The sequence below is a fragment of the Serratia proteamaculans genome (assembly GCF_946227095.1).
Classification (GTDB): Bacteria; Pseudomonadota; Gammaproteobacteria; order Enterobacterales; family Enterobacteriaceae; genus Serratia; species Serratia proteamaculans_E.
On record NZ_CAMISV010000003.1, the window covers coordinates 168,729 to 226,399 of the forward strand.

A 57,671-nucleotide genomic window follows, 5' to 3' on the forward strand; every position below is an offset into this window, starting at 1 on the left:
GCTGGAAGAACGGCTTGGGGTGATGTTGTTTCTGCGTACCACGCGCAGCCAGAGCCTGACGGATGAAGGCGTGTTGTTCTACGAGCACTGCCGACAGGCATTGGCCACCATCCACAGCGCCGAAGCCCTACTGGAGAGCGGCAAGGTGCAGGCCAGCGGGCGACTGCGGGTGTCGATGCCGGTGCTGTTCGGCCATTTGTGCATCGCGCCATTGCTGACGGAGCTGGCGCAGCAGCATCCACAACTGACATTGGAACTGTCATTTAGCGACCGTCGGGTTGATTTGATTGATGAGGGTTTCGATCTGGCCATTCGCATTGGCACCTTGCCGGACAGCAGTAGCCTGGTTGGCCGACAGTTAGGCCAGCACGGCATGACATTCTGCGCGTCCCCGTCCTATTTGCAGCGCTGTGGTGAGCCACAAACTCTATCAGAGCTCGGTCAGCATCAGGCGGTGGGGTATTTACACGCCGGTACGCTGCAGCAATGGCAGCTTAAAGACGCCAATGGCGGCCTGCAGGAAATAAAACCGCATGCAAGAATAATGATGGACGATATGCAGGCCATTACGGATGCTGCCGTGAGTGGCGCCGGTGTGGTTTGGCTGCCTTATTGGCTGGCCCGCGAACACCTTTACGAAGGCCGCTTGGTGGCCGTGATGCGCGACTACGACAGCGTAGATTTCCCGGTTAACGCCGTCTGGCCCCATGCGGCGTACCAGCCGTTAAAAGTGCGGCTGGCGGTCGATCAATTGCTGGCACAACTGCCTGCCAGATTGGCGCTGATTGCGCCTTAACTGCCCCGCAGTTTAAATCATTCACAATAGCGATAACTCTTAATCAATCTACTGATTTAAAAGTATTTATTTTGTTTTTTAATACCCTTGTGCTAGTTTTCGTTGGTGAAAGGAATCTCACTGACTGGGGTAGGTGATTATGGGGAAAATAAAATCGACTCAGAGACTTGAAGACAGTATTGCCGAGGAACTTCTGGAAAGAAGTAGGCTGTATTTTGAATACCAGGCGGATCAGTATGTATCGGCTTTAGACAGGATAAGAAAGTTGGAAGAAAAGGGACTCAAAGTCTTTGCATCCCTGAGCGTCATTGTTACTGCTTTTATCTTGATTATCAGATTTACCGCAGCCTTGGTGTTGAATCAGAAGTTTCTTGTACTCAACATAGCCACTTGTGTAGCCGGTTTTTTAACTTTTCTTTTTCTTTGCAGCGCATGGAGTTTTATTTTCAGAGCTGTCTTGCTAAAAGATATCCCTAAGATGCCTACCAATCATCAAAAAATGGAAAGTGTCTTTCTTGATAACCCGAGAGACTCAACATACATAGGGTTGGCAAAACATTACTCTAAGGCAACCTTGCAGATCGAGGCTACGCATGGTGATAAAGCTAAACTGATTGGTTTATCATTCAGAGAGATGGCGTTTACGGCATGGGGCTTTTTGGTATTCGTGATGCTTGTAGTAGGATTGGCGTTCTGTAACTCTGGAGAATGATATGGCCGTACAACATAAAATTATGGCTGCCTCTAAGCGTGCGCGGCCAAGCGTTGATCAACCGGTTAGCGTACATTCTGAAAATGACCGTGTTTCTGCTGCCTCCATGGGCTATATCGGCAGGCCCAGAGAAGCCGAAATTCCAGATCTTGAGGTGAGTTTTGAAAGTTTGGACTCTCTGCTTGAGAGAGAAAAGCAGCTTAAAAACTGATTTTGAGCCCACCGCTGGTGGGTTTTTTACTTTCATGACAAGTGAAGGATAAATTCCCCAGGTTTTTCGAACATGCTTCGAGCCAGGGAACGGCTGACGGGCCGCCGGGATCGCCAATCGCCAGAGCAAGCAGGCAGAAACCCCGCTCCAACTCACATTGCCGTACGGGGTACAGGGTTATAATTTCCAGGTTAAAGGACGTTTTAATTACCGGACAAGATGATGAGTAGCAAAAGTGAAAGCAGATGGCGGCTATTGAGTATTTTAATTTTGGTGGTGCTGGTCGTACTCATAAGCGTTTTAATTAAACAAAGTTAAAAAAACGGGCCACGGTTGTGGCCTTGCTGATTTATTTTCCCGCCAGTATCCGCATGGCGTCTTCTTCGTACGTCAGGCCCAGCAGCCAGATGCCAAGCAGCAAGACGGCCAGGGAAAACAGCAGTTTTTCGTTGAGCATGGCTTATCCCTCCTGATAGCGTTAACGCATCGCCGATGCTATCTCACCCCGCGGTTTTCCGCTAATCCGGCCTGCATAAACCACGATTCCATTGTTCAATGATTTAACTTACGCTCGTGGTCATCAGTCCTGCGCTTCCATCATGCTGAAATGATCGGGGCGAATGGTGCTGGGTTCCATCGCTCGTTGATGCCCGCGAATGGCGGTGGGGGCAAAGCCAAAGCGTTTGCGAAAACGTTCGGCGAACCGCGAAGAGCTTTCATAACCGACGTGCTGAGCGATGGCAGATATTGGCCAGTCAGTGGACTGTAACAAGGTCAGTGCACTGTTCATGCGCACGTCGATCATCAGATTACGCAATGAGGTATTTTCCGCCGACAGCTTGCGCCGCAACATGACTTCGCTCATCGACAAGGTGTCCGCGACCTCGGCCGCCGTCCAGATATTGTGCGGATCGGTTGCCAGACAACGTCGCACCCGTTGGGTTAAATTTCTAACCTCGTTATGCACGAAGTTGATATTGAACTGCTTCAACCACAGCAAGATTTCCAGCATTTTGTGGCGAATGATGACAGTAGGGAAACGGTGTTTAAGCGCCAGCGCCAGGCTGGTGGTTTCAAAACTGTGCATGAGGGCGCAGGGCAGGTTGCGTAGTGCCAATACCGGGTCGAAGGCCGTAGGGGCCAGAGCTTCCACCTGGGTCGGTTGTGCCGCAAACAGTAACGGATCGCAGGTCAGCAACTGGCAACTGAATACCCCTTCCTCTGAGGGCTCGTTAATAATGTCCACGGTTTGCCCTCCGTCGATAATCAACAACTCCCCGCTCTGAGCCACGACTTCACGCTGTTGCCAACGCACGCGTTTGTGGCCTTGCTGTACCAAATACAGATGGGGGTGTTCAAAATAGACTGAAGGGAATAATAATTCAGTATGCTGAATGATGTGCGCCGAGGCACCAATTCCAGGACAAAGATTAATTGTACGTTCCATCGATATTCATTTCGCAGCCATTATCTGAGAATATCTTTACGCTTTGATTGGCGTTGGAGCAACATTTTTCCATGCGTTGTGAAACACAACGACGTGTTTTATCTATCAAAAATCAATTTCCTGCTGAACAGAAAACGTCCGTGTCGGCGTAATATTTATCCGCCTCGTAGGGGCGTTGCATGCTGCGCCCGTGTTAGTCGGGGCAATATATTCGCCCTACGGGCCCAGAGTGATCAATATGTTGAATGTATATAATTCAAATGCCATGGATTAATATCCTGACTTAACCGGAGAATAATAGTGCATGCTGCTATTTATTCCGCCATTACCATTATTGTTAAGCGTTTATCTGATTTGCGGCTCTCCCAACAGCAGGGCGCGGTCGTTAAACTGGCCATAGGTGTTGTTAACCACGTTCTGCCGCGTTGACTGGCCGATCAATTCTTTCAATTGGTCCATGCGTTGTTGCAGCAGGCGTTTGAGCTCGGTTTCATTGTCCAGGATCTGTTGCAGCTTATTGCGCAACAACTCCTGCAGCGCCATGGACGGGCCGGCCTGACCGGTGAAGGCGGCGGTGCTTTCCACCGCCGTCACGTAAGCCAGCTCCAATTCGATCAGATCTTCCCATCTTTCGGTTTGCGCCAGGGCGATCATCTGGCTGCTCAGACTATATATTTGTTGATACGCGGCTAGCAGTTGCTGTTGACGTTCCATTATACGGCGTCCTGAGAGGGGTGATAATTGGGGCCAATCTGGCGCCAGGCGTCGGCAATATTTTCCAGCAGTTTGACCACTTCGTCGATCGCCGCTTCGTCATTATGCAGGTTGGCCTGCATCAGGCGGCGCTTCATATAGTCATACAGCGCCGCCAGATTATCGGCCATTTCGCCGCCCTGCTGGGGGTCGAGACCGCTTTTCAGGCCGTTATCGATAATATTGATGGCCTTTGACAGTGCCAGCCCCTTGCCGGCGATATCTCCCTGTTTCATCAGAATGCGTGCGCGTAACAGGGCGCTAAGCGCCCCGTCGAAAAGCATCACGATTAACTGATGCGGGCTGGCGCTCATTACGCCGCTTTCCAGACTGACCTGGGCGTAGGCTTGAGTTCCGCTTCGGTTATACATGCGATTTATTACCTGGTTAAAAAGTTCTATTTGAACTGTTGGGTTAAATAATTACCTGTACTGCCCAACTTGGACATCATGGTATCCAGTTGAACGAATTGTTGTTTATAGCGATCTATGGTGTTTTGAATGCTGGCCGTCACGGTGGTGATTTTACTGTTGAGGCGATCGAGGCTGGTATTAATGCTTTTGGTCGAGTTCTCGATGATGCCGCCGGCCTTGATGTAGTTCTGGATCTCGTTATGGATCTCTGTGGCCATACCGGTGTCTTTACCGTTACCGGCGAAGAAGTTGGCGACCTGTGCCGGCTTTTCATCGATGGCTTTGTTCAGTTTGGTACTGTCGATCTCCAGCTTGCCGGTTTTGGTGTTGGTCGAAATCCCCAGATTGCCGAGACCCTTCAGCTCCGGGTTGTCTTGTGCGGCGCTGAGTGCGCTTTTGATCGACGACTGAATGCCACGCAGGGTGTTATCGCCCAGCAGCGCGCCGTTTTTGGCATTCTGCGCTTCGCCGGTTTTGACCGGAGTAAATTTGCTCAGCGAGTTAAAGGTGTCCAGCAGCGAGTTATAGTTATCTACCCAGCTTTTAATTTTGTCGGCGGTGCCGGTTTTATCGGTGCTGATCACCAGGTTCTGTGGTGCATCAGCTTTGGTGGTGGTTTTCAGATCGATAGTGACGCCCTGCAACGCATCGGCAATCGAGTTGGTACTGCGTTTGATCGGCGTGCCGTTAACCTCGATCTCGGCATCCTGACCGGCCACGGTTTGCTTCATCGCACCGCTTTTGGCCTTGTTGTCGTAGTTGAGGATAGCGCCCAGCTTATCGTCATTGTTGACCTGCACCGAGACGGTGTTTTTCTCCCCGGTGGTGGTGGAGCTGAGTGCCAACTGGTAGTCGTTGTCCCCGACACGCATGATACTGGCGTTGACACCGGCCTTGGCGTTGTTTATCGCATCGCGCATTTCCACCAATGAGGTTTGGTCGTCACTCAGTGGGATCTTCACGTCTTTTTGCGGATTGCCGGCGGTGATAGTGATTGAGCGGTCGCTGTTGCCAGGTGTGCCCAATTTTGCTGTCTGATCGGCAATCGGAGTTTGGGTGGTCAGCGTTTGCGGCTGGGCCAGCGCGTTCACCTTAACGATGTAGTTACCCGCCACGGCTTTATCCGTAGTGGTGATGGTGAACTGATCGTGTTTGCTGGCTGTGGTGTTGTTGAAAAACGTCGGTTTCGCCAGCTCTTTACTTAAATTATCAAACTTTTCCAGTGAGCCTTTCAGGGTGCCATAAGCGGTCAACTGGGCGTTGTAGCTGGTTTGCTGGGTAGTGTAAGGGGTCAGACGCTGCTGTTCCGCTTTGCTCAGCTTGTCCAGCAAGCCGTTGAGGTCGAGTCCTGAGCCGATGCCTAATGAACTGATCGATGCCATTGGTAATTCTCCTTAATCATGACTTTATTCGCTTTACGCGTTTATCGGCCCAGTGGAGAAAAAGTTTACCGAAAAAATAAAAAAGTGATGGAGCAATAGAAGAAGGAAAAACCGCGTTATTTCTGCGATTGCCAATAAGCGAAAAAAAAACAAAAAATTTCTAAAGGTTGCAGGGGGAGGGCCGATACCTGATGGGACGGTGGTTGACGCCGTGGGCAAAGCAGCCCGAACCTTTTAACCACATTGCGAAGATCGCAACTGATTCGTAAGGAAAGCATACAATGGCACAAGTAATTAACACCAACAGCCTGTCGCTGATGGCGCAGAACAACCTGAACAAATCACAGTCTTCTTTGGGTACTGCGATTGAGCGTCTGTCTTCTGGTCTGCGTATCAACAGCGCCAAGGACGATGCCGCGGGTCAGGCAATCTCTAACCGCTTCACCGCTAACATCAAAGGCCTGACTCAGGCTTCTCGTAACGCTAACGACGGTATCTCCCTGTCACAGACCACTGAAGGCGCACTGAACGAAGTTAACGACAACCTGCAAAACATCCGTCGTCTGACCGTGCAGTCTCAGAACGGTTCTAACTCTTCCAGCGACCTGAAATCCATCCAGGACGAAATCACCCAGCGTCTGTCCGAGATCAACCGTATCTCCGCACAAACCGACTTCAACGGCGTGAAAGTGCTGAGCAGCGACCAGAAGCTGACCATACAGGTTGGCGCTAACGATGGCGAAACCATCGATATCGACCTGCAAAAAATCGATGCTAAACAACTGGGTCTGGAAACCTTCAGCGTTAGCGGCGGTATTGATAAAACTAAAGTTGGCGCTGTTGTGACCGAAGCCCCTACCGGCAAAAGCGTTGCTATTGACTCGAATACTCAGAAAGCAGGTGCTGATGCGCCGGCTAAATACGTCAAAGATGATAAAACTGGCGATATTTATGCAGCGGATACTGCCGGTGACTTCTACAAGGCAACCGTGGGCAGCGATGGTAAAGTTACCGCTATCGATGGCACTAAAGTTGCCGCTGGCACACTGAAAACCAGCCTGGATGGTTCTGCAAGCATCAGCAGCGTACAGGAGAAAGTAGCGGTATCCGGCGCTAAAGCTGATACCGATAACCTGAAAGCTTACGATGGCGGCAAATCTTTTGTGATCGAAGATGGCGGCAAATACTTTAAAGCCGCTGTTGCTAACGATGGCAAGGTTACCCGTGGCGAAGAGTTGAGCTCTGAGCCTAAAACTGCCGACCCACTGGCAACTCTGGACAAAGCATTGGCTCAGGTTGACGGTCTGCGTTCTTCTCTGGGTGCGGTACAGAACCGTTTCGATTCTGTTATCAACAACCTGAACAGCACCGTGAACAACCTGTCTGCTTCTCAGTCCCGTATTCAGGATGCTGACTACGCGACCGAAGTGTCCAACATGAGCCGTGCCAACATCCTGCAACAGGCTGGCACCTCTGTTCTGGCACAGGCTAACCAGTCTACTCAGAACGTGTTGTCCCTGCTGCGTTAATCGACTCTCCCCGATTAACCTGTCGCAAAAAGAACCCCGCTTCGGCGGGGTTTTTTTATGGTCGCGCGTTGTGCAGATATTGCATGGCGCAAATAAGGCCTGTTTTGTACGACTGTTCAGTCGATTGGCATTTTGCCCCCTACGGATAATAGCGCTGACTCTCTTATCCGCAGGTTTTAGACATAGTGAGCGATTTGTATACCGCCGAAGGCGTGATGGACAAAAATTCTCTTTGGTTGCGCTACGTTCCGTTAGTGCGCCACGAGGCGTTGCGCCTGCAGGTCAGGTTGCCCGCCAGCGTGGAGCTTGACGATCTGCTGCAGGCCGGGGGAATAGGGTTGTTGAACGCCGTCGAGCGTTACGACGCCCTGCAAGGCACCGCCTTTACCACCTATGCGGTGCAACGTATCCGTGGCGCGATGCTCGATGAGCTGCGTAGCCGTGATTGGGTGCCACGCAGTGTGCGTCGCCATGCGCGTGAAGTAGCGCAGGTGATGCGTCAGTTGGAACAACAGCTAGGCCGCCCGGCCAGCGAAGTGGAAGTGGCGCAGACGCTAAACCTGTCACTGGATGAGTACCGTCAAATTCTGTTGGACACCAATAACAGCCAGCTCTTCTCCTACGACGAATGGCGGGAAGAGCATGGTGAAAGCGCGGAGCCGCTGCTGGAAGGGCACGAAGAGGCCAATCCGTTACATCATCTGCTGGAGGGCAATCTGCGCCAACGGGTGATCGACGCCATTGAGGCATTGCCGGAACGCGAAAAAATGGTGCTGACGCTGTATTACCAGGAAGAGTTGAATCTGAAAGAGATCGGCGCCGTGCTGGACGTGGGGGAATCGCGTGTCAGCCAACTGCACAGCCAGGCGATCAAACGCCTGCGTGCCCGTCTGGCGAACGAGAACTGACATGTATTCAACCCAGAGCCTTCAACTCGATCACCCTTGCGATAACCGGACTGCCTAATGCCAGCAATACTGTTGAAAAAACGGCCGCTGAGCCGTTATTTGAAAGATTACAAACACAGCCAGACTCATTGTTCCCAGTGCGGCAAGATATTGGATCGCATGGCGCTGGTGTTTCGTGGCAAGATCATCAACAAAGACGCCATTGCGCGTATGGACCAGCCGATCGACGATCACGTCTGGCTGAATGTGCAAAATGAGTTGACCGCACTGTGCCGTTTTTGCAGTGAGATTTCCTGCAACAGCCATCCGAGCTATTTCGACATTATGGCCTTCAAGCAGTATCTGTTTGAACAGACCGAAATGAGCCACAGCACCATCCGTGAATACGTGGTGCGGCTGCGTCGGCTGGATGAAATGCTGGTGGAGCGCAACTATCCGGCCGACAAGTTCGCCAGCAATGCCAGCCATCAGCGCATCATTGAAGAGTTGCCTTCTGCGGCACACAACAATTACCGTATTGCCCTGCGTAAATACGACCAGTATCTCGCCTGGCAAAAAAGCTACTGATCCGCTCGCCCCGGCGCGCCAGCCGGGGTTTTCGTCTTCTCCCCATCACTAATAAAGAGTGATTATTAGGTTCACATCTGCTAAATCTATCGTTTAGCTGTTGATACCTTATTCCCTGGGGGAAGTTGTGAATCTGCAACAAAAATTGGCGCAGTTCCCGCGCCTAGATTTAGTCGGCTCTGCCACACCGCTCGAAAAACTGTCTCGCCTCTCAGACTACCTTGGCCGTGAAATTTACATCAAACGTGACGACGTCACGCCGATGGCGATGGGCGGTAATAAACTGAGAAAGCTGGAGTTTCTGGCTGCCGAAGCCTTGCGTCAGGGGGCCGATACGCTGGTCACTGCCGGGGCTATCCAATCCAATCACGTGCGTCAAACGGCGGCGGTGGCGGCCAAACTGGGCCTGCACTGCGTAGCATTGCTGGAAAACCCAATCGACACCCAGGAAGAAAATTACCTGACCAACGGTAACCGCCTGCTGCTTGGGCTGTTCAACGCGCAGGTGGAGATGTGTGAAGCGCTGCATGACCCACAGCAGCAATTGGCCGATTTGGCGACGCGCCTGGAGGCACAGGGTTTCCGCCCTTATGTGGTGCCGGTCGGCGGCTCTAATGCATTGGGTGCGCTGGGTTACATACAGTGTGCGCTGGAAATTGCCGAACAGAGTCGCCGCAGCAATGTCGCTTTCAGCTCCGTGGTGGTGGCGTCCGGCAGTGCCGGTACCCATGCCGGACTGGCGGTCGGTCTGCAGCAATTGCTGCCGGAGACTGAACTGATCGGTGTGACCGTTTCACGCAAAGTCATCGACCAACTGCCCAAGGTGGAACTGATCCAAAAAGCGCTGGCCTGTTCGTTGGATATCGATGAACTGGCGTCCATCACCCTGTGGGATGATTATTTTGCGCCGCAGTACGGCATGCCGAATGAAGAAGGGCTGGCGGCCATACAGCTGCTGGCGCAGCAGGAAGGGGTGTTGCTGGATCCAGTGTATAGCGGCAAGGCGATGGCTGGCCTGATCGACGGTATAGCCCAACAGCGTTTCCGTGATGACGGCCCGATCCTGTTTATCCATACCGGCGGTGCACCGGCGCTCTTCGCCTACCATCCGCAGGTGTGAGCAGAGTTTGTTATTCCATTTTGAACTATATTTATAAGGTTATATTCCTTCAAGCAGGCGGTCACACTGTTAAAGTGCTGATATCAAAAAAGATAAACAACAGATGGGGTGTTTATGATGTTTTCTAAAGTTCGTCGTCAACTGCTGCTGGGCGTGATGGGCGTTGCGCTGACCGCCGGGTTGAGCACGCAAACCTATGCCGCCGATAACCTGCTGGAGCAGGTGAAGCATCACGGTACTCTGGTTGTTGGGCTGGAAGGCACTTACCCGCCGTTCAGCTTCCAGGGGGAAGACGGCAAGCTGACCGGCTTCGAGGTGGACTTCGCCAATGCGCTGGCGCAGCATCTTGGCGTTAAAGCCAAACTGAACCCGACCAAGTGGGACGGTATGCTGGCCTCGCTGGATTCAAAACGTATCGACGTGGTGATCAACCAGGTGACCATTTCCCCGGAGCGTCAGAAGAAATATGATTTCTCCACGCCTTACACCGTCTCCGGTATCCAGGCGCTGGTGAAGAAGGGCAATGAAGGCACCATCACCAAGCCGGAAGATCTGAAAGGCAAAAAAGTCGGCGTCGGTCTGGGCACCAACTACGAACAGTGGCTGCGTGACAATGTGCAGGGCGTGGACGTGCGCACCTATGATGATGACCCGACCAAATACCAGGATCTGCGCGTAGGCCGTATCAATGCCATTCTGGTTGACCGTCTGGCGGCGTTGGATTTGGTGAAGAAAACCGGCGATACGCTGGCGGTAGCCGGTCCGGCATTCTCTCGTCAGGAGTCTGGCGTTGCGGTGCGTAAAAACAACCCGGAACTGCTGGCCGCGATTAACCAGGCGATTGCCGAAATGCAAAAAGACGGCACGCTGGCGAAGATCTCTGACAAATGGTTTGGCGCGGACGTAACTAAATAATGCACGAAAGTATCCAACTGGCGCTGGATTCAGCGCCATTTTTATTGAGGGGCGCGATACTCACTCTCCAGCTCAGTCTGGGGGGCATGGCGCTCGGTTTACTGCTCGGTTTTCTGCTGGCGCTGATGCGCCTTTCGCCGTTATGGCCGCTGTCGTGGCTGTCGCGCTTCTACGTGTCGCTGTTCCGTGGCACGCCGCTGATTGCCCAGCTGTTCATGATTTACTACGGTCTGCCACAGTTCGGCATCGAGTTTGATCCCTTCCCGGCGGCGCTGATTGGCCTGTCGCTGAATACGGCAGCCTATACCTCGGAAACCCTGCGTGCGGCGATTTCGTCGATCGAAAAAGGACAGTGGGAAGCCGCGGCCAGCATCGGCATGACTCGTTGGCAGACGCTGCGTCGGGTGATCCTGCCGCAGGCAGCGCGCACCGCATTGCCACCGCTGGGCAACAGCTTTATCGGCCTGGTGAAAGACACCTCGCTGGCGGCGACCATTCAGGTACCGGAGCTGTTCCGTCAGGCGCAGTTGATTACCTCGCGTACGCTGGAAGTGTTCACCATGTATCTGGCGGCCTCGCTGATTTACTGGGTGATGGCGACTTTGCTTTCTGCGCTGCAAAATCGTCTGGAAGCCCACGTCAACCGCCAGGATCAGGAGTAACACATGAGTGCCATTGAAGTGAAACAGCTGACCAAGCAGTTCAAAGGTCAAACGGTGCTGCATGGGATCGACCTGGAGGTCAGTGCGGGTGAAGTGGTGGCGATTATCGGGCCCAGCGGCTCGGGTAAAACCACCTTGTTGCGCTGTATCAATCTGTTGGAGGTGCCGGACTCCGGTACGATCCGCGTTGGCGATATTCAGATCGACAGTTCCAAACCGCTGAGCAAACAGAAAAAACAGGTGCGTGAGTTGCGCCAGCAAGTGGGCTTTGTGTTCCAGAGCTTCAATCTGTTCCCGCACCGTTCGGTGCTGGAGAACATAATTGAAGGCCCGGTCATCGTTAAAGGCGAGTCAAAAGCCAGCGCAGAACAGCGTGCGCGGGCATTGTTGGCGAAGGTGGGGTTGAACGGCAAAGAGTCGGCCTATCCACGTCGTCTTTCCGGCGGGCAGCAACAACGGGTGGCGATTGCCCGCGCGCTGGCGATGCAGCCGGAAGTGATCCTGTTCGATGAACCGACTTCTGCACTCGATCCAGAACTGGTGGGCGAAGTGCTCAACACCATCCGTTCGCTGGCTGAAGAAAAGCGCACCATGGTGATCGTGACGCACGAAATGAGCTTTGCCCGTGACGTGGCCGACCGCGCCATCTTTATGGATCACGGCCGTATCGTTGAGCAGGGCCCGGCGAAAGAGCTGTTCGCCAATCCGCAACACCAGCGCACCCAGCAATTCCTCGATAAATTTCTGAATCAGTCGTAACGTCCAGGGGGCCTGGCCCCCTGAACCGGCTACTAAATGGCTTTTAATAACTCATTGCGTGCAGCCGTGGCGAGAAATGCACTGCGGCTACCGTAAGCCGGATGTTGTTGCACCAGCGAATCGATGCGGTTCAACAAGCGGTGCGGCAAAGTGATATTTATGCGCTCTGCTCGCCCATCAAACTTATCCATATTGATATCAACCAGCAGCCATTGCCCGCCGATCAGGGTGTCACTTTCCTGCGCCAGGTGAAAGGCAACAGATTGTGGGCGGGGTATCGGCTGGTTGTCTTCGCTTAAACATTCAAAATGTGCATCTAGCGCTTTCTTTGCGTCTTCGAAGGTTTTATCCAGGGTGTTACCGGCAAAATAGCAGCCCGGTACGTCGGGAAAGAAGCCGCTGGCGCTGCCATCTGGATCTGAGTGTATATAAGAGGGGTAGAACATAGCTTCTCCTGCTAACGCTTGGCACGAGTCAACACAACCCTGCATCTTTCATTATTTGGCGCAGAGTTCCCGGTTTGAGATCCTTGCGGGGATGCGGAACGGTGATCACCAGAGGAAAGTTCGGGTGTTTAAACTGATGGTGGCTTCCCTTTATCCGTTCTAAAACCCAGCCGCTATTTTCTAGCAGCTTGATCAGCTCTGAACTTTTCACGCGGTCATTATCCTTAATGTACACACCATACACACTTCGTGGCAACGGGATTGATACGCTAACGTGCAAATTTCAGGCAGACAATAAAAAACCCTGCACCTGTGCAGGGTTTGCGTGAAGCCTCGCATACTGGGTTACCTTTCTCGGTAACCCGCTGTCAGAGGTTAACCAATGGTCATCAGGCTGGCGTTACCGCCGGCAGCGGCGGTGTTAACGCTCAGCGAGCGTTCGATCAGCAGGCGTTCCAACAGGATATTGGTTTCGCCGTGGGCAAAGCCCTGTACCGAAACGATCGCGCCGCTGCGCTGGGCGATTTGCTCGCACAGAGTACGTAACTGATCGGCATCGCCGTGGTAAATGGCGGCGTCAAACTCCACCTTGTCCTGCTGCCAGTCTTTGCTGAAGCTGATGCTGGCCTGAACCGCAGCCGGCAGGCGACGGTACAGGGCGCGTTGCAACTCGGCTTCCGGCCACAGCACGCTGCTGCCGACTGCCAGTACCGCAGCCAACTGAGTCAGGGCATCGGCTTCGTTATCGGCCAGGCACAGTACGCGCTCACGCGGTAGCAAGGCATAGGTGTTGCGCTCGCCGGTTGGGCCTGGCAGCGGGCGTAGGGTACCGCCCTGGCCCAGTTCGGCGTAGCGTTGTGCCAGCGTCACCAGTTCCGCCTGTTTTTCGGCAATTGCCCACTGCTCCAGCGCCTGATGGGCTTTGAGCAGCTGTGGGCGCGCGGTGGCTTCCAGTGGGCGTTCGTCGTCCTGACGGCTCAGGGTACGCAGCACCGCGTCATCCGGACGGTTAGCCAGCAAGCGGTACAGGTACAGCGGGCCACCGGCTTTCGGACCGGTGCCGGACAGACCTTCGCCACCAAACGGCTGCACGCCGACCACGGCACCAACCATGTTGCGGTTAACGTACAGGTTACCCACCTTGGCACGTTCGGTGACGCGTGCGATGGTCTCATCGATTCGGGTGTGAATACCCAGCGTCAGACCGTAACCGGCGGCGTTGATCTGATCGACCAATGACTCCAGGTTGGAGCGCTGGAAGCGCACCACGTGCAGCACCGGGCCGAAGATCTCTTTTTGCAGCTCGTCGAAGCTGTCCAGCTCGATCAGCGTTGGCTTGATAAAGGTCCCGCGTGACCACTCTTTCTCATCCTGTGTATTGCCTTTCGCCGCCTGATAGACCTTGCGGCCCTTGGCACGCATTGCCTGGATATGGCGTTCGATGCCGGTTTTGGCTTCGGCGTCGATCACCGGCCCGATGTCGGTAGACAGGCGTTCCGGGTTACCCATGCGGCACTCGGCCATCGCACCGCGCAGCATTTGCAGCGTATGGTCCGCCACGTCTTCCTGAATGCACAGGATACGCAGGGCGGAACAACGTTGACCGGCGCTGTCGAAGGCGGAGGCGACCACGTCGGTCACCACCTGTTCGGTCAGGGCGGAAGAGTCGACGATCATCGCGTTCAGCCCCCCGGTTTCGGCGATCAGCGGCGTTGGGCGACCTTGCGGATCCAAACGACCGGCGATACTGCGTTGCAAAATACCGGCAACGTCAGTGGAGCCGGTAAACATCACGCCACGGACGCGGGCATCATTGACCAGCACTGAGCCGACGCTTTCACCCTGGCCTGGCAGCAATTGCAGCACGCCCTGGGGAATGCCGGCTTCCAGCAGAATGCGTACTGCCTGTGCGGCGATCAGCGGAGTTTGCTCGGCCGGTTTGGCCAGCACGCTGTTGCCTGCCGCCAGCGCCGCGGCAATCTGGCCGGTGAAGATCGCCAGTGGGAAGTTCCACGGGCTGATACAAACTACCGGGCCCAGCGGGCGGTGGCTGTCATTGGCGAAGTCATCACGCACCTGACCGGCGTAGTAATGCAGGAAATCGACTGCCTCACGCACTTCGGAGATGGCGTTGTTAAAGGTTTTACCCGCTTCACGTACCAGAATACCCAACAGGCTTTGCAGTTGGCCTTCCATCAGTTCTGCGGCGCGTTCAAGAATGGCGGCGCGCTCCGACGGTGGCGTGGCGAACCAGATTGGGCCGGCAGCGGCAGCGGCGTCGAGCGCCCGGCTGACTTCCCCTTCGGTGGCTTCACGCACGTAACCGACGATATCACCCGGTTCGGCAGGGTTAATCACCGGTTGTTCCACGCCCTGATCCAGCTCGGCATCGATAATCGGCTCGGCACGCCATGGCTGAGTAGCGCTGCTCAGCAATGCACTGGACAGAGAAGCCAGACGCTGTTCGTTGGACAAGTCCAGACCGCTGGAGTTGGTGCGTTTCTCGCCATACAGCTCGCGCGGCAGCGGGATACGTGGATGCGGCAGACCAATTTGCCCTTCGCTGGCGGCCATGGCTTCAACTGCGCCGACCGGATCGGCCACCAGTTCGTCAAGCGGCAGGGTAGCGTCGGCGATACGGTTAACGAACGAGGTGTTGGCGCCGTTTTCCAGCAGGCGGCGCACCAGGTACGCCAGCAGCGTTTCATGGGTACCGACCGGGGCATAGATACGGCACGGACGGTTTAACTTGCCGTCGGCTACTTTGCCCACCACCTGCTCATACAACGGTTCACCCATGCCGTGCAGGCACTGGAACTCATACTGACCTGGGTAGTAGTTGTTGCCCGCCATATGGTAAATCGCGCTCAGGGTGTGGGCGTTATGGGTGGCGAACTGCGGATAAATCAGATTGGGCACCGCCAGCAGTTTGCGGGCGCAGGCCAGGTAGGAGACGTCGGTGTAAACCTTGCGGGTGTAGACCGGATAGCCTTCCAGCCCGTCCATTTGGGCGCGTTTGATCTCGCTATCCCAGTAAGCGCCTTTCACCAGACGGATCATCAGGCGACGGCGGCTGCGCTGCGCCATGTCGATCACCGCGTCGATGGCGAACGGACAGCGTTTTTGATAGGCCTGGATCACGAAGCCGATGCCGTTCCAGCCGGCCAACTGTGGCTCGAAGCACAGCTTCTCCAGCAGATCGAGTGAGATCTCCAGGCGGTCGGCTTCTTCGGCGTCGATATTGATGCCGATATCATATTGGCGCGCTTGCAGGGTCAATGACAGCAGGCGTGGGTAAAGCTCTTCCATGACGCGTTCGTACTGCGCACGGCTATAGCGCGGGTGCAGGGCAGAGAGCTTGATCGAAATACCCGGGCCCTCATAGATACCACGACCGTTAGACGCTTTGCCGATCGCGTGAATCGCCTGCTGGTAGGACACCAGATAGGCCTGAGCGTCGGCTTCGGTCAGGGCGGCTTCACCCAGCATGTCGTAGGAGTAGCGGAAGCCTTTGTCTTCCAGCTTGCGGGCGTTGGCCAGCGCTTCGGCGATGGTTTCGCCGGTGACGAACTGTTCGCCCATCAGGCGCATCGCCATGTCCACGCCTTTACGGATTAAGGGTTCACCGCTCTTGCCGATAATGCGGTTCAGCGAGCGTGACAGGTTGGCTTCGTTATGGGTTGAAACCAGCTTGCCGGTGAACAGCAGGCCCCAGGTGGCGGCGTTCACGAACATCGATGGGCTGCGGCCGAGGTGGGAATGCCAGTTGCCATTGCTGATTTTGTCGCGGATCAGCGCATCACGGGTTGGTTTGTCCGGAATACGCAGCAGGGCTTCCGCCAGGCACATCAGCGCCACGCCTTCCTGTGAGGAGAGTGAGAACTCTTGCAGCAGACCTTGCACCATACCGGCGCGGCCGTTTGCACTTTTTTGGTTACGCAGCTTCTCGGCGATGTTGTAAGCCATCTTATGGGTGGCTTTGGCAAGATCGGCCGGTAAACGCGCCTGTTCGAGCATCATCGGAACCGCTTCGGTCTCAGGACGACGATAGGCCGCGGTGATGGCGGCGCGGTTAACCGACTGCGGCAGGATTTGTTCAGCAAATTCAAGGAATGGCTGGTGGGACTCTTCCTGCACTTGCGGCATAATGTCGTCCGCTTCGGTCTGGCCGGCAGCGGCAACAGCAGGAATTTCAGGCAGTTCGGAACCGTTCTCGAGACGCTCGAGATAATTGAAAATGGCCTGTTTGATCAGCCAGTGCGGCGTGCGATCGATACTCTGTGCTGCGCTTTTAATGCGATCGCGAGTTGCCTCGTCGAGCTTTACGCCCATGGTGGTAGTGCCCATGCCAATCCAACTCCTGTGTTTAAGAACCTATACACAAACTGCGGGCCAGAGAGGCTGCGGGGATAGGTTCGTGCGTTGTGTGTCGTGATGAATGCAGACAATATCCAGCATGTTGCAACTTTGTGCAACCGTGTTAAATCAGGCTGATGATTGAAGTGTGAGTTCCATCGATTTTTTAACATCAATAATCGGCATGGTTCTTGCTGAACGTCTTGATTCACGGGTTATGACTCCGGAGTTTAAGCGCATTTCCCCCAGTGATATCAGGGGTAAGGCTGGATTTGTATGAGGTGCAACTCTGTTTGAGGGTGAAAGGTGTAACCCTGAGAGCGGTTAAATGTGACGCAGGGTAAACTTTGTGTAACTTTGTTGTTAAATATCTTGTTGGATAATGAACAGGTCATCTAGGATAGCCGTCGGCCAGACAATTGCGGGCGGAAACTATTTTCACCTGCGGGGAACCTGCAATTTCGCCACGTTCCGGCGGATTGGCAAGCAGTAACTATCGCAATACAGCGCGAAATAATAATGAGAGTGGAGAATTTCATGACAATGAGCACACCGATGCTGGTGACCTTCCTGGTGTATATCTTCGGGATGGTGTTAATCGGCTTACTTGCCTACCGGGCAACCAATAACTTTGACGACTACATTCTGGGCGGTCGTAGCCTGGGCAGCGTAGTGACCGCGCTCTCTGCCGGCGCATCTGATATGAGCGGCTGGTTGCTGATGGGCCTGCCGGGCGCCATCTTCCTGTCCGGCATCTCCGAAAGCTGGATTGCCATTGGTCTGACGATCGGCGCTTACTTTAACTGGAAGCTGGTGGCGGGGCGGCTGCGTGTGCATACCGAAGCCAACAATAATGCCCTGACGCTGCCGGATTACTTCACCAGCCGTTTTGAAGACAACAGCAAGCTGCTGCGGGTGATTTCCGCCATCGTTATCCTGGTGTTCTTCACCATCTACTGTGCTTCCGGCATCGTGGCCGGTGCGCGTTTGTTCGAAAGCACTTTCGGGATGAGCTACGAAACCGCACTGTGGGCCGGTGCTGCAGCCACTATCCTCTATACCTTTATCGGTGGATTCCTGGCGGTGAGCTGGACCGATACCGTGCAGGCCAGCCTGATGATTTTCGCGCTGATCCTGACGCCGGTGATTGTTATTTTCGCGGTAGGCGGCATCGATACCTCAATGATGGTGATTGAGGCCAAGAATCCGGCCAATATCGACATGCTGAAAGGCCTGAACTTTGTAGCGATCCTCTCACTGCTGGGTTGGGGATTGGGTTACTTCGGTCAGCCGCACATTCTGGCGCGCTTTATGGCGGCGGATTCTCACCGCACCATTCGCAGCGCACGCCGCATCAGTATGACCTGGATGATCCTGTGTCTGGCGGGGACCATTGCCGTCGGTTTCTTCGGTATTGCCTACTTCGCCAACAACCCGGATCAGGCGGGCAATGTGTCGCAGAACGGTGAACGCGTGTTTATCGAGCTGGCGATGATTCTGTTCAACCCATGGGTGGCGGGTATTCTGCTGTCGGCCATTTTGGCGGCGGTGATGAGTACTCTGAGCTGCCAGCTGTTGGTGTGTTCAAGCGCGATTACCGAAGACTTGTACAAAGCCTTCCTGCGTAAAGGTGCCAGCCAGCGTGAGCTGGTGTGGGTCGGGCGCTTTATGGTGCTGGTGGTGGCGTTGATTGCCATCGCGCTGGCGGCGAACCCGGAAAACCGCGTACTGGGTCTGGTGAGCTACGCCTGGGCCGGCTTCGGTGCGGCCTTTGGTCCGGTGGTGTTGATCTCGGTAATGTGGTCACGCATGACCCGTAATGGCGCATTGGCCGGTATGTTGGTCGGGGCGGTGACGGTGATCGTCTGGAAACAGTTTGCCTGGTTGGATCTGTATGAAATCATCCCTGGCTTCCTGTTTGCTTGTATCGCCATCGTGACGGTGAGCCTGATGGGCCGTCAGCCTTCGGCGACTATCACCGAACGTTTTGATCAGGCAGAAGCCGAGTTCAAAACCGTTTAATCCCCGCGCAGTACGAGTCTCAAAGGGCGCTTAATGCGCCCTTTGTCATTTTTCATTTCGTCGTTTTCTGTCATCTGCCTGAAACACCTGGCGACATTTGATTAGAAAAAATCACCCTTGCGGCCCTTGTATTTATTCCAGCCAGAATGATAATCACTATCGTTGTGTTTTACTTTTCTTTACATTGGCGTTGCCGCCATTTCCGGCGTGCGGACGCTTCGCAGCAGATGCCTTTTTAGGGGTTATTATTTATGTTTGTTCCCTTCCTTATCATGTTCCGTGAGGGGCTGGAGGCGGCGTTGATCGTCAGCCTGATCGCCAGCTACCTGAAACGCACCCAGCGGGGTCAATGGCTAGGCGTGGTATGGATAGGGGTGATTGTTGCCGCTGCCCTGTGCCTGGCGCTCGGCATTTTCATCAATGAAACCACCGGCGAATTCCCGCAAAAGCAGCAAGAGCTGTTCGAAGGCATTGTTGCGGTGGTAGCGGTACTGATCCTCACCTATATGGTGTTCTGGATGCGTAAGGTGTCCAAGTCGGTCAAGGTACATCTGGAAGGCGCAATCGACAACGCGCTCAACTCCGGCAAAGGCCAGGGCTGGGCACTGGTGGCGATGGTGTTTTTTGCCGTGGCTCGTGAAGGTCTGGAGTCGGTGTTTTTCCTGCTGGCCGCCTTCCAGCAAGATGTGGGTATTGAAGCACCGATCGGTGCGGTACTCGGTCTGGTGGCTGCCATCGTGCTGGGTATGGCTATCTATTGGGGCGGCGTGAAGCTGCACCTGGCCAAATTCTTCAAATGGACCAGCCTGTTTATTCTGTTCGTTGCCGCCGGCCTGGCTGCCGGGGCGATCCGCGCCTTCCACGAGGCCGGGCTGTGGAACCATTTCCAGGATATCGCGTTCGATCTCAGCAACCATCTGTCGACCCATTCGCTGTTTGGCACCCTGCTCGAAGGCATCTTCGGCTACCAGGAAACGCCAACGGTGAGCGAAGTGGCGGTCTATTTCCTGTATCTGATCCCGGCGCTGATTTTCTTTTTCCTGCCGCAGCGTGCGGAACCGGCAGCGGTTTCGGCGCAACGTAAAATCAATCATTAATTTTAATAGGGAATCTTGTATGTCGACTCCATTATTCCGCCGCAAGGCGTTGCACGCAGCATTACTGGCACTCCCGGCGTTCGCGCTAAGCATCAACGCCCAGGCAGCGGACGTGCCGCAGGTGAAGATTACCGTTAACGACAAACAGTGTGAGCCGATGCAGTTGACGGTACCGGCCGGTAAAACCCAGTTTGTGGTGCACAACACCAGCCAGAAAAACGTTGAATGGGAAATCCTCAAAGGGGTGATGGTGGTGGAAGAGCGCGAGAATATCGCGCCGGGCTTTACCCAGAAGATGACCGCCAACCTGGAAGCGGGCGAATACGACATGACCTGCGGGCTGCTCAGCAATCCGAAGGGTAAACTGATCGTGACCGCAGCTGCTGGCGCCGCCACCGACGGTAAACCGAATGCGATGGATTTGGTTGGGCCAATTGCCGAATACAAGGTTTATGTGACCAAAGAAGTAGAAGGGCTGGTCAAACAGACCAAGCTGTTCACCGACGCGGTCAAGGCCGGCAACGTGGAGCTGGCACGCAAACTTTATGCACCGACACGCCAGCACTACGAGCGTATTGAGCCAATCGCCGAACTGTTCTCCGATTTGGACGGCAGCATCGACGCCCGTGAAGACGATTACGAGAAGAAAGCGGAAGATCCGAAGTTCACCGGTTTCCACCGCCTGGAGAAAGCGCTGTTTGCCGATAACACCACCAAAGACATGAGCAAATACGCCGATCAACTGTACAACGATACCGTCGAGCTGCAAAAACGTGTTACCGATCTGACCTTCCCACCAAGCAAAGTGGTAGGCGGGGCAGCCGGTCTGATCGAAGAAGTGGCGGCGAGCAAAATCAGCGGTGAAGAAGACCGTTATAGCCGCACCGATCTGTGGGACTTCCAGGCTAACGTCGACGGCGCGCAGAAAATCGTTAACCTGCTGCGTCCGCTGCTGGTCAAAGCCAACAAGCCGTTGCTGGACAAGATCGACGCCAACTTTAAAACCGTTGATACCATTCTGGCGAAGTACAAAACCAAAGATGGCTATGAGTCTTACGAGAAGCTGACCGATGCCGATCGCAATGCCATGAAAGGGCCAATCACCACCCTGGCGGAAGACTTGTCACAACTGCGTGGCGTTCTGGGTCTGGATTGAGGCAAGCATAATGAGTAACAAGATCGGCCCGGCAAACGGGCCGCATCCACAGCCGCAGGACGCGGCATCACCGTCGCGCCGTCGTTTGCTGCAAGGATTGGGGCTGGGCGTGCTGGCGTTGGGCGGCAGCCGCCTGACTCAGGCGGCAGATAAAGTGGCAGAACCGCTGGCGGTGCCGCAGGGCGAACGTTGGCAGAAGCAACCGTTCTATGGCGCGCATCAGGCCGGGATCCTCACGCCACAGCAGGCTGCGATGATGCTGGTGGCGTTTGACGTGCTGGCCAGCAACAAGCAGGATTTGGAGCGGCTGTTCCGGCTGTTGACTACCCGCATTGCCTTCCTGACTACCGGCGGCAGGGCACCGGAGGTGGATCCCAAGTTGCCACCGCTCGATTCGGGCATTATGGGGCCGGAGATTTATCCTGATAACCTGACCATCACCGTGTCGGTCGGCACTTCGTTGTTTGACGAACGTTTCGGGGTGCAGGCACAAAAACCGCTGCGTCTGCAAAAAATGACGCGCTTCCCTAACGACTCGCTTGACGCCAGCCTATGCCACGGGGATTTGGTGTTGCAGATTTGCGCCAATACCAATGAAACGGTGATCCACGCGCTGCGCGACATTATCAAGCATTCGCCGGATCTGCTCAGCGTGCGCTGGAAGCGGGAAGGGTTTATTTCTGCCCACGCCGCACGTAGTAAAGGTAAAGAAACACCGATCAACCTGCTGGGCTTTAAAGACGGCACCGCCAACCCGAAAACCAGCGATAAACCGCTGATGGATCAGGTGGTATGGGTGGCGGATAACGCCGGAGAACCCGCATGGGCGGTAGGTGGCAGCTATCAGGCCGCGCGCATTATCCGCTTTCACGTGGAGTTTTGGGATCGCACGCCGTTGCAGGAACAGCAAACCATCTTCGGTCGCGACAAACACAGCGGTGCGCCACTCGGCATGAAGCATGAGCATGACGAGCCGGATTACGCGCAAGATCCTGAAGGCAAGTTGATCCCGATGGATGCGCATATCCGCCTGGCAAACCCACGCACGCCGCAAACTCAGAGCAATTTGCTGCTGCGCCGGGGTTACAGCTACTCCATTGGCGTGTCCAATTCAGGTCAACTGGAAATGGGGTTGCTGTTTGTCTGCTATCAGGCCGATTTGGAAAAAGGTTTCCTGACGGTGCAAAAACGTCTGAACGGTGAGGCGTTGGAAGAGTACGTCAAGCCGATCGGCGGCGGTTACTTCTTTGCGTTGCCGGGGGTAAAAGACGCCAATGATTACCTGGGCAGCGGCCTGTTGAAAGCCTAAGCCACCTCTTACAAGGCGGGGTTTCCCCGCCTCATTTTTCTGATCTCTGCCGTGCACCGCCGTTTATTGAAATCAACCCTGTCCTTGCGCAATTGGGGGAACGGGCTTTAATTAGGTAACTATTTTCATTTTTTGTTGAAAGCATTAACATGTCGGCCATAACGTTCCAAATGGTTCATACCTTTCGATCCCTTTAACGGCATTCTCCAGATGAAAAGCACTCATAAAAACCGGTTGGCAGTTTCGGCGCTGGTTATTCCAGCCCTACTGCCTGTTTCTGCCAGCTTTGCGCAGGACAAGGACAGCGAACAGACCATGGTGGTCACCGCCAAGCGCAGCGGTCTTTCTGAACTCTCAACCCCGGCGGCCGTCAGCGTGGTGAGTGGCGATCAAATCCGTGAGGCGAGACCGCAGATCAACCTGTCGGAAAGTTTGGGCAGCGTGCCCGGTTTACAAATTCAGAACCGTCAGAACTATGCGCAAGATTTACAGCTGTCGGTGCGCGGTTTCGGAGCCCGTTCTATGTATGGCGTGCGCGGCGTGCGTATTTATGTCGACGGTATTCCGGCCACCATGCCGGACGGCCAGGGGCAGACCTCGAATATCGATCTTAACTCGGTCGAGAAGGTGGAAGTGCTGCGCGGGCCGTTTTCCGCCCTTTATGGTAACGCCTCCGGCGGTATGGTGAATGTGGAAACCGAAACCGGCCAGCAGCCGACTCGCCTGGAGGCCAGCTCATATTTCGGCAGCTACGGCACCTGGCGCTATGGCGTCAAGGCCACCGGAGCGACCGGCGACGGCACCCACGCCGGTGATGTTAACTACACTATTTCCGGCACTCGTTTCACCACCCAGGGGTTCCGCGATCACAGCGGTGCGCAGAAAAACCTCGGTAATGCCAAGCTGGGCGTACGCATCGACGATGTCAGCACCCTCACGCTGCTGTTTAACAGCGTCGATATTGATGCCAATGATCCGGGCGGCCTGACCTCCGCCGAATGGCACGATAATCCGCGCCAGGCACCGCGAGCCGATCAGTACAACACGCGCAAAACCACGTCACAGACCCAGGCCGGGTTGCATTATGAGCGCCAGATGGGCGCCAATGATGACCTGAGCATCATGATGTACGCCGGTGAGCGCGAAACCACCCAGTACCAGTCGATCCCGGTCGCAGTGCAGCAACGCAGTGCGCAGCATCCGGGCGGGGTGATTGACCTGACGCGTCATTATCAGGGGATTGATACCCGCTGGACGCACCGTGGCGAGCTGGGTGTGCCTTATACCCTGACCGGCGGGCTGGACTATGAAACCATGACCGAGCAGCGCAAAGGGTATGAAAACTTTACTCAGGTCAACGGCGTAACCGAGCTTGGCACCGAGGGGGCGCTGCGCCGTAATGAACGCAACCTGATGTGGAACCTCGACCCTTATTTGCAAACTTCGTGGCAGCTGACGCAACAGCTGACGCTGGATGTCGGTATGCGTTACAGCACCGTCAATTTCGACTCCAACGATCACTACATCACTGGCGCTAATGGCGATGACAGCGGTAACGCCAGTTATCATAAGTGGCTACCGGCCGGTTCCCTTAACTATGCGGTGATGAGCGGCTGGAACCTGTATCTTTCCGCCGGTCGTGGCTTTGAGACCCCGACCATTAATGAACTGTCTTACCGTTCCGGCAATCAGTCCGGGCTCAACTTCGGCCTGAACCCCTCGACCAGCGATACGGTAGAATTCGGCAGTAAAACCCGTATTGGCAATGGCTTGCTGACCGCCGCAGTGTTCCAGACCGACACCAGCAACGAAATTGTGGTTGATGAAAGCAGCAACGGACGCAGCAGCTACAAAAACGCCGGACAGACACGCAGACGTGGGCTTGAACTGGCGCTGGATCAGCAGTTCGCTTATGACTGGCGGCTACAGTTAGCCTGGACGCTGCTGGATGCGCGCTACCGCGACGATGTTTGTGGTGATAGCCAGTGTTCGGCGGCCAACATGGTACCCAGCGGCAACCGGATGCCGGGCATTGCGCGCAACATGGGTTATGCCTCGTTGGCCTGGTCACCGCCGGAAGGGTGGTATGCCGGGGCCGAGGTACGCTATATGAGCGATATCGAGGTTAATGACGCCAATAGCGAACAGGCTCCGGCCTATACGACCGTCGGCTTAAATACCGGTTACCGTTATCCGCTGGGCAACTGGATGCTTAACGTCTTTGGCCGGGTAGATAACCTGTTTGACCGTCAATATGTCGGTTCGGTGATCGTCAATGAAGGCAATGGCCGTTACTACGAACCGGCACCGGGCAGAAACTGGGGCGGCGGATTGAGCGTTTCTTATACCTTCGAGTAACCGCCGGGTGAGTTTATCGGCGTGATCTTTCAGCGACAGGGCGGGAGCTATCCCGCCTTTTTTATTAATAAATTTCTGCTGACGGGGCGGTTATGAAGTGTGCGAAATTTAATCAGGAAACTAAAATGTCATTTGCGGATTATAATCATAACTATTTGATAATTACCAATATAAAAAATTTATTGAATGACGTAATCAGCGTGATATAGTGTTCTGGCCGCGGCTAAAAACAAAAAAGATTAAATTTTTTTACATTTTAGCAACGCGCGAGGTTTGAATGTCATTATACTGTAATCATCTGGCGGTAGTTTTCACAAGGTGCACAGCTCGAAGCTGTAAATAACACTGCGGGGATCGCTAATGGTAAAGTCCTTGGTTGGGCTAGAAAGAACAAATAACAGACCTTTCCTGATTTCTCGTTGTAACGAGGGTTCTCTCTCCGACTCTCTTTTCCTGACCACTCCGCACGCTCGTCATTCCAAATTCTTGTCGCTTTTTACTCTAGGTTTAATTACGCAATCGCGTTCTCCCGTGAAAAATCGGTGTGCCGAAACGCCCGCCGCGTATTCACTTTTACTCTTGGCTATTGTTGGCTCAAAAGGGAGCCAAAACCTAATCTGTGTGTGAAACATAATCGCGCGGTCCAGACCGCTGCGGTAGGTGAAACAAACTGTAAGGTGCCACTATGAGACAAAAAGCAGTGATCAAAGCACGTCGTGAAGCGAAACGCGTTATTCGTCGTGACGCTCGTAGTCATCGCCAGCTTGAAGAAGAGTCCGTAACCTCGCTGGTACAAATGGGTGGTGTTGAGTCTATCGGCATGGCACGTGACAAGCGCGATAGCTCTCCCATAGAGGCACGAACCGAAGCTCAGGGTCATTACTTAATCGCCATAGATAAAAAGCAGTTGATTTTTGCCACCGGTGAAGCCGGCTGCGGCAAAACTTTCATCAGCGCTGCGAAAGCGGCAGAAGCCCTTATACATAAAGAAGTGGATCGGATTATTGTTACTCGCCCGGTTCTTCAGGCGGATGAAGACCTCGGTTTCTTACCAGGGGATATTTCTGAGAAGTTCGCCCCTTATTTCCGCCCGGTGTATGACATTCTGGTGCGCCGCTTGGGATCGTCCTTTATGCAATACTGCCTGCGCCCGGAAATCGGCAAGGTAGAGATCGCGCCTTTCGCCTACATGCGCGGGCGTACTTTCGAAAATGCGGTCGTTATCCTGGATGAAGCCCAGAACGTGACCGCCAGCCAGATGAAGATGTTCCTGACCCGTTTGGGTGAGAACGTAACGGTAATCGTTAATGGTGACGTAACCCAATGCGATTTGCCGCGCGGCGTGAAGTCCGGCCTCAGCGATGCGATGGAACGCTTCGAGGAGGATGAAATGATCGGCATCATCCGCTTTGATAAACAAGACTGCGTCCGCTCCGCTCTGTGCCAGCGCACGCTCAACGCCTACAGTTAAAACCTGCCTGCTAACCAAGGCCGCCTCGGCGGCCTTTTTCTTGTCTTGAATATGGGTTGCTCCGTCATCTCAAAACCAAGGATATTGGCTCATCACGCCAGAGTAAAAAAGCATCCGGCCACCCAGCGAGGCGCAGAGCAGGGCCAGCATCAGCATGTTGGCGGTTTCTGCAGACAACACCGGTCGGCGATAAAGATAGGTCGCCAGTCCGGTGGCGATAATCAGCCCGGCAAAAATGAGCCAACTCATCCAGCCTGAGCCAAAGAGGGTGATGGCACTGGCCAACATTTTTCCCTGCGCACTGAAACCTGCGCTGTAACTCAGGATCACCACCAACATCAGCGCCACCGCCAGTAAAATACCGGCTGGCAGCAGGGCGGGGAGCTGTCGACCATGGTCATCCTGAGCCGCATTGAAGACGCTGATCCTTAGGCTAAGAGTGGTAAACCCCAGCAGCAGCGCCGTGGCAATAAAACTGAGATGGGTGATGGGTGAGTGCCACAGAGGGTGGCTGCTCATCTGGTAATAAACCTGCGCCGAAACCAGAATGGCCGCCAGCCCGGCGACCGAGGCCAGCAGGCTAACGCTGCGGATCAAAGCCTGGCTACGATTAAAGCGAAACAGGATGGCGGCCCAGCTAAACACCACCGTATTGAGCAGGAAGAAGGCGACGACTTCCCGGCTTAGCCAGGAATGGCCGATCCCCAGAATGGCGCGATAGGCCCCGGTTGGTGAACCCAAATGTAATAGCGACAGCAGCGAGCCGATAATATTGACCGCCAAAATAGCCACCGCCATTTTGCGCAGTGCATTAAAGTGTTTTTCATCACTCAGCCAGATCGGCTGGGCGATGATTAATACTGTGATGGCTACAATTGCGCCCACCGCCCACTGACAAAATACGGTAAAAAAGACTAAAGGGAGCTCGTATTCAGACATGGTATCTACTCCTTATCCCCGGCGGGAATAATCACGATATTAGGGTGGCTGATTTGGTGACTCGGCAGTGAGTAACGGGTTTCGATACGGGTTAAATCAGCCCGGTATTCTTGCCGCAGCAGATCAATATCACCAAATTGCAGAACCCCGGCCGGGCAGGACTCCACACAGCGCGGTTGCAACCCTTCATCCAACCGCTCAGCGCACAGATTGCACTTACTGGTTTTCCCTTCGACCGGATCAAAAACCGGCGCATTATAAGGACAAGCCATAATGCACATCCGGCAACCAATGCATTTGTCGTGATCCTGCACCACGATGCCGTCCGGACGTTTACTGTAGGTATCTGCCGGGCACACTTTCATGCACTGCGGATCGTCACAGTGATTGCAGGACATCGAGATAAATGCCATCGCGTTCGGGTCGTCAAAGCTAAATTCCCTGACCCGCCGCCAGAGGACGCCTGCCGGAGTCGTATTTTCGGATTTACAGGCCATTGAGCAGGTTTTGCAGCCGTAACAGCCGCGCATATCCACTAAAAATCCATATTGTCTGACCATGATTATGCCTCCGCCCTAACGTCAACCAGGGTGCTGTTACAACAATGGCCAGAGCCCAGGACTTCGGCATGATCGTTCGTCACGTGGCTGCTGCTGCCCCCTTGCTGTTCCCACCAGCCATTGTCCAGGCACACCACGCCGCGTTTGATTTGGCGGGTCACTACCGCCAATGCCCGATGTTCGCCCCGATGATTGAAAGCAATGGCCCATGCGCCGTTATGGATATTGCGACTGGCGGCATCTTCCGGGTGGATCATGATATTAGGCTGATTACGCTGAACTTCGAGGATCCATTCATTCATCCCGTGGCTTGAGTGAATACTCCGCGCGAGCTTGCGCTGTACGGCCATTAATGGGTATTTTCTTGCCAGCTCAGGCGATCCTTTCGGCGACTCTTTAACCTGCATATAGGTCACAATCGGTGGGAAGTCTTTCTTCTGCCAGGCTTCAATAAAGAAGTGGGCTTTTTTAGTGGGCGTGCGGAAGATACCGTCCTTGAATGGGATCCACGGCACCTCCGCCGGTTTGATCGGCCCGTGGCGCAGTTGTTCAATGGTGATGCCGGTTCCGGCCAGACAGTTTTCGATATAGTGCTCAATCGGTTGATTAAACACTTCGCCAAAGCCAAAACGTTCGGCCAACCGGGCAAAGATCCAGTAATCCGGTTTGGCTTCACCGACTGGCTCCACCGCTTTTTCCATCAGTTGGACATAGTGGCTGCGAACGCCGGCCATCAGGCTGAGATCTTCAAAAATGGTGGTCACCGGCAGTACCAGGTCCGCATACAGGGCGGTGGAACTCATCAGGTTATCGGCCACCACCACAAACGGCACCTTCTTCAGGGCCTTTTTCACCATATTGGTGTTAGGCAGTTGGGTCAGGGCGCCCAGGGTCATAATCCACCAGAAGTTAATCGGATGAGGGCGATCGTTGACGATCCATTCTCCGGTTTTAGAAACCGGTATTGGCGGTATTTTTTGTACGTTGGGTGCCGGTGGCACCGGCGGATTAAATTTTATCATTTGTTGTGCGCCGCCAGCGTCGCAGACACCCCCACCGGCTTTGCCCATATTGCCGGTCAGCAACGCCAGATAGAACTGACTGGCGGCCACATAGGTACCAAACTCGGTACGCTGAGCGCCTGACATATTCTGTACGATCATCGAAGGTTTGTTGCTGGCATACTCTCGCGCCAACCGCAGCAGGGTGGCTGGTGGAACATCGGTCTCTGCCGCTACTTTCTCCGTATTCCAGGGGGCGGCCTCCTGGCGGATCAGTTCAAACACCGTGGTATAACCGGCATCTGCAGGCAGTTCTGCCTGCGTCAGTGCCGCAACAATGGCGGGCGTATCATGGCGAACCAGTTTTTGGCTTAGATTGTCGTAGACCAGATAGCTTTCTTTATCCTGCGGATCTTCTCTAAGCTGTTGTTGCTTGGCATCCACCAGATAAACCGCCCCGGTGTGTTGACGAAGGAAGTCGGCATCATAGCGCTGCTCATCCATAATGATTTTTATCAGCCCCAGTGCCAACGCGGTGTCGGTGCCAGGAATAATCGGGATCCATTCATCGGCTTTGGCCGCCGTTTCGTTAAATCTCGGGTCGATCACCACCAGGCGCGCTCCCTGTTTTTGCGCCTTAATATATTCTTTAAAATAGGCCTGCATGGTCACAGCGGGATTATTGCCCCAGCACAGGATGTAGCGGCTGTCGGCCAGGGTGTCGCGCATATCCGCGTAGCGCAGGCCAAGCATCGGGATCATGGCGGCGGTCACCGCAGAGCAACACAAGGAGCCGGTGCGTTTGGTGGCGCCGCCGAGGTAATCGAAGAAACTCTTGGCCATATCATTTTTAATGGAATCCATGTTGCCTGCATGGGTCGAAATCAACAGGCCCTTATTTCCGTGGCTGGCAAGGGTGTTACGGATATTTAGCTCAATCAGATCCAGCGCTTCATCCCAGGATATCGGTTTGAATTTTCCTTGGCCTTTTTCCCCGACCCGCAGCAACGGTGTTTTAACCCGCAGGGGGTGATAGACCCATTTGGTCCGGCTAATACCACGCAGACAGCACTTGACGTTAAAATCCTTGCTGGCTTCTATTTTCTTCAGCTCACCCTGATAGACATAGGCCGTTAAATTACAGTGCAAACACTCCATGGCACAGGTTGATCTAAAGGTTTGATAGTCGGTCAGTTTAAGCCGCACTCGGGGCAAGGGTTTACCGTTGTCCTGCGCCATGGAAAAAACGCAGGGTGAGATGCTGGCCAAGCCGATAACTCCCAGCCCCTTTAACAAGGTTCTACGATTCATTCTGATATCTGATATATTTTTCATGATGTTTCCCGCACGTATTATTTGTTTTTATTATTGTTGGCGTTGTTGCTGTTTAATTTAATTAACACCTCGAGTTAATCACGGGTGAATTATTAAACACTGATCGAAATCAAATTATTAATTTATTATTTTACCGTGACTTACTAGAGTCGTTAATAGAAGTAGCCAAAAAGTAATTGTCGATTATTGCTTTTGGCGGGTTGCTCAGCTCCGACTGGCCGGGGGTTAATCCTGGCTCGTTTAGCTTTTGTGTAAATTATTGTGGTTTTTTGTATAGATTTTCGTTGAGTTAGCGTTAATGATTAGTGGGTTCCAGCAGGGCGTAGCGGTGCATTCGCCAAAAGGGAATATCTGGGGAGTATGCCGGAGTGGCGTACTGGGCATTGGGATCTTCAAAGCGGTTCAATCATGAAATACATTATTTTATTGCTATTTATTTTGTGCGTTGTGTATGTCCATTACCGTGGCAGGGTGCGTTACACCTTCTGGCGGCAACTTTCTGATCACTCGACCTTTACCGCGCCATTGAACGTTTTTATGTATCTGTTCTCACGCGTGCCGACCACCCCTTATTTGCAGCCGGAGCAATTCCCCGAGTTGAAGGTACTGCGGGATAATTGGCAAACTATCCGTGATGAAGGGCAGCAGCTGATGGCGATCCAGCAAATTAAAGCCTCGGATCAATTTAACGATGCCGGGTTCAATTCGTTCTTCAAAACCGGCTGGAAGCGTTTTTATTTAAAATGGTATGAAGACAGCCACCCATCGGCGATGAGCCTGTGTCCGCAGACTACCGCGCTGTTGCGCAGCCTGCCTTCGGTCAAGGCGGCGATGTTTGCCGAACTGCCGGACGGCAGTCGCCTGCCACGTCATCGCGATCCTTATGCCGGTTCGCTGCGTTACCACCTGGGGTTGATTACCCCGAATGACGATCGCTGTTTTATTGAAGTAGACGGTGAGCGCTACAGTTGGCGCGATGGCGAAGGAGTCATGTTTGATGAGACCTATCTGCATTTTGCCGAAAACCAGAGCGGGCAGAACCGGCTGATTCTGTTCTGTGACATTGAGCGGCCGATGCGTTTTCGCTGGGCGCAGGGCATCAACCACTGGCTGGGGCGTAACCTGATGAGTGCGGCCACTGCACCCAATGAAGAGGGCGACCGTACCGGGGGGGTTAACAAGCTGTTCAAGTACATTTATGCGGTGCGCAAAGTGGGGAAACGGCTGAAGGCGTGGAACCGTACCGGGTATTACATCATTAAATGGATCTTGTTTGGCGGTATCGCGGCGGGCATTTTTTTCGCGGTATAAGCTTTTGTGCTAGGTATAAAGACGAGGGGCACCCTGGAGTGCCCCCTCTGGTAATCAGGCAAAGATGGTCATCATATAGGCGGCGAACAGCGCCAGGTGCGCCGTGCCGTTCAGTACGTTGGTCCTGCCGGTAGAGAACGAAAGCTGGCACAGCAACAACACCGTCAGCATCACCACGATATGCGGCGTCTGCAAACCGAAGATCAACGTCTGACCGGTCAGCGTGGCGATGACGGTGACCGCCGGAACCGTCAGGGAAATGGTCGCCAGCACCGAACCGAAAAACAGGTTCATGGCGCGCTGTACCTGATTATTCAATACCGCTCGCAGTGCCCCCAGACCTTCAGGCGACAGGATCAACAGGGCGACCAGGAAGCCGGTAAATTGAGCCGGGGCATTCACCTTGGTCAACAAACCTTCCAGCGGATTGGCGTTGAACTTGGTTACCGCGATCACCGCAATCAGATGTACCACCAGCCAACCGGCATGCCAGGCACTGCTGTGCGAGGAAGGCTTGCCATGGTGCGGGTCGCCATCGTCATCTTCGTGCTCGTAGACGAACAGGCTCTGGTGAGTTTTGGTCTGGATCACCAGGAACACGCCGTACATGGCGGCAGAAATCACCGAAACCAGCAGCGCCTGACCGGTAGTGAAGTTACCGCCCGGCAGCGCACTCGGGAATACCAACACAATCACCGCCAGCGGGAAAATCGCCATCAGATACTGTTTTATACCGCCGAGGTTAACGTACTGGGTGGCGAATTTGCGGCCGCCCAACAGCAGCGCAACACCCACCAATCCGGCGCTGACAATCATAATGATCGAGTAAAGGGTATCGCGCATCAGCGCCGGTGCGGCATCGCCGGTGGCCATCAACGCGGAAATCAGGCTGACTTCCAGGATCACCACCGACAGGCTGAGGATCAGCGAGCCGTAGGGTTCACCCAGACGGTGGGCCAGCACGTCGGCATGGCGTACTACGCTGAACGCACTGCTGAGAATACCGATCAGGGCAACGATGTTAATACCGACGATCAGCGGAAAGTTGCTGGTACTGCCCCATAGATTCAGCACCACCAGGGCGGCGATGGGCAGCAGCAGGGAATACTCAGTGTGGCGGGATTTGGATCGGCCAGGATCGTTTTGCGACTTCATTTCGATGGTACTCCTTCTCAAACAGCGTGGTCCCGTCTTCGCTGACTGCCGTTAAAGGCAACTCTGCGCATCCAGAATGCGTTTTTATTTTATAATAATAGGATACACCCAGTGGCGCGTGCCGGGGAATGATGTGATGTTGTTTTACTTGCAAAAGCAAAAGCTTGCAATATGTGACTAGGTTAACAAAAAAACCGCACGGGATGCGGTTTTCTTTACTTACTTTTACGCGGCGAGATGAATTTTATTCATTAACGGCACATAAATTGCAGTTTATGCCTCTATTACTTGGTTAATAAAGGGGAAAATTTTCATCAGTCATCAATATTATCCATAATTTCATGCCGTTTATTATGATAACCCTCTTTATTTAGCCCTTCACGCCAGTAAGGAACGGCATAAAGGCGATTACGTTCACATTGGCGATCGCGGCGCAGGTAGCGGCGCAGTTCTACCACCAGACGATCTTCTCCGGCCAGCCAGTACTGGGTCTCGGCCTGCGGCTGTGGCAACGCGCAAAACTGCGTGACCAACTCTGCCGTTTTCTCGGTGCCGCCAATAATCCAGCTCAGTTCAAAACCCGCAGGCTTTTTCAGGTCGATCACATCGGCTGCGCTATCGACACGGATAAAGGCATGGCCTTCGCTGCGTGCCGGTAATGTTTCCAGCAACGCCGCCAAAGCGGGTAAAGAAGAAGGATCGCCGGCCAGGCAGTAGAAGTCAGCCTCTGGCAGCATAGGTTTCGGGCCACCGGGATTGCTGATGCCAATTTTATCGCCAGCTTTCGCCGCGCGGGCAAAGTCAACCGCCGGGCCGCTGTGGTCATGAATGGCGAATTCAATGTCGACTTCCGCCAATTCCGGACGTACCGCACGGATGGAGTAGGTACGAACAATGGGGCGTACCGCGTCGGCTGCCCAGCGTGGGCCATTTTCGGTCAGCGTCGGCAGATCCGGTTGTGTCTGGTCTGCCAGCGGCAGGAAAACCTTGATGTGCGCGGCAGCAGCGTTTGCCGGGTAATAGCGCAGGTCCGGCGCGGTGAAGGTGATACGGCGCAGGTGCGGAGTAATATCGCGAATGGCACTGACTGCAATCAGGTAGGGTGCGCGTGAGCGTGGGGCTTCGGTAGTCACGGGGTTCTCCTTATGTTCGTTTGGCGCAGAGTATATCACGCCATTTGATAATGAGAATTGTTTGATGATCGTGACGGAGGTGCCCGGTCACCGCGACGAAGCAGGATGGCGATCGCTTAATGCTTAAGTGAGGTATTTTACCCTTCGATATTATTGCTGCTGAGTACAAATACTTTTTCACTTTAAACATCGTCTGAAACTTGATTGCTCCCCGAGAAAAGAATAAGGTCATTATTATCGTGGAAAGGGTTATAGAATTAATAAAATTCCGCACTCAATAATAAAGTTGAACAGTGGCTAGGGAGTAGGAGCGATCTTATTCCCGGGAGGTTGTTAAGGTGTTAACGCGAGATTTTCTGCAAAATGCGGACTGCAAAACAGCATTCGGCACCATTGAGGAGTCGTTGTTACTGACATCAGAGCAGCGTGCGGCCTCACTGGATTGTACTTTATCCCGTCGGCCGGATAATAGCCCGGTGTGGGTATTCGGCTACGGCTCACTGATGTGGAACCCGGTGTTTGAATCCGAAGAGGTGCGGCCGGCCACGCTTCAGGGCTGGCACCGTGCTTTCTGTTTGCGGCTGACGGCCGGGCGCGGCACCTTGCATCAACCCGGGCGTATGTTAGCGCTGAAAGAGGGCGGAGATACCACAGGTCTGGCGTTCCGTCTGCCGGAAGCCAAGCTGCGCGAAGAGCTGGAACTGCTGTGGAAACGTGAAATGCTGACCGGTTGTTATTTACCGACCTGGTGTGATCTCACCCTGGCCGATGGCCAAGTGGTGACTGCGTTGGTGTTTGTGATGAACCCGCAGCATCCGCTGTTTGAAGAAGATACCCGTCACCAGGTGATCGCACCCTTGATCGCCAGCGCCAGCGGGCCATTGGGTACCAATGCTCAGTACCTGTTCTCACTGGATACCGAGCTGAAAAACCACGGTATGAAGGACGACTGTGTTGGCGATCTGGTCTGCTACGTGCAGCAGTGGCTGCAGCAGAATACCTCCGGTCCTGTCGGGGGAGAGGCGACGGCCTGATCCCCACACTGCGTTTTAATGAGGCTCAGCATGCTGAGCCTTTTTCGTTTCATATATCTAATCCCTATATTTAATAACTTTATTCTGCATGAGTATTTAATCCACAATTTGTTGGTGGTTATTTATCTCATTAATATTAAAGGAATTGGTTATTTTAAAGCTGAAAAGCAGTTAATTCACAGCGGTGAAAAATTCACTTAGCATGAAAATGCATAACTAAAGGTTATTTCTTATTTGTCCCCTCACGCCAGACTCCGTATCACTGTGTTAACAATATTGTTCTACCGGGGGGAGTGGATGAACTTTCAACAATTAAAAATTATTCGGGAATCGGCACGCTGCAACTACAACCTGACCGAGGTGGCCAACACTTTATTTACCTCGCAGTCGGGTGTCAGTCGTCATATTCGGGAACTGGAAGAAGAACTGGGCATTGAGATATTTATCCGCCGCGGCAAGCGTTTATTAGGCATGACCGAGCCGGGCAAAGAGCTGCTGGTGGTGGCGGAACGCATCCTGAATGATGCCAATAACATCCGCCGTCTGGCGGACGTATTCAGCAGCAACGACGCCGGTCAGTTGCACATCGCCACCACCCATACCCAGGCGCGTTATAGCCTGCCGGGGGTGATTAAAGAGTTCCGCGCGCTGTATCCGCGGGTGAGAGTGGTGTTGAATCAGGGCAGCCCTGAAGAAATCGTCGGCATGCTGGCTTCCGGTGAGGCCGATATCGGCATTGCCAGTGAGCGGTTGATGAGCGACGAGTCTCTGGCGGCGTTTCCTTATTACCGTTGGCACCACACCATACTGGTGCCGGAAGGACATGAATTGACTCGTCAGCCGCAGGTAACGCTGGAAATGCTCAGTACCTTGCCGCTGATTACCTACCGGCAGGGTATTACCGGCCGTTCACGGCTGGATAGCGCTTTCAAAGCCGCCGGGTTAACGCCGGACATAGCCTTAAGCGCGCAGGATTCAGACGTGATTAAAACCTATGTTGAATTGGGACTAGGGGTTGGCGTGCTGGCGGACATGTCCTACGAGAAAGAGCGTGACCACGGGTTGGTTAGCCTTAACGCCGAACACCTGTTCGAACCCAATACCGTTTGGTTAGGTTTGAAACGCAGTCAGTTACAACGTAACTATGCATGGCGATTTATCCAGCTCTGTAACCCGACGCTGTCGCTGACTGAAATCAAAGACAAAGTGTTCTCCTCACAGCTGGATACGGTGATCGATTACCAGATTTAATCAGAGGGAAGGTGGCTGGCTAGCAGGCCGGGCATGGTGCCCGGCGATAGGTAAAACTAAAGCTGTTTTCTCAACAGTTTTCTGACCATACGGCGTTTGCTTTTTTGCACTGGGCCTATGAGTTCTAATATGGGGACTTCTCCTTTTGCGTATCCACTCGCAAAAGTCCGCCTGCTTAATAATCAAAATCTCAGCTATAGACATAAAAAGAATATCTATAGTTATTTAAGTACCTTCGCCTGCCGATGGCTCTCACATACACTCGCGAAATTACTATAAATTCCATCCGCTTGGAGAGCTTTTGATGAAAGCGTTCGTTCCCTCTTTGGTATTTTTGGCCGTGGCGGCCAGTTTCAACGCGCAGGCGGCAACCCCGGCCAATACTTTGGTGATTGCCCAATCCATCGATGACGTGGTCAGCTTTGATCCGGCCCAGGGCTTTGAATTAACCACGGTGCAGTCATTCAACAGCCTGTACCAACGCCTGATCCAGTCAGATCCAAAAAATCCGATCGAACTTAAACCCACGCTGGCCAACGAATGGCAGGCGGGCAGTGATAACCGCAGCCTGACTTTTACCCTGCGGCCGGACGCCAAATTCGCCAGTGGCAATCCACTGCGCCCGGAAGACGTGATCTTCTCGTTGTCGCGGGTGGTGAAGCTGAATCTGGAGCCGTCGTTTATCCTCACCCAACTGGGCTGGAACGCTAAAAATGTTGACCAATACCTGAGCAAGGTGGATGACCAGCGGGTCAAAATCAGCTGGAGCGAAAACGTCAGCCCGGCGTTTGTGCTTAGCCTGCTTTCGGCACCGGTGTCCTCCATTGTCGATGCCAAAGAAGCGTTGGCGCATCAACAGGGCGATGACTTTGGCCACCAGTGGCTGAACAGCCATTCCGCCGGCAGCGGCCCGTATAAAATCCGCACCTATGTGCCGCATGAAGTGGTGGTGCTCGACGCCAACCCCGGTTCGCCAGAGGGCGAGCCAACGCTGAAAACTATCCTGATCAAAAACGTGCCGGATCCGGCCGCCCGCCGTCTGCTGATCGAGCAGGGCGACGCCGATATTGCGCGTAACCTCGGGGCAGATCAGATGGCCGCGCTGAAAGGCAAACCGGGCGTCAAGCCGCTGGCCATTCCGTACGCCTCACTCTATTTCCTGCAGTTCAACGCCAAGGCGTCCCCGGCGCTGAGTAACCCGGCCTTCTGGGAAGCGGCGCGCTGGCTGTTCGACTATAAAGGTATTGCCGATGACCTGCTGAAAGGCCAGTTCCAGAACCATCAGGCATTCCTGCCAGAGGGTTACCTGGGGGCGCTGAAAGACAAGCCTTACAGCTTTAATCCGACCAAGGCCAAAGACATTCTGGCCAAGGCCGGTCTGAAAGACGTCAGCTTTAAGCTGGAGGTCAACAACCAGCCGCCATACCTGGATATCGCACAGGCATTGCAGGCCAGCTTTGCGCAGGGCGGGGTGAAGGTGGATCTGGTGCCGGGGCTCAGTGCGCAGGTCTCCACCAAGGTCAAATCTCTCAACTATGATGCGGTTCTGACCTCCTGGGGACCGGACTATTTTGACCCTAACACCAACGCCGCTGCCTTCGCCTATAACCCGGAAGACGGCAGCAAAACGCTGGCCTGGCGTGCCAACTGGCAGATACCGGCATTGAACAAACTGACGCTGGCGGCCACGGCGGAAAATGACACCGCCAAACGGGTCGCGGATTACCAACAGTTGCAGCAAGCGGTTCAGAAAAGCTCACCGTTTGTGATCGGTCTGCAGGCGCGCAGCCTGATTGCGGTGCGCGACAACCTGAAAGGCTACGAGCAGGGCATCAACCCTGACATGGTGTTCTACAGCAAGGTCAGCAAGTAATGATCAGTCGTACTTCCTCCGCCGGGTTCGCCCGGCGCAGTTGGCGCTGGGGCCGCAGGCTGTTTACCGGCCTGCTGTCATTGGCGCTGACGCTGCTTGGGTTGCTGCTGTTCACCTTTATGCTCTCGCATCTGGCACCGATCGATCCCACGCTGCAGATAGCCGGCGATCACGCCAGCGAAGCCACCTATGCCCAGGTGCGCCATGATCTGGGGTTGGATCAGCCCTTACCGGTGCAGTTCTGGCGTTATCTGGTGCATCTGGCGCAAGGCGATATGGGCATCTCGCGGATTACCTCGCAGCCGGTGCTGAGCGATCTGCTGCGCACCTTCCCGGCCACGGTGGAGCTGGCGACATGCGCCATTATCCTCGGTGCGGTCGGCGGCATTACCCTGGCGTTTCTGGCGGTGATCAAACCGGGCGGCTGGCTGGATAATGCGGCGCGTCTGCTGTCGTTGATCGGCTATTCGGTACCGATCTTCTGGCTCAGCCTGCTGGGGCTGCTACTGTTTTACGCCACGCTGCATTGGTCGGCGGGGCCGGGGCGGCTGGATGATATCTATCTGTATAGCATGGAGCCGCGCAGCGGATTTATTCTGATCGACAGTTGGCTGTCCGGCGATCGTGAGATGTTCTATAACGCCATCAGCCATCTGTGGCTGCCGGTGGTGGCGCTGGCGCTGCTGTCGATGGCGGGCATCACCCGCTTGCTGCGTGCGGCGATGCTGGAAGAGTGCAATAAAGAGTACGTCACCCTGGCACGATCCAAAGGGGCCAGCCGCACGCGTATTCTGGTGCGTCACGTATTCCCCAACGTGTTGGGTACGCTGATTACTGTGCTGTCGCTGTCCTACGCCAGCCTGCTGGAGGGCGCGGTGCTGACCGAAACGGTGTTCGCCTGGCCGGGCGTTGGGCGTTATCTGACCACCGCACTGTTTGCCGCCGATACGCCGGCCATTCTCGGCGCCACCTTGCTGATTGGCACCTGTTTTGTGGTGCTTAACGCGCTGGCCGATGCGCTGACCTATTTAGTGGACCCGCGAACACGATGAGCCAATACCTTTCTGAACATGAACCCCAGGGCGAACCAGCTGCCGCTTATCGCCCACGCGGCAGGCTGACCACGCTGACGATTGGCGCGACGCTGGTGGCGATCCTGATCCTGACGGCGTTGCTGGCTCCCTGGTTTGCACCCTTCGATCCCAATCTGCAGCATATCGAGTTGCGCCTGCTGCCGCCTGCTTCTGGCCATTGGCTGGGTACCGACGGTTTTGGCCGCGATCTGCTGTCGCGGGTGATTTACGGCGCTCGCCCAACGCTGATCCTGGTGTCATTGATCTTGCTGCTGACCATCCCGATTGGCCTGTTGGTGGGCATTAGCGCCGGTTATCTCGGTGGCTGGGTCGAGCGTATTCTGATGCGCGTGACCGATATTTTTCTGTCGTTGCCCAGCCTGGTGATTGCACTGGCGTTTGTTGCGGTGCTGGGGCCGGGGTTGATGAACGGCGCGCTGGCACTGGCGTTAACCAGTTGGCCTTCTTTTGCCCGACAGGCGCGGGCGGAAACCCTGGCGTTGCGCCGCAGTGACTATCTGGCCGCAGCGCGCATGCAGGGCATTGGTGGCCTGCGGCTGATGGCCGGGCATATTTTGCCGCTGTGTCTGCCGAGTGCCGTGGTGCGAGCCGCGCTGAGCCTCGGTGGCATCATCCTGTCCGCCGCCGGTTTGGGCTTTCTCGGCATGGGCGTGGCACCACCGACCGCCGAATGGGGCTCCATGGTGGCCGAGGGCAGCAAAGTGATATTTGACCAGTGGTGGGTCGCCGCGGTACCGGGTGGGGCGATCCTGTTCGCCAGCCTGGCCTTTAACCTGCTGGGCGATGGCCTGCGCGATAAAATGGATCCTCGTCATGGGCATTGATAACAATTTATTGACCGTCGAACGGCTGTCGGTGGCATTGCCGGGTTCGCCGCCGCTGGTCAAAGACATTTCGTTCAGCATGGGGCAGGAACGGCTGGCGCTGGTGGGGGAATCCGGCTCCGGTAAATCCTTGACCGCGCGTGCCTTGATGGGGTTGCTGCCACCGCCGTTACAGTTGCAGGCGCAGCGTTTAACGCTGGGCGACGATGATCTGGCACGGCTGAATGAACGCCAGTGGAACCGCCTGCGCGGCAACAAAGTGGCGATGGTGATGCAGGATCCCAAGCATGCGCTGAACCCGACCCAGCCGATTGGCCGCCAGGTGGAAGAGCCGCTGTTGCTGCACACCCGTCTGGGGCGGGCCGAACGGCGGGAGAAAGTACTGGATATGCTGGCGGCGGTAGGGCTACCCGATACGGCTGCTTTACGGCAGCTTTACCCGCACCAGCTGTCTGGCGGTATGGGACAACGGGTGATGCTGGCGATTGCGCTGATTAACGACCCGCAATTGTTGATTGCCGACGAACCCACGTCCGCGCTGGATCACCAGATGCGCGATCAGGTACTGCAACTGATCGAAACTCTGGTGGAACAACGCAATATGGGCCTGATTTTGATCAGCCACGACCTGCAGCAGGTGGCGCACTACTGCGAACGGGTGCTGGTGATGTACAAAGGCGAACTGCTGGATCAGCTGCCTGCCGATCGCCTGGCCTCTGCCACCCATCCTTATACCCGCACGCTGTGGTCGTGTCGGCCAAGCAGGGAGACCCGGGGTAAACCCTTGCCGGTGCTGGATCGTGCGTTGCTGGAGTCACTGAAATGAGTCTGATTACTTTGGACAATCTCAGCGTCAGCCATCGGCAGGGCTATGACGTGCGCACCGTGGTGCATGAGGTTAACCTGCATATCGAACCGGGTGAATGTTTCGGTCTGGTCGGCCCTTCCGGCTGCGGTAAATCCTCGCTGCTGTGGGTGTTGGCCGGGCTGAATGAAAGCTGGAGCGGCGGTTTCAACCTGCTGGGTCGCGATCTGCAGCCGGGGCGTCCGTTCACCGGCACGCTGCGACGTGAGGTGCAGATGGTATTTCAGGATCCCTATGCCTCGCTGCACCCCAAACACCGGTTGCTGCGCACCCTGGCGGAGCCGCTGAAATTACTGAAAGAGCGTGACATCGAGCAAAAAATCAGCGCCGGTTTCCGTCAGGTGGGGTTGGATCCGCGGCTATTGGATCGTTACCCGCACCAGCTTTCCGGCGGCCAGCGTCAGCGGGTGGCGATAGTACGAGCACTGCTGTTAAAACCCAAACTGCTGTTGCTGGACGAACCCACCTCGGCGCTGGACATGTCGGTGCAGGCGGAGATCCTCAACCTGCTCAACGAGCTGAAACAGGCGGGCGACCTGACGATGATCCTGGTCAGTCACGACGCGGATGTGATCGACCACATGTGCGATCGCTCGGTGGCGATGGCGCAAGGCCGTTTGGTGAACTGAAAACTGCCCGTCGCTAACCCGGCGGGTATATTCATCTGCGTAATAAATAAAGCAATTTATAGTCGTTCTTCTGCTAAGTCGCTGCCCCTACACTCGAAAAATAACGCATCCGCGTGATCCTGGAGAGTGCATCGATGAAACGGCTAATCCCCACCTTATTGTTCAGCGCCCTGGCGGCGAGCTTTGGCGCGCAGGCGGCCACCCCGAAAGACACGCTGGTGGTAGTCAGTTCGCTGGAAGGCATCATCAGTCTGGATCCGGCCGAAAGCTTTGAAACCGTCAGCTCGGCCAACCTGGTCAACCTGTATCAGCGGTTACTGACGCCGGATCGCAGCACGCCGGAAAAACTGGCTCCAGAGCTGGCCAGCGGCTGGCAGGCAGGGGCGGATGGTCGCAGCCTGATTTTTACCCTGAAGGCTGACCAGCGCTTTGCTTCCGGCAATCCGGTACGGCCGGAAGATGTGATCTTCTCGCTGGTGCGGGCGGTGAAACTGAACAAGGCGCCGTCGTTTATTCTTGGTGAGTTCGGCTGGACGCCAGAAAACGTCGAGGGCCAATTGAAGAAGCTGGGCGATAACCAGGTGCAGTTAAGCTGGTCGGCCAATATCGGCAGTGGGCTGGCATTGCGGCTGTTGACCGCGCCGGTCGCCTCGATCGTCGATGAAAAACTGCTGACTGAGCACAGTCAACAGGGGGATTTCGGTAACGCCTGGCTGCGTTCGAATTCCGCCGGTGCCGGGCCTTATCGTGTCAGCAACTATGTCCCGCATGAGGCGCTGCTGTTCAGTCGGAACGACTATGCCCAACCGCAGGCGAAGTTGAAAACGGTGCTGCTGAAGAACGTTAGCGACGCCGGGACCCGACGTCTGTTGCTGCTGAAAGGGGACGCCGACGTGGCTTACGATCTGGGCGCTGACCAGTTTAATTCGCTGCGTAAGGAGCCGGGTGTCAGGATAGAGCAGCAGGACTCGTCCAAAGTCTATTACCTCGGTTTCAACACCGGGAGCAAGCAGGTCCCTGCGTTGAGCAACCCGGCATTGTGGCAGGCGGCGCGCTGGCTGGTGGACTATCAATCCATTGCCGAAAACCTGCTGAAAGGGCAGTACCGCGTCCATCAGGCGTTCCTGCCGCTGGGGCTGGATGGGGCGATCGACAACCAACCGTTCAAGCTCGACGTGGCTAAGGCCAAACAGATTTTGCATGACGCCGGTATCGCCGAAGGCACGCGCATTGATCTGATCGTTATTAACCAACCGCCGTATACCGATATCGCCCAGGCGCTGCAGGCCAGCTTTGCCAAGGCCGGTTTGCAACTGGATATTCATCCGGTAGTGGAAAGCGACCTGTGGGGCAAGATGCGCAGCCGCGATTTCCAGTCCATTTTCACCTATTGGGGGGCCGACTATCTGGATCCGAACACCAACGCCAGCGCCTTTGCTTACAACGTGCCCAACGGGCCGAAAACCCTGGCCTGGCGCACCCAGTGGACTATCCCGGCGCTGAGTGCGGAAACCCGCGCAGCGGCGGCGGAAGGTGACGGGGCAAAACGCGCCGCGCACTACGCCAGCTTACAGCGCGAATTGCAGACCAGCTCTCCCTACGTCGTGGCATTGCAGGGACAAACACTGGTGGCACTGCGTGACAACGTTAAAGACGCCAAGGTGGATATCGCCAACAGCATGCTGTATCTGGACCGCGTGAGTAAGTAGCCCGGCCCGGCACGGCTTTTGCAGGATCGGTTTATTTAGCCCACCGGGGATCCTGTCATGAGCCGTAACCACACTTTCCCGCCCAGTGCCGGCGATTTTTTGCTGGCCTCCAAACGTTGTGAAATCACCGTATTGCAGCAACTGTTGCAGATGGGGCAGTTGGTTGGCCGGGTCAGCCAACTGATCCACGTGCTCCAGCGGGAACGCGGTACCGTCAATATTTACCTGTGTTCACAGGGAGCGTTGTTTGGCGAGCGGTTGGCCGGGCGGGCACAGGAAGTGGATCAGGCTGAGCTGGCGGTGCAGCGGCAGTTGATGCAGTTGGATGACAGCACTGCGCCCCTGGCCAGCGCCAGTCGTCTGTTCAGCCGCATTGCCGGTGCGCTGCATCATCTTACCGCCTTGCCTGAATTGCGCCGCCAGGTGCAGCAAAGGCAAATTCTGCAGCCTGCGGCCATGGGCACCTTTAATGACATGATTCACAGCCTGCTGGCGCTGGTATTTGAAGCGGCGGATGCCTGTGCAGAACCCATCACGGCACGTGCGTTGATCGCCATGTTCAGCTTTATGCAGGGCAAGGAGCTGGCCGGGCAGGAACGGGCAATCGGTTCGGCCGGTTTTGCCGCCATGCGTTTTGGCGAACCGGCACACCAACAGTTACTGATGCTGATCGAAGGGCAGGAACGTTGCTTCGCTACCTTCAGCGAGTTTGCCGATGAAGCTTCCCTGGCCCAGTGGCGGCACATGCAGCAGCAGGATGACCGCGAATTTGAACGCCTGCGGCGTATTGCCTGTACCCAATTGCAACTGAATGATAAAGCCGACACCAGCCTGCGCTGGTTCGAGATCACCAGTGCGCGTATCGATCTGATGAAACATATTGAAGACCGGCTGGAGGAGGCATTGATGACCAGTTGCCGCCACAGTCTGGCACAGGCCCAGCGCGCGCTGGCGGTGGACTGCGCCGATTACGCGCCGCAGCCGATGCAAGAAAGTTACGCGGTTTTCGTGGCGGCACCCCTGGGGGATGCATCGTCGCTGGCGGGGGACGGTATCCATCCGCGTTTGGGCCGTTCGATGCTGGAGTTGATTCAGCAGCAGTCGCAACGGCTACAGGTGTTATCGGAGGAACTGGCGACGGCGCGGGCAACGCTGAATGAACGTAAACAGATTGAACGCGCCAAAGGCCTGCTGATCCAGCATCGCGGCTTGACCGAGGAGGCGGCCCATCGACTGCTGCTGAAGATGGCGATGAACCAGAACCAGCGGTTGGTTGATATCGCCAATGCCATGCTGGCGGTCGCGGATATCTTGCCGCCGGTGGCGGGTACTCCCTAAGGGGTATATGCACACCGTCAGTGCAGTTACTGCCTTGCGATCGTGCAAAAGGGACGAATACATTTGCCCTGAATCATGCGGGCGCAGCATGCAGTGCCCCTACGCCCGTATAACTATGAATTGGGGTATGTGAAATTATAGAATTGGCACGTAGGTTGCAGTACTAAAACGTAACCTGGCCAATGGCGGTCGGTTGCCAACAAGATTTTGGATAAAGGCGTCCTTTCAGCATGTTCACCCCAACGGTGGAATGTGCTGATGGGACGCCTTTTTTATTTTATCGCCTGATTGAAGGACTTGCCGATGACGCACACTAAACTCCCCGGACTTAGCCTGACGCGCCGCCGCTTTTTGGCCGGTAGCGCGGCGCTGGGCGGCAGCATGATGTTGCCCGGCCTGATGAACACCGCCTGGGCGGCAGGCTCTGACGCACCGGAGAAAAAAGAGATCCGCGTGGGCTTTATTCCACTTACCGACTGCGCTTCGGTGGTGATGGCGTCGGTGAAACAGTTCGATCAGAAGTACGGCATCAAAATTATCCCCAGCAAGGAAGCCAGTTGGGCGGCGGTGCGCGACAAGCTGTTGTCCGGTGAACTGGATGCGGCGCATGTGCTGTACGGCATGGTGTATGGCCTGCAGCTTGGTGTTGCCGGGCCGCAGCAGGATATGGCGGTGTTGATGACGCTCAACAACAACGGCCAGGCGATCACGCTCTCCAACCAGTTAAAACAGGCCGGTGTCACCGATGCGGCCAGCTTGAAAAAAACCGTCGATGCCAGCGCCAAGGGCACTTACACCTTCGCCCAAACCTTCCCGACCGGTACCCACGCCATGTGGCTGTATTACTGGCTGGCCAACGCCGGTATTCACCCGTTTGACGATGTGCGCAACGTGGTGGTGCCGCCGCCGCAGATGGTGATGAACATGAAAATCGGCAACATGAGCGGTTTTTGCGTGGGTGAGCCGTGGAACCAACGCGCGATTGCCGAGGACATTGGTTTTACCGCCGTCACCAGCCAGGAAATTTGGCCCGATCACCCGGAAAAGGTACTGGGCACCACCGGCAACTGGGTCGCGGCCAACCCCAACAGCGCCCGTGCGCTGACCGCGGCGGTACTGGACGCCGCGCGCTGGATCGACAGTTCAGACGCCAACCGCCAGGAAACCGCCCAGGTGGTGGCGGGGCGCGCCTATATCAATACCAAACCAGAGATCATTACCGGCCGCATGCTCGGCCAGTACCAGAACGGTCTGGGCAAGTCATGGCAGGACGCGCATGCGATGCGCTTTTTCCACGATGGCGAGGTGAGCTACCCCTACCTGTCCGATGGCATGTGGTTCCTGACCCAGCACCGCCGCTGGGGCCTGTTGAATGCCGACCCGGACTATCTGGCCGTCGCGAAGAAAATCAACCGAACTGAAATCTATAAGCAGGCGGCCAGCGCGGTAGGTGGAGTGAACTTGCCTACCGGCGATATGCGCACCAGCACGCTGTTGGACGGCAAACGCTGGGACGGCAGTAATCCGGCGGAATACGCCAACAGTTTCTCTTTAAAGCGCTGAGGTAACCGATGAAAAATCTCGCTGAACGGATCGATATTCCTGCGTCACCCGGTGTAGAAGTCAGTGCGGAAATCGTGCCGCTAAAGCGCCCGCACAAGCCACAGCCGCAGCGCAAACCTCGTTGGGGCTTGCTGCTGCAACAGGGTTTCCGCCGGGGCGTGCCCGCGGTGCTGGGGCTGGTGCTGACCCTGGTGGTCTGGCAGATAGCGGCGCTTAACAGCAAGGGGTTCCCAACGCCATGGGCCACCTGGCAGGCGGCGCTGGTGCTGTTTGCCGACCCGTTTTATTCCGCCGGGCCGAACGATCAGGGCATTGGCTGGAACGTATTGGCCTCGCTGCAGCGTGTGGCGACCGGTTTTGGGTTGGCGGCGCTGGTCGGCATTCCGGCTGGCTTTCTTCTGGGGCGCTTTGCATTTCTGGCCAACATGCTCAACCCGATCATTTCACTGCTGCGCCCGGTCAGCCCACTGGCCTGGCTGCCGATTGGCTTACTGCTGTTCCAGCGTGCGGAACCGGCGTCAACCTGGACCATTTTCATCTGTTCAATCTGGCCGATGATCCTCAACACCGCCGAGGGCGTCACGCGCATTCCGCAGGATTATCTCAACGTGGCGCGAGTGCTCAAGCTGTCGGAATGGACAGTGATGCGCAAGATCCTGTTTCCGGCGGTGCTGCCCTACGTATTGACCGGCGTCCGCCTGTCGATCGGTATCGCCTGGCTGGTGATCGTCGCGGCGGAAATGCTGACCGGCGGCGTCGGCATCGGTTTTTGGATCTGGAATGAGTGGAACAACCTCAACGTCGAAAACATCATTATCGCCATTATCGTGATCGGCGTGGTCGGGCTGCTGCTCGAGCAGGGGCTGATGTTACTGGCAAAACGTTTTAGCTATCAGAACCGCTAGGGAGCGCGCCATGAAACCGATTATTCAAGTCCAGAACGTCAGCCAGCGCTTTGCCACTCCGCAGGGGGAGTTTATCGCGCTGGACCAGGTGAGTTTTGATATTCAGGCCGGGGAAACCCTCAGCCTGATCGGCCACTCCGGCTGCGGCAAATCAACGCTGCTGAATTTGATCGCCGGGCTCACGCTGCCCAGCGACGGCGTATTGCTGTGCGACAACCGGCAAATCACCGGGCCGGGCCCGGAGCGCGGCGTGGTGTTCCAGAACCATTCACTGCTGCCGTGGCTAACTACTTACGAGAATGTGGCGCTGGCGGTGCATCAGGTTTTCCGTCACGAGATGACGCGCAGCGAAATGCGCGACTGGATCGAACATAACCTGGCGCTGGTGCACATGAGTCATGCGCTCGACAAGCGGCCACATGAAATCTCCGGCGGTATGAAACAACGGGTTGGCATCGCTCGGGCATTGGCGATGAAACCCAAAGTGTTGTTGATGGATGAACCCTTCGGCGCGCTGGACGCGCTGACCCGTGCGCATCTGCAGGATGCGGTGATGGAAATCCAGCAGCGGCTGCACACCACCATAGTGCTGATTACCCACGACGTCGACGAAGCGGTGCTGCTGTCCGATCGGGTGCTGATGATGACCAACGGTCCGTCGGCCACCGTCGGTGAAATTCTGCCGGTGGCGCTGCCGCGTCCGCGTTCACGGGTGGCGCTGGCGGATGACCCGGAATATCACCATTACCGTCGGCAGGTACTGAAGTTCCTGTATGAAAAGCACGCGAAAGCGGCATGAGAGCCGGATGATGGACAAACCCAAACTGGTGGTGATTGGCAACGGCATGGCCGGTATGCGGCTGGTGGAAACCCTGTGTCGGCTGGCGCCAGAGCGCTATGCCATCACGGTGATCGGCGAAGAGCCGCGCGGCAACTACAACCGTATTCTGCTGTCGCCGGTGCTGGCGGGGGACAAAGCGTTCAGCGATACCCTGCTGCACGACTATGACTGGTATCGGCAGCAGGGGGTGCAACTGCTGGCCGGGGAACCGGCGCTGGCGGTGGATCGGCAACAAAAGCGGGCGATCACCGTCCGGCATCAACTGCCTTATGACCTGCTGGTGTTTGCCACCGGTTCGCGCCCGTTGCGGCCCGCACTGCCGGGTGGGGGATTGGACGGCATTTATGGCTTTCGCACCCTGGACGATGTTGAAGCGATGCTCAGCCGCTGCCGGCCAGCCCAACCGGCGCTGGTGGTGGGCGGAGGAGTCCTGGGGATTGAGGCGGCAGCAGCACTGGCGCAGCGCGGCATGAATGTCACCGTGGTGCACCGGGGCGATCATCTAATGGAACGTCAGTTGGACGCTCGTGCGGGGCGGATGCTGCAACATGACCTGTTGCAGCGCGGTATTGAATGCCGGTTGAACTGCGAAGTCAGCCGCTTTCAGGGAACCGAACGGGTCAGCACGGCCACCCTGAGTAACGGCGAGTTATTGGCCTGCGAACTGGCAGTGATCGCCATCGGAGTGCGGCCCGAAATTAGCCTGGCGCAGTCCGCCGGACTGGTCTGCGAGCGCGGCATTATGATCGACGATCGGATGCAAACGGACGATCCGGCAGTGTTTGCCATCGGGGAGTGTGCCCAGTTTGGTGAGACCACTTTTGGCCTGGTGGCACCCTGCTGGCAGCAGGCCGGACTGTTGGCGCAGCGGCTGAGTGGGGAACCGGTGGCGGGTTACCGGCCAACGCCGTTGCATACCTGCCTGAAGGTCAGCGGCGTTGAAGTGTTCAGCGCCGGCGAAATGGTTGCCGACGGGTATACCGAGGTTCATCACGCTGAAGATCCGCAAGTACAGCACTACCGCCGCCTGCTGGTGCGCGACGGCAAATTACAGGGCGTGGTGTTGTATGGCGACGCTCAGGACAGCCCTTTTTATCTGCAGCAGCTTGGCCTGCCGGTTTCACAGCCGGATACCTTGCTGTTTGGCAGTAGCGAACCCGGGACGCCAGCGGCGTCTGATGAGAGGAATTCTGATATGCACAAGCCCGTTTTGTTGGTTGCCGGTCACGGCATGGTCGGTCATCACTTGCTGGAACAACTGGTCGCTCGCGAACTGCACTTGCAGTATCACATTGTGGTGTTTGGCGAAGAGCCGGTGGCGGCCTACGACCGGGTGCATCTGTCCGAGTTTTTCTCCGGCCGCAGTGCGGATTCGCTGTCGATGGTGGAGGAGGGTTTCTTTGAACGTAGTGGCATAGAACTGCGGTTGGGGCAGATGGTGTGCGCTATCGATCGCCAGCGCAAATGTGTGATCGACGCCGAGGGGCGAGAAACGGCCTATGACCAACTGGTGCTGGCGACCGGCTCTTATCCGTTTGTACCGCCGATCTCCGGTAATGACCGTCCGGGCTGTCTGGTTTACCGCACGCTCGACGATCTGGCGGCGATAGCCGATTGCGCCAAAACCGCCCGTGTTGGGGTGGTGGTCGGTGGTGGCCTGCTGGGGCTGGAGGCTGCCAATGCCTTGCGTCAGCTTGGGCTGAACACCCATGTCGTGGAGTTTGCGCCACGGCTGATGGGGGTGCAACTGGATGACGGTGGCGCGACCATGCTGCGCAAAAAAATCGAGGCGCTCGGTGTCAGCGTGCATACCGGTAAGCAAACTCAGGCCATTACCGAGGGTTCGTTACACCGTCACTGCATGAATTTTGCCGATGGTGAGCTTCTGGAGGCTGATTTAATTCTGTTTTCTGCCGGTATCCGCCCACGTGACCAGCTTGCCCGCGAGGCCGAACTTGAGGTGGGGGCACGCGGCGGCATCGTGATCGACAGCCAGTGTCGCACCAGTGATGAGGCAATCTATGCCATCGGCGAGTGCGCCTTGTGGAACGGACAAATCTTCGGACTGGTGGCTCCCGGCTACCAGATGGCGCGTACCCTGGCCGATCGACTGGCCGGGCAGGAAACGGTGTTCTGTGGTGCAGACATGAGCACCAAACTCAAACTGTTGGGCGTGGAAGTGGCGTCGCTGGGTGATGCCCATGGCCATACCCCCGACAGCCAAAGCTACAGCTGGGTCGACGGCCCGGCGCAGGTGTATAAAAAGCTGGTGATCGATGCCGAAGGCAAACGGTTACTGGGTGCGGTACTGGTGGGCGACAGCGCTGAATACAGCACGCTGCAACAGATGATGCTCAACGATATGCCGCTGCCCGCCATGCCGGAGAGTCTGATTTTACCCGCGACGGCCGGGTCAGCACCGAAAGCCTTGGGGGTATCGGCCTTGCCGGCCACGGCGCAGATCTGCTCCTGTCATAACGTCAGCAAAGGTGATATCAGCGCTGCGGTGGAACAAGGCTGCGGCGATTTGGCGGCGGTCAAGGCCTGCACCAAAGCGGGCACCGGCTGTGGCGGCTGTGCGGCATTGGTCAAACAGCTGATGGAGCACGAACTGCAGCAGCGCGGCGTAGTGGTGAAAAAAGACGTTTGCGAGCATTTCGCCTATTCACGTCAGGAGCTGTATCACCTGGTACGCGTCGGCAACATCCGCACCTTTGACGAGCTGTTGTCTCGACACGGTCATGGGCGTGGTTGTGAGGTGTGCAAACCGCTGGTGGGGTCGATCCTGGCTTCGTGCTGGAACGAATATCTGCTCAAACCGCAGCACCTGCCGCTGCAGGACACTAACGATCGTTTTTTCGCCAATATCCAGAAGGACGGCACCTATTCAGTGGTCCCGCGGGTACCGGCCGGTGAAATCACCCCGGCTGGACTGATCGCCATTGGCCAAATTGCCCAACGCTATCAGCTCTACACCAAGATTACCGGTGGTCAGCGGGTTGATCTGTTTGGCGCCCGGCTGGAGCAATTGCCGGAGATTTGGCAGCAATTGATCGACGCCGGGTTTGAAACCGGACATGCCTACGGCAAGTCGCTGCGCACCGTGAAGTCTTGCGTCGGCTCCAGTTGGTGCCGCTATGGTGTGCAGGACTCTACCGCTCTGGCTATCGAACTGGAGCACCGCTACAAGGGGCTGCGTTCACCGCACAAAATCAAAATGGCGGTCTCCGGCTGCACGCGAGAGTGCGCAGAGGCGCAGAGCAAAGACGTTGGGGTGATCGCCACCGAGAAAGGCTGGAACCTGTACCTGTGTGGCAACGGCGGCATGAAACCGCGTCATGCGGACCTGTTTGCCAGCGATCTCGATACCGCCACGCTGATCCGCACGGTCGATCGCTTCCTGATGTTCTACATCCGCACCGCCGATCGCCTGCAGCGCACCAGCACCTGGATGGACAACCTGGAAGGAGGGCTGGACTACCTGCGAGAAGTGGTTTTGCAAGACAGTCTGGGCATTGGCACCGAATTGGACGCGGAGATGGCAACGGTGGTCAGCCACTACCAATGTGAATGGCAAACCACGCTCGCCAGTCCGGATCGCCTGAAACTGTTCCGTCCGTTTGTTAACAGCGAACAGCCGGATGAGGCGATCGTTTGGCAGGCGGAGCGCGGACAACGTCGCCCGGCCGCGGGTGTGGAGCGGGGCCAGGTGATCGAGGTGCAACCGGCGGTGAGCGTCGGGGAACAGTGGCTGGATGTCTGTGCACTGGCGGATATCCCGGCTAACGCCGGTATGGCTGCCCGCCTGGGGCAGCGGCAAATTGCGTTGTTCCATCTGCCGGACAGCGGCGTTTATGCGTTGGCCAACCAGGAACCGGACAGCGACGCCAACGTACTGGCTCGTGGGTTGTTGGGGGACGTGGCGGGCGAACCTGTGGTGATTTCCCCACTCTATAAGCAGCGTTTCCGCCTGAGTGACGGTATCTGTGTGGATAATGTCGAGCGTGCTGTCACCGCCTGGCCGGTGCGGGTAGAGGAAGGCCGCGTGTGGGTGTGCAGTACACCGCTGGCGGTGCAGGCCCAACTGCCGGAAACGGCGGAAGTGACCTCATGACCACTACGCATTGCACCACCTGCCCGTATTGCGGCGTAGGCTGTGGCGTAGCCATTGAGCAGCAGAGTAATGGCGAACTGAAGGTCAGCGGCGATGTGGCGCACCCGGCCAACCAGGGGCGACTGTGTGTCAAAGGCAGCGCACTGGGTGAAACACTGGATCTGACTGGCCGCTTGTTGCAGCCGCAGGTCGATGGCCAGCCGGTCGCCTGGGATCAGGCACTCGGCCAGGTGGCGCAGCGTTTTAATCAGATTATTGAACAACATGGCCCGCAGGCAGTGGCGTTTTATGCCTCCGGCCAGTTGCTGACCGAAGACTATTATGTGGCTAACAAACTGATGAAGGGATTTATCGGTGCGGCCAATATCGACACCAACTCGCGGCTGTGTATGGCGTCGGCGGTGGTTGGCTACAAGCGGGCATTCGGCAGCGATGTGGTGCCTTGCTGTTATGAGGATATCGAACAGGCGGATCTGGTGATACTGACCGGCTCCAACACCGCCTGGGCGCATCCTGTGGTCTATCAACGGCTGGTGAAAGCCCGACAACAGCGCCCGCAGATGCGGGTGGTAGTGATTGACCCGCGTGAGACGGCAACCTGTGATATTGCCGATTTGCATCTGCCGCTGCGGCCCGGCAGTGACGCGGCGTTGTTTACCGGCGGGCTGCACTGGCTGGCCGAACAGCAAGGGCTGGATACCACCTTTTTGCAACAGCATGCCAGCGGCGCAGAGGCCACGTTGGCCGCGGCGGCAGAATGGACGCCGCCGCGGGTGGCGGAGTTTTGCGGGCTGCCGCTCAGTGCGGTGCTGACGTTTTTCCACCTGCTGACCGCGTCCCACAACTGGGTCACGCTCTATTCGATGGGCATTAACCAGTCGGCCAGCGGTGCGGATAAATGCAATGCAATTATCAATCTGCACCTGGCGGGAGGACGTATTGGTCGGGCAGGCAGCGGCCCGTTTTCGATTACCGGCCAACCCAATGCCATGGGCGGGCGGGAAGTCGGTGGGCTAGCCAATCAACTGGCGGCGCATATGGGGTTTAACCCCGAGGATATCGACCGGGTGCAGCGTTTTTGGCAATCACCGCACATTGCCCGGCAACCAGGGCTGAATGCGGTGGAGCTGTTCCAGGCGATCGCCGCCGGGCAGGTAAAAGCAGTGTGGATTATGGGCACCAACCCGGTGGTCTCGCTGCCGGATGCCGATGCGGTACGCCAGGCGCTAAAACAGTGCCCGTTGGTGGTGGTGTCCGAAGTGATGGCCATGACTGATACTGCCGAACTGGCGCATATTCGTCTGCCCGCGTTGGCCTGGGGAGAAAAAGAAGGCAGCGTGACCAACTCCGAGCGCTGCATTTCGCGTCAGCGTGCCTTTCTGCCGGCGCCGGGGCAAGCCCGGGCCGACTGGTGGATCCTCAGTCAGGTTGCGCAACGTATGGGTCATGGTGCGGCGTTTAGTTACCAACATCCTTCGGAAATTTTCAGCGAACACGCGGCCCTGTCCGGATTTGAAAATAACGGAACGCGCGGGTTCGACATCGGCCAACTGGCGGGGTTGGATAGACAACAATGGTTGCAGATGACCCCGGTGCAGTGGCCGGTGAATGCGCAGCATCCTGCGGGGGGTCGGCGCATGTTTGCCGATGGGCGTTTTTTCCATCCAGACGGCAAGGCGCGACTGCTGCCGGTGACGCCGCGCCTGCCGCAGAATGCGGTCTCACCACGCTATCCACTGGTGCTGAACACCGGTCGTATCCGCGATCAGTGGCACACCATGACGCGCACCGGCAAAGCGGCACGGCTGATGCGTCATTTGAGCGAACCTTTTTGCGAAATACACCCGCAGGATGCTGCCGAACTGGGGATCGTCGACAGCAGTCTGGTGCGACTCAGTTCGCCCCACGGCTGGATGCTGGCACGCGCGCAGTGCAACCCGGGACAGCGGCGCGGCAGTGTGTTCGTACCGATGCACTGGAACGGTCAATTTACCGCTCAGGGCCGGGTAGACAGCCTGATCCCGCCGGTGGTGGATGCCGACTCCGGCCAGCCGGAAAGCAAACATGCGCCGGTACGGGTTAGCCATTGGCCGGTGAGCTGGCAGGCGGAGATTTTTATCCGTGCCGACGTCGCCGCCCCCAGGGGAATTTACTGGAGCTGGGTCGCGCAGGACGGGCTGACCCACTACATTATGGCCGGGCAGCGGCCGGTTGAAGACTGGCAGGCCTGGCTACAGCGGCATTTCTCGCTGGAGGGCATGACGCTGCAAACGGCACAGTTGGCCCAGCGCGGTCTGCACCTGATTGGCTGGCGACAGGGCGAGGTACAACTGGCGTTTTATGTCCGCCAGCAGGCCCCGGATCTTGACCGTCCGGCGATCCTCAGCGCCTTTAAGCTGGCCCCCAGCGGTGGGCCACAACGCCTGGCACTGCTGGCAGGTCGCGGTGCGCCGGGGCAGTTAGCGGCAGGCACCACGATTTGCAGTTGTTTCGGCGTAGGTGAGAACCGCATCATTGCGGCCATCCAGCAGGGTTGCCACAGTGCAGAGGCATTGGGTGCCCGCCTGCAATGTGGTACCAACTGCGGTTCCTGCCTGCCGGAGCTAAAAAAATTGATTCAACAGCATGCATCCCACCAGGTGGCTTAGCCGAAGCGCTATTGGCCGAAGCGACCGATAATGCCTGCACCGCCCTTGGCATGGCCCTGCAATTTCTCCAATAGCTGCTCACGGGTGAGCCCCGGGCCGAGCGCATGCGGCGGCAGATCGGTGGCGATCAACACGAAGGTATAGTGGTGCTGTCCTGAACCCGCCGGTGGGCAGGGGCCATGATAAACCGCGGTGCCCGGTGAGTTTTTGCCACCCACAAAGCCTTTGCCCTGGGTGAGATCGCCCTCGGCAAAGCCGCTGGCGCTGGCAGGAATGCCATAGGCCACTAAATGACTGACTCCCAGACCTGCGCGGCCTTCGGGATCGGAAAGCAGCAGGGCGAAGCTTTTGGTGTCTGCCGGTGGGTTGGCCCAGCTTAGCGGTGGTGAAACGTTATTACCGGTGCAACTGGCGTTGCCGGGTGTGGCGCCAGCATATTTCTGTGCCAGCGAGCCGCCGTCCTGAAATGCCGATGAGCTGAGGGTAAAGGTGCCGGCGGCCTGTGCCGCGAAAGACAGCAAACCGGTAGCCAAAGCCGCGCTAAGCGCGAGTGCAGATAAACCACGACCGACCATACAACCTCCTGTGTTTGATTAAACCCATCATAGTAGTGCAGGGGGCGGCTCGCCATAACAGCTATGCCAACAGCCGGCTATAACAGCGGCAAACGGCTGGCTGTCAGGGTGAAATTAGATGAAATAGCGTGATTTCCCCGCTGAAGGGTGAAATGCCAATGTCGGCCGTCATCAGCAGAACCAGCCAGCCGGCAAGCGCCAGATAAAGGCCAAACGGCAGCGTATCCTGCCTGCCGGATTTGTGCAGTAAACCGGCGATCGCTGTAGCGCAAAGTCCGGCTGCCGCAGCACCGGTGACCAACACGGGCAGAGCGGCCCAACCGGTCCAGGCACCCAGTGCTGCCAACAGCTTAAAGTCCCCCTGGCCTATACCGTCCGTTTTCCGTCCATAGCGATAGGCCGCATTGAGTAACCAAAGCGACAGATAACCGGCACTGGCCCCGGTCACGGCATCGGTCAGTGAAGTAAAACAGCCGTGCTGATTGGCCCATAGTCCGGCCCAGAGCAGCGGCTGCGTCAGGCGATCCGGCAATAATCGGTGTTGCCGGTCGATAAGCGCCAGCGCCAACAATATCGCCGCCACCGGCAGCAACAATAGCCGTTGCAGCAACGGGATAGTGAAAGGCAGGGCCGCCAATCCGGCAGTAACGGCAATCAACATCACCCCGTGTGTTCTCGGTGGTGACTTTTGTGACAGACTCTGTGGCAGGGAGTTTATCAGCCACAGGGCGATCGCTGCCGGCAGTAACATGGCCGGGATAAACAGGCCGCGATACCAGAGATCGAGTGGGGGATTATCGAACATATGGCGTCCTTGCCGGGCTGAAATTAGCGTTCAAAATAGCGGCAAAATGAGTTTCACGAGGCACTAATAACCCACCGATGATCGATATTGCGCAGGCGGTCGCAAAGCGTTGTTTAATGCCAGGTGAAATACACTGAAATTGCGAATTGCTACGGATAATCAATTAATTAATTTTGTTGTGAATTCTAATGTGCGGTTTTTTTCGGCAAAATCTGCGATAAAATTAAGTGAATTTTTGCGGTTCAGCGGCGGGGATTTCAGCGTGCTCTTGGTCGCCATATCATCGACTGAAATAATTTGGCCTTATGTGACGACGTCACTTGTTCAAATGAGGTTTATCTGATTGTTTCTGATGAAGAACCCATTAGACTTTAGGGTTCATGATGCAGTTTGGCCGTCGGGCGCCCGTTAGGGTGAAATACCGGGTAGCAAACTGCGCAAAGTTTGGGTTGTCTGTCGTCTGGAGTGGCGGCAGCAAGAAAAGGTTTATCTGCCAACCCCTCTGGATGAAGGGGCGGCGACGGTGTAATGACAGACGTTATCGATAAAGCGCGTTACCGATTGAAAAAGGTCGTTGATTTGTTCTTCTCACCCGCCGGCTGTTTACCGGCGGTGGGGCTGGCGTGGCTGGTTGGCGCGTTGCCCGCCCATGCCGAGTCCCCACCCGCACCCGAATCTGTGGTTCATCAGCCGGGCGACAATTTGCCAGAACTGGGCGGCAGCGCTTCGAACGATGCCGAGCGTGAGAAAGAGTGGGCCGCCATGGCTAAACAGTTGGGTGAGCGTAACCTGAATAACGTTTCGGGCCAGCAGGTGCGCACCCGGGCGGAGAGCTATGCGGTGGGGCAAGCCGGCAACGTGCTGCAACAGCAGGCGCAGGAGCTGCTTTCGCCACTGGGTAACGCCAAACTGTCGCTGGTGATGTCCGACCAAGGGGATTTTAGCGGCAGCAGCGGCCAGTTATTCAGCCCGCTGCATGATGTTAACGGTTTGCTGACCTACAGCCAACTCGGTCTGTTGCAACAAACCAATGGCTCGCTGGGCAACTTTGGCCTCGGGCAGCGCTGGGTCGCCGGTGATTGGCTACTTGGGTATAACACCGTGCTGGACAGCGACTTTGAACGCCATCACCAGCGTGCCAGTCTGGGGGCCGAAGCCTGGGGAGATTTCCTGCGTTTTTCCGCCAACTATTACTATCCGTTATCGGCTTTGGCACAGCAGGCCGATAACGCTCAATTCCCCAGCCGTCCGGCGAGCGGTTATGACATCACCACTCAGGGCTACCTGCCGTTTTACCGCCAGATTGGCGGCTCGCTCAGCTATGAACAGTACTGGGGAGAAAACGTCGATCTGTTTGGCTCCGGCAAAAAGCAAAATGACCCGCGTGCCATGCAACTGGGGGTGAATTACACCCCGGTGCCGTTGGTGACGGTGAAAGCGCTGCACAAGATGGGGGAAGGCGGGGTAAGTCAGGATCAGGTCGAGCTGGCGCTAAGCTATCGGCTTGGCGTGCCGCTGGTGAAGCAGATATCGCCGGAGTATGTCGCTCAGGCCAAGTCGCTGCGTGGTAGCCGCTATGACAATATTGAACGGAAAAATGTGCCGGTGATGGCGTTCAAACAGCGTAAAACGCTGCAAGTGTTCCTGGCTACGCCACCGTGGCAGCTGCAACCCGGGGAAACCTTGCCGTTGGTGCTGGAGATTAAAGCCACCAACAAAATCACCCGTGTCAGTTGGCAGGGCGATACCCAGGCGCTGAGCTTGACGCCGTCGCAGAACA

General features: G+C 56.1%; 46 protein-coding genes (2 of these 46 cut by a window edge). 32 read left to right on the forward strand and 14 right to left on the reverse strand.

Features of this window, described 5'->3' with window-relative positions; all coding sequences use genetic code 11:
• The 3 genes from OC597_RS07420 to OC597_RS07430 all read left to right on the forward strand — a co-directional run.
• On the forward strand, window positions 1–796 hold the 3' portion of the coding sequence (locus tag OC597_RS07420; protein ID WP_262208225.1) for a LysR family transcriptional regulator. The gene continues 119 nt to the left of window position 1, outside the view; 796 of the gene's 915 nt are visible here — the last part of the coding sequence; the start codon falls outside the window, past its left edge; it ends in the stop codon at window positions 794–796.
• A gap of 139 nt (window positions 797–935) precedes the next feature.
• Window positions 936–1,508, forward strand: coding sequence for a hypothetical protein (locus tag OC597_RS07425; RefSeq protein ID WP_262208227.1), 573 nt, complete (start codon window positions 936–938; stop codon window positions 1,506–1,508).
• Between the two features lies 1 nt (window position 1,509).
• Window positions 1,510–1,719 (forward strand): hypothetical protein, encoded by a 210-nt coding sequence (locus OC597_RS07430; RefSeq protein WP_261256305.1) that lies wholly within the window; start codon window positions 1,510–1,512, stop codon window positions 1,717–1,719.
• 580 nt (window positions 1,720–2,299) lie between these two features.
• Here OC597_RS07430 and OC597_RS07435 read toward each other — a convergent pair.
• From OC597_RS07435 to fliD, 4 genes are all read right to left on the reverse strand, one after another.
• Complete coding sequence (locus tag OC597_RS07435; protein WP_261284878.1) at window positions 2,300–3,166, reverse strand: helix-turn-helix transcriptional regulator; 867 nt, start codon at window positions 3,164–3,166, stop codon at window positions 2,300–2,302.
• A 345-nt stretch (window positions 3,167–3,511) separates the two neighbouring features.
• Window positions 3,512–3,880, reverse strand: coding sequence for a flagella biosynthesis regulatory protein FliT (gene fliT, locus OC597_RS07440; protein WP_085117267.1), 369 nt, complete (start codon window positions 3,878–3,880; stop codon window positions 3,512–3,514).
• Complete coding sequence (gene fliS / locus OC597_RS07445) at window positions 3,880–4,290, reverse strand: flagellar export chaperone FliS (protein ID WP_085117266.1); 411 nt, start codon at window positions 4,288–4,290, stop codon at window positions 3,880–3,882. Before fliS ends, fliT begins: the two co-directional genes overlap by 1 nt.
• Before the next feature lie 26 nt (window positions 4,291–4,316).
• Window positions 4,317–5,714: a flagellar filament capping protein FliD gene (gene fliD / locus OC597_RS07450; protein ID WP_262208229.1), complete on the reverse strand. Its 1,398-nt coding sequence runs from the start codon at window positions 5,712–5,714 to the stop codon at window positions 4,317–4,319.
• Window positions 5,715–5,995: 281 nt separating this feature from the next.
• Between fliD and OC597_RS07455 the strand changes: the two genes are divergently transcribed.
• The 7 genes from OC597_RS07455 to tcyN all read left to right on the forward strand — a co-directional run bounded on the left by OC597_RS07455 (window position 5,996) and on the right by tcyN (window position 12,174).
• Window positions 5,996–7,243 (forward strand): FliC/FljB family flagellin, encoded by a 1,248-nt coding sequence (locus tag OC597_RS07455; protein WP_262208231.1) that lies wholly within the window; start codon window positions 5,996–5,998, stop codon window positions 7,241–7,243.
• A gap of 185 nt (window positions 7,244–7,428) precedes the next feature.
• A complete protein-coding gene (locus OC597_RS07460) occupies window positions 7,429–8,151 on the forward strand; it encodes an RNA polymerase sigma factor FliA (protein ID WP_112349645.1) in 723 nt (240 codons plus the stop codon).
• Window positions 8,152–8,208: 57 nt separating this feature from the next.
• Entirely contained in the window at window positions 8,209–8,718 is a 510-nt protein-coding gene (gene fliZ, locus OC597_RS07465; RefSeq protein ID WP_099064620.1) for a flagella biosynthesis regulatory protein FliZ, read from the forward strand.
• Between the two features lie 127 nt (window positions 8,719–8,845).
• Complete coding sequence (locus OC597_RS07470; protein WP_261256312.1) at window positions 8,846–9,838, forward strand: D-cysteine desulfhydrase; 993 nt, start codon at window positions 8,846–8,848, stop codon at window positions 9,836–9,838.
• A 114-nt stretch (window positions 9,839–9,952) separates the two neighbouring features.
• Window positions 9,953–10,753, forward strand: a complete 801-nt coding sequence (gene tcyJ / locus OC597_RS07475) for a cystine ABC transporter substrate-binding protein (RefSeq protein WP_135317005.1) — start codon at window positions 9,953–9,955, stop codon at window positions 10,751–10,753.
• Window positions 10,753–11,415 (forward strand): cystine ABC transporter permease, encoded by a 663-nt coding sequence (gene tcyL, locus OC597_RS07480; protein ID WP_037419074.1) that lies wholly within the window; start codon window positions 10,753–10,755, stop codon window positions 11,413–11,415. The genes tcyJ and tcyL overlap by 1 nt, the downstream gene beginning before the upstream one ends.
• Window positions 11,416–11,418: 3 nt before the next feature.
• Window positions 11,419–12,174 (forward strand): L-cystine ABC transporter ATP-binding protein TcyN, encoded by a 756-nt coding sequence (gene tcyN, locus OC597_RS07485; RefSeq protein WP_261256315.1) that lies wholly within the window; start codon window positions 11,419–11,421, stop codon window positions 12,172–12,174.
• 32 nt (window positions 12,175–12,206) lie between these two features.
• Here the strand turns inward: tcyN and OC597_RS07490 are convergent, their stop codons facing one another.
• From OC597_RS07490 to putA, 3 genes are all read right to left on the reverse strand, one after another.
• The gene (locus OC597_RS07490; RefSeq protein ID WP_261256316.1) at window positions 12,207–12,620 is read right to left on the reverse strand and encodes a type II toxin-antitoxin system HicB family antitoxin; all 414 of its coding nucleotides are present in this window, start codon (window positions 12,618–12,620) and stop codon (window positions 12,207–12,209) included.
• A gap of 28 nt (window positions 12,621–12,648) precedes the next feature.
• Entirely contained in the window at window positions 12,649–12,831 is a 183-nt protein-coding gene (locus OC597_RS07495; protein WP_261256318.1) for a type II toxin-antitoxin system HicA family toxin, read from the reverse strand.
• A 164-nt stretch (window positions 12,832–12,995) separates the two neighbouring features.
• A complete protein-coding gene (putA, locus tag OC597_RS07500) occupies window positions 12,996–16,967 on the reverse strand; it encodes a trifunctional transcriptional regulator/proline dehydrogenase/L-glutamate gamma-semialdehyde dehydrogenase (RefSeq protein ID WP_262208237.1) in 3,972 nt (1,323 codons plus the stop codon).
• Window positions 16,968–17,513: 546 nt separating this feature from the next.
• Between putA and putP the strand changes: the two genes are divergently transcribed.
• From putP to phoH, 6 genes are all read left to right on the forward strand, one after another.
• Window positions 17,514–18,998, forward strand: coding sequence for a sodium/proline symporter PutP (putP, locus tag OC597_RS07505; RefSeq protein ID WP_261256321.1), 1,485 nt, complete (start codon window positions 17,514–17,516; stop codon window positions 18,996–18,998).
• A 251-nt stretch (window positions 18,999–19,249) separates the two neighbouring features.
• Window positions 19,250–20,095 carry an iron uptake transporter permease EfeU gene (gene efeU / locus OC597_RS07510; RefSeq protein WP_261284872.1) on the forward strand — a complete coding sequence of 282 codons (846 nt, stop codon included), beginning with the start codon at window positions 19,250–19,252 and terminating at the stop codon, window positions 20,093–20,095.
• Window positions 20,096–20,114: 19 nt separating this feature from the next.
• Complete coding sequence (gene efeO / locus OC597_RS07515; RefSeq protein ID WP_261256324.1) at window positions 20,115–21,251, forward strand: iron uptake system protein EfeO; 1,137 nt, start codon at window positions 20,115–20,117, stop codon at window positions 21,249–21,251.
• 10 nt (window positions 21,252–21,261) lie between these two features.
• On the forward strand, window positions 21,262–22,560 hold the full coding sequence (efeB, locus tag OC597_RS07520; RefSeq protein WP_262208240.1) for an iron uptake transporter deferrochelatase/peroxidase subunit: 1,299 nt from the start codon (window positions 21,262–21,264) through the stop codon (window positions 22,558–22,560).
• A gap of 210 nt (window positions 22,561–22,770) precedes the next feature.
• A complete protein-coding gene (pqqU, locus tag OC597_RS07525) occupies window positions 22,771–24,918 on the forward strand; it encodes a TonB-dependent receptor PqqU (RefSeq protein ID WP_261284869.1) in 2,148 nt (715 codons plus the stop codon).
• A 685-nt stretch (window positions 24,919–25,603) separates the two neighbouring features.
• The gene (phoH, locus tag OC597_RS07530) at window positions 25,604–26,389 is read left to right on the forward strand and encodes a phosphate starvation-inducible protein PhoH (RefSeq protein ID WP_004945903.1); all 786 of its coding nucleotides are present in this window, start codon (window positions 25,604–25,606) and stop codon (window positions 26,387–26,389) included.
• A 69-nt stretch (window positions 26,390–26,458) separates the two neighbouring features.
• On the opposite strand, the gene OC597_RS07535 is transcribed toward phoH, so the two are convergent.
• The 3 genes from OC597_RS07535 to OC597_RS07545 are packed head-to-tail and all read right to left on the reverse strand — an operon-like array spanning window position 26,459 to window position 30,224.
• Window positions 26,459–27,328 carry a dimethyl sulfoxide reductase anchor subunit family protein gene (locus OC597_RS07535; protein WP_262208243.1) on the reverse strand — a complete coding sequence of 290 codons (870 nt, stop codon included), beginning with the start codon at window positions 27,326–27,328 and terminating at the stop codon, window positions 26,459–26,461.
• A gap of 5 nt (window positions 27,329–27,333) precedes the next feature.
• Window positions 27,334–27,888 carry a 4Fe-4S dicluster domain-containing protein gene (locus OC597_RS07540; protein WP_261256328.1) on the reverse strand — a complete coding sequence of 185 codons (555 nt, stop codon included), beginning with the start codon at window positions 27,886–27,888 and terminating at the stop codon, window positions 27,334–27,336.
• Window positions 27,889–27,890: 2 nt separating this feature from the next.
• Window positions 27,891–30,224: a molybdopterin-containing oxidoreductase family protein gene (locus tag OC597_RS07545; protein ID WP_262208245.1), complete on the reverse strand. Its 2,334-nt coding sequence runs from the start codon at window positions 30,222–30,224 to the stop codon at window positions 27,891–27,893.
• Between the two features lie 408 nt (window positions 30,225–30,632).
• Between OC597_RS07545 and lpxO the strand changes: the two genes are divergently transcribed.
• Window positions 30,633–31,535, forward strand: a complete 903-nt coding sequence (gene lpxO, locus OC597_RS07550) for a lipid A hydroxylase LpxO (protein WP_085117324.1) — start codon at window positions 30,633–30,635, stop codon at window positions 31,533–31,535.
• A gap of 54 nt (window positions 31,536–31,589) precedes the next feature.
• Here the strand turns inward: lpxO and chaA are convergent, their stop codons facing one another.
• Together chaA and OC597_RS07560 are read right to left on the reverse strand one after the other, a co-directional pair.
• Window positions 31,590–32,690, reverse strand: coding sequence for a sodium-potassium/proton antiporter ChaA (gene chaA / locus OC597_RS07555; RefSeq protein ID WP_261256331.1), 1,101 nt, complete (start codon window positions 32,688–32,690; stop codon window positions 31,590–31,592).
• Window positions 32,691–33,004: 314 nt separating this feature from the next.
• Window positions 33,005–33,823 (reverse strand): siderophore-interacting protein, encoded by an 819-nt coding sequence (locus tag OC597_RS07560; RefSeq protein ID WP_262208248.1) that lies wholly within the window; start codon window positions 33,821–33,823, stop codon window positions 33,005–33,007.
• Window positions 33,824–34,161: 338 nt separating this feature from the next.
• Between OC597_RS07560 and OC597_RS07565 the strand changes: the two genes are divergently transcribed.
• The 14 genes from OC597_RS07565 to OC597_RS07630 all read left to right on the forward strand — a co-directional run bounded on the left by OC597_RS07565 (window position 34,162) and on the right by OC597_RS07630 (window position 54,511).
• Window positions 34,162–34,857, forward strand: coding sequence for a gamma-glutamylcyclotransferase (locus OC597_RS07565; RefSeq protein ID WP_261256333.1), 696 nt, complete (start codon window positions 34,162–34,164; stop codon window positions 34,855–34,857).
• Between the two features lie 297 nt (window positions 34,858–35,154).
• Window positions 35,155–36,108, forward strand: a complete 954-nt coding sequence (gene cbl, locus OC597_RS07570) for an HTH-type transcriptional regulator Cbl (RefSeq protein ID WP_012145640.1) — start codon at window positions 35,155–35,157, stop codon at window positions 36,106–36,108.
• A gap of 304 nt (window positions 36,109–36,412) precedes the next feature.
• The gene (locus OC597_RS07575) at window positions 36,413–37,981 is read left to right on the forward strand and encodes an ABC transporter substrate-binding protein (protein WP_262208249.1); all 1,569 of its coding nucleotides are present in this window, start codon (window positions 36,413–36,415) and stop codon (window positions 37,979–37,981) included.
• Window positions 37,981–39,033 (forward strand): ABC transporter permease, encoded by a 1,053-nt coding sequence (locus OC597_RS07580; protein ID WP_262208251.1) that lies wholly within the window; start codon window positions 37,981–37,983, stop codon window positions 39,031–39,033. The genes OC597_RS07575 and OC597_RS07580 overlap by 1 nt, the downstream gene beginning before the upstream one ends.
• Window positions 39,030–39,899 (forward strand): ABC transporter permease, encoded by an 870-nt coding sequence (locus OC597_RS07585; protein WP_261462858.1) that lies wholly within the window; start codon window positions 39,030–39,032, stop codon window positions 39,897–39,899. The genes OC597_RS07580 and OC597_RS07585 overlap by 4 nt, the downstream gene beginning before the upstream one ends.
• Window positions 39,889–40,725, forward strand: coding sequence for an ABC transporter ATP-binding protein (locus OC597_RS07590; protein ID WP_262208253.1), 837 nt, complete (start codon window positions 39,889–39,891; stop codon window positions 40,723–40,725). The genes OC597_RS07585 and OC597_RS07590 overlap by 11 nt, the downstream gene beginning before the upstream one ends.
• Window positions 40,722–41,393: an ABC transporter ATP-binding protein gene (locus OC597_RS07595; protein WP_261256347.1), complete on the forward strand. Its 672-nt coding sequence runs from the start codon at window positions 40,722–40,724 to the stop codon at window positions 41,391–41,393. Before OC597_RS07590 ends, OC597_RS07595 begins: the two co-directional genes overlap by 4 nt.
• Window positions 41,394–41,527: 134 nt before the next feature.
• Complete coding sequence (locus OC597_RS07600) at window positions 41,528–43,102, forward strand: ABC transporter substrate-binding protein (protein WP_262208254.1); 1,575 nt, start codon at window positions 41,528–41,530, stop codon at window positions 43,100–43,102.
• 57 nt (window positions 43,103–43,159) lie between these two features.
• On the forward strand, window positions 43,160–44,440 hold the full coding sequence (locus OC597_RS07605; RefSeq protein ID WP_261284859.1) for a nitrate regulatory protein: 1,281 nt from the start codon (window positions 43,160–43,162) through the stop codon (window positions 44,438–44,440).
• Between the two features lie 303 nt (window positions 44,441–44,743).
• Entirely contained in the window at window positions 44,744–46,003 is a 1,260-nt protein-coding gene (locus OC597_RS07610) for a CmpA/NrtA family ABC transporter substrate-binding protein (protein ID WP_261284858.1), read from the forward strand.
• Between the two features lie 8 nt (window positions 46,004–46,011).
• Window positions 46,012–46,908, forward strand: coding sequence for a nitrate ABC transporter permease (gene ntrB / locus OC597_RS07615; protein WP_085117311.1), 897 nt, complete (start codon window positions 46,012–46,014; stop codon window positions 46,906–46,908).
• 10 nt (window positions 46,909–46,918) lie between these two features.
• On the forward strand, window positions 46,919–47,707 hold the full coding sequence (locus tag OC597_RS07620) for an ABC transporter ATP-binding protein (RefSeq protein WP_261284857.1): 789 nt from the start codon (window positions 46,919–46,921) through the stop codon (window positions 47,705–47,707).
• A 10-nt stretch (window positions 47,708–47,717) separates the two neighbouring features.
• Entirely contained in the window at window positions 47,718–51,863 is a 4,146-nt protein-coding gene (nirB, locus tag OC597_RS07625; protein WP_410071706.1) for a nitrite reductase large subunit NirB, read from the forward strand.
• Window positions 51,860–54,511, forward strand: coding sequence for a nitrate reductase (locus OC597_RS07630; protein WP_262208258.1), 2,652 nt, complete (start codon window positions 51,860–51,862; stop codon window positions 54,509–54,511). The genes nirB and OC597_RS07630 overlap by 4 nt, the downstream gene beginning before the upstream one ends.
• Window positions 54,512–54,519: 8 nt before the next feature.
• Here OC597_RS07630 and OC597_RS07635 read toward each other — a convergent pair whose 3' ends face one another.
• Together OC597_RS07635 and OC597_RS07640 are read right to left on the reverse strand one after the other, a co-directional pair.
• Window positions 54,520–55,086: a YbhB/YbcL family Raf kinase inhibitor-like protein gene (locus OC597_RS07635; protein ID WP_262208259.1), complete on the reverse strand. Its 567-nt coding sequence runs from the start codon at window positions 55,084–55,086 to the stop codon at window positions 54,520–54,522.
• Between the two features lie 103 nt (window positions 55,087–55,189).
• Complete coding sequence (locus tag OC597_RS07640; RefSeq protein ID WP_262208260.1) at window positions 55,190–55,891, reverse strand: prepilin peptidase; 702 nt, start codon at window positions 55,889–55,891, stop codon at window positions 55,190–55,192.
• Window positions 55,892–56,419: 528 nt separating this feature from the next.
• On the opposite strand from OC597_RS07640, the gene OC597_RS07645 reads away from it, so the two are divergent.
• Window positions 56,420–57,671, forward strand: the 5' portion of a protein-coding gene (locus OC597_RS07645) for a YchO/YchP family invasin (protein WP_262208261.1). The gene runs 251 nt beyond the window's last position; only the first 1,252 of its 1,503 coding nucleotides appear in the window; its start codon is at window positions 56,420–56,422; its stop codon lies beyond the right edge, outside the window.

Excerpts from the sequence above, each read along its gene's own strand:
- OC597_RS07425 (WP_262208227.1), top strand. The coding sequence starts at position 936 with ATGGGGAAAATAAAATCGACTCAGAGACTTGAAGACAGTATTGCCGAG.
- OC597_RS07430 (WP_261256305.1), top strand. The coding sequence starts at position 1,510 with ATGGCCGTACAACATAAAATTATGGCTGCCTCTAAGCGTGCGCGGCCA.
- OC597_RS07435 (WP_261284878.1), bottom strand. The coding sequence starts at position 3,166 with ATGGAACGTACAATTAATCTTTGTCCTGGAATTGGTGCCTCGGCGCAC.
- fliT (WP_085117267.1), bottom strand. The coding sequence starts at position 3,880 with ATGGAACGTCAACAGCAACTGCTAGCCGCGTATCAACAAATATATAGT.
- fliS (WP_085117266.1), bottom strand. The coding sequence starts at position 4,290 with ATGTATAACCGAAGCGGAACTCAAGCCTACGCCCAGGTCAGTCTGGAA.
- fliD (WP_262208229.1), bottom strand. The coding sequence starts at position 5,714 with ATGGCATCGATCAGTTCATTAGGCATCGGCTCAGGACTCGACCTCAAC.
- OC597_RS07455 (WP_262208231.1), top strand. The coding sequence starts at position 5,996 with ATGGCACAAGTAATTAACACCAACAGCCTGTCGCTGATGGCGCAGAAC.
- fliZ (WP_099064620.1), top strand. The coding sequence starts at position 8,209 with ATGCCAGCAATACTGTTGAAAAAACGGCCGCTGAGCCGTTATTTGAAA.
- tcyJ (WP_135317005.1), top strand. The coding sequence starts at position 9,953 with ATGATGTTTTCTAAAGTTCGTCGTCAACTGCTGCTGGGCGTGATGGGC.
- tcyL (WP_037419074.1), top strand. The coding sequence starts at position 10,753 with ATGCACGAAAGTATCCAACTGGCGCTGGATTCAGCGCCATTTTTATTG.
- tcyN (WP_261256315.1), top strand. The coding sequence starts at position 11,419 with ATGAGTGCCATTGAAGTGAAACAGCTGACCAAGCAGTTCAAAGGTCAA.
- OC597_RS07490 (WP_261256316.1), bottom strand. The coding sequence starts at position 12,620 with ATGTTCTACCCCTCTTATATACACTCAGATCCAGATGGCAGCGCCAGC.
- putA (WP_262208237.1), bottom strand. The coding sequence starts at position 16,967 with ATGGGCACTACCACCATGGGCGTAAAGCTCGACGAGGCAACTCGCGAT.
- putP (WP_261256321.1), top strand. The coding sequence starts at position 17,514 with ATGACAATGAGCACACCGATGCTGGTGACCTTCCTGGTGTATATCTTC.
- efeU (WP_261284872.1), top strand. The coding sequence starts at position 19,250 with ATGTTTGTTCCCTTCCTTATCATGTTCCGTGAGGGGCTGGAGGCGGCG.
- efeO (WP_261256324.1), top strand. The coding sequence starts at position 20,115 with ATGTCGACTCCATTATTCCGCCGCAAGGCGTTGCACGCAGCATTACTG.
- efeB (WP_262208240.1), top strand. The coding sequence starts at position 21,262 with ATGAGTAACAAGATCGGCCCGGCAAACGGGCCGCATCCACAGCCGCAG.
- pqqU (WP_261284869.1), top strand. The coding sequence starts at position 22,771 with ATGAAAAGCACTCATAAAAACCGGTTGGCAGTTTCGGCGCTGGTTATT.
- phoH (WP_004945903.1), top strand. The coding sequence starts at position 25,604 with ATGAGACAAAAAGCAGTGATCAAAGCACGTCGTGAAGCGAAACGCGTT.
- OC597_RS07535 (WP_262208243.1), bottom strand. The coding sequence starts at position 27,328 with ATGTCTGAATACGAGCTCCCTTTAGTCTTTTTTACCGTATTTTGTCAG.
- OC597_RS07540 (WP_261256328.1), bottom strand. The coding sequence starts at position 27,888 with ATGGTCAGACAATATGGATTTTTAGTGGATATGCGCGGCTGTTACGGC.
- OC597_RS07545 (WP_262208245.1), bottom strand. The coding sequence starts at position 30,224 with ATGAAAAATATATCAGATATCAGAATGAATCGTAGAACCTTGTTAAAG.
- lpxO (WP_085117324.1), top strand. The coding sequence starts at position 30,633 with ATGAAATACATTATTTTATTGCTATTTATTTTGTGCGTTGTGTATGTC.
- chaA (WP_261256331.1), bottom strand. The coding sequence starts at position 32,690 with ATGAAGTCGCAAAACGATCCTGGCCGATCCAAATCCCGCCACACTGAG.
- cbl (WP_012145640.1), top strand. The coding sequence starts at position 35,155 with ATGAACTTTCAACAATTAAAAATTATTCGGGAATCGGCACGCTGCAAC.
- OC597_RS07575 (WP_262208249.1), top strand. The coding sequence starts at position 36,413 with ATGAAAGCGTTCGTTCCCTCTTTGGTATTTTTGGCCGTGGCGGCCAGT.
- OC597_RS07580 (WP_262208251.1), top strand. The coding sequence starts at position 37,981 with ATGATCAGTCGTACTTCCTCCGCCGGGTTCGCCCGGCGCAGTTGGCGC.
- OC597_RS07585 (WP_261462858.1), top strand. The coding sequence starts at position 39,030 with ATGAGCCAATACCTTTCTGAACATGAACCCCAGGGCGAACCAGCTGCC.
- OC597_RS07590 (WP_262208253.1), top strand. The coding sequence starts at position 39,889 with ATGGGCATTGATAACAATTTATTGACCGTCGAACGGCTGTCGGTGGCA.
- OC597_RS07595 (WP_261256347.1), top strand. The coding sequence starts at position 40,722 with ATGAGTCTGATTACTTTGGACAATCTCAGCGTCAGCCATCGGCAGGGC.
- OC597_RS07600 (WP_262208254.1), top strand. The coding sequence starts at position 41,528 with ATGAAACGGCTAATCCCCACCTTATTGTTCAGCGCCCTGGCGGCGAGC.
- OC597_RS07605 (WP_261284859.1), top strand. The coding sequence starts at position 43,160 with ATGAGCCGTAACCACACTTTCCCGCCCAGTGCCGGCGATTTTTTGCTG.
- OC597_RS07610 (WP_261284858.1), top strand. The coding sequence starts at position 44,744 with ATGACGCACACTAAACTCCCCGGACTTAGCCTGACGCGCCGCCGCTTT.
- ntrB (WP_085117311.1), top strand. The coding sequence starts at position 46,012 with ATGAAAAATCTCGCTGAACGGATCGATATTCCTGCGTCACCCGGTGTA.
- OC597_RS07620 (WP_261284857.1), top strand. The coding sequence starts at position 46,919 with ATGAAACCGATTATTCAAGTCCAGAACGTCAGCCAGCGCTTTGCCACT.
- nirB (WP_410071706.1), top strand. The coding sequence starts at position 47,718 with ATGGACAAACCCAAACTGGTGGTGATTGGCAACGGCATGGCCGGTATG.
- OC597_RS07630 (WP_262208258.1), top strand. The coding sequence starts at position 51,860 with ATGACCACTACGCATTGCACCACCTGCCCGTATTGCGGCGTAGGCTGT.
- OC597_RS07635 (WP_262208259.1), bottom strand. The coding sequence starts at position 55,086 with ATGGTCGGTCGTGGTTTATCTGCACTCGCGCTTAGCGCGGCTTTGGCT.
- OC597_RS07640 (WP_262208260.1), bottom strand. The coding sequence starts at position 55,891 with ATGTTCGATAATCCCCCACTCGATCTCTGGTATCGCGGCCTGTTTATC.